Here is a 56,576-nt window from a genome sequence, read left to right as displayed (position 1 = left end):
ACGGTCGGTGAGGACCATGCCGCCGGAGTGGATGCCCATGTGGCGCGGAAACTTCATCACCTCGAGAGCCAGGTCGACGACGGCCTCCGGGATGTCGTGCTCGGTGCTCTCCGTCAGGGCGCCGTGACGCTCCACCTGCTTCGACCACGCGTCCTGCTGACCGGGCGAGTGTCCGAGCGCCTTGGCCATGTCGCGCACGGCGAACTTGGGCCGGTACTGGATGACGTTGGCCACCTGCGCCGCGTTGAGCCTGCCGTACTTCTCGTAGACGTACTGGATAACCTCTTCGCGCCGATCGGAGTCGAAGTCGACGTCGATGTCCGGCTCCTCGTCGCGCATGCTCGAGAGGAAGCGCTCGAACGGCAGGTTGAAGTAGATCGGGTCGACCGCGGTGATCATGAGCAGGTAGCACACGGCCGAGTTCGCGGCCGAGCCTCGCCCCTGACAGAGGATGCCACGGCCACGGGCGAAGGCCACGATGTCGTGCACGATCAGGAAGTAGCCGGGGAAGTCCTTCTCCTCGATCACCGCGAGCTCGCGTTCGATGCGCGCCCGGTTCGCCGCCGTGAGGTCGAGGTGCCGCTTCTCCACCCCCTGCCAGACGAGTTCGCGCAACCAGCTCATCGGAGTATGCCCCTCGGGGACCTCCTGCCTCGGCAGCCCGGGCTTCGCGCGACGCAGCTCGAAACTCAGATCGTCGGCGACCTCGACGGTGCGCTCGACGGCACCGGGGTAGCGGGCGAACCGCGCGGCCATCTCGGCGCCCGAGCGCAGGTGCGCCGACCCGGAGGCCGGCAGCCAGCCGTCGATCTCGTCGAGGCTGCGGCGGGCGCGCACCGCGGCGATCGCCGTGGCGAGGTGGTGCTGTCTCGGGGTCGCGAAGTGCACGTTGCCCGTGGCGACCACACCGAGCCCGCGCTCTGCCGCGATGGCCGCGAGGGCGTCGTTGTGGGTGCTGTCGAGCGGGTCGCCCTGGTCGAAGAGCTCGACGAGCACGTTGTCGCGCCCGAACAGTGCGACGAGCCGGTCGACCTCGGCCGCCGCGTCGCGCTCCCGGTCGAGGCGGTTCACCCCGGCGGCGGTGAGCGCGCGACGCGTGGTGCCTTTGCGGCATCCGGTCAGGACCGTCCATTCTCCGGCCGCGCGTTCCGACAGCTCGTCGAGGGAGTAGAGCGGCCGGCCCTTCTCGTCGCCGAGCAGCTGCGCGCCGGTGATCGCCCCGGCGAGGCGGTGATAGCCGCTCTTCTGCCTGGCGAGCACCACCAGGTGGCTGCCCTCGGGGTCGGCGATGCCGTTCTGCGGGGTGCGCAGCCCGAGGGAGAGCTCGGCGCCGAAGACCGTCGCGGTGGTGTTCTCGCCCTGCTGCGCGGCGGCCGCCTCCGCCATGCGCACGATGCCGTAGAGGCCGTCGTGGTCGGTGAGGGCGAGTGCGTGCAGGCCGAGCCGGTTGGCCTCCTCGACGAGGTTCTCCGGCGAGGAGGCGCCGTCGAGGAAGCTGAAGTTGGAGTGGGCGTGCAGCTCGGCGTACGGCACGAGACCGGCGTCGTCGGCCCGCGTCCGCTCCGGCGCTCGGTAGGGATGCCGGTGGATGGACCAGGCCGGACTGTCTCCGCCGTCGGCGCCCACGGGCGTCGTCGCCGGACGCGAGGCGTCAGACAGCTTGCGTTCGAACTCCGACCAGGGGATCGGCGGGTTGTTCCATCCCATCAGCGCCTACCCATCAGTCGTACCGCGCCTCGGCTGCCCAGTGCGCCTCGGCGCCGCGCCCGTCGAGCACGAGCAGCCAGGCCACGCCGTCGCCGTCGACGACCTGGAAGCGGCACACCCGCCGGCTCGTCGCCGCGTCCCACCAGCGCTCGTCGACGATCCACGGTCCGGCCCAGGCGGCGACCGCCCGCATCATGCCGCCGGAACCCGCGCTGAACTCGACCGGCGCGGCAGAGAGCACGCCGCGTTCGTCGACGGCCACGGCTCGGCCGTCTGCCCCGAACACGTGCACCGGATGCCCGGTGGGAAACACCGTCGCGGGCGCCGGCTGCGGAAGCTGCCCCGGCCACGGGCGCGTCGCCACGGCCGGCGCGCGGTCGCCCCATGCCACGAGGGTGGCGCGGTCGCCGAGGGTGCGGCCACCGCCCACGACCGCGGTGAGCACGGCCTCGTGGCCGAGCATGCCCTGCACGCGCGAGAGTCCGTGGTGGATGCGCTCGTCTGGCCCGGAGCCCCAGAGCCCCTCCTCGTGGTTGCCCACCGAGTCGACGCTCTCGGGCGTCACGGTGACCCGGGTGACCCCCGCGCTGAGGCCCGTCTCCGCCGTGCCGCCCTGCAGCTGCCAGCGCACCCGGTCGACGATCTCGCTCGCCGTGAACGATCGCGGGTGCAGCCAGCTGCGCCCGGACACCTCGCCGGCGTCGGAGTCGATGTCGATGCGGATGGCGGTGCAGACGAGCTTCGCGGCGATGAGGCCCGCGATGAACGCCTCGGCGATGCCGAGCACTCCGAAGCTCACCTGGTCGATCCGGTCGAGGGCGGGCTCGAAGGCGACGGACTGCTCGAGCTGGCGCGGCGGCACCCGCGGCGAGACGAGGCGCGCGTCGAGACCGCGGGCCAGGGCGTGCACCCGAGCGCCGGGCGTGCCGAACCGCTCGCGCACGTCGGTCTCGTCGAGGGCGGCGAAGGCCGCGAGCGTGCGGATGCCGAGCCGTTGCAGCAGCACGGCGATGCCCGGTTCGTCGAGGACGGCGAGGGGCAGCGGGCCGAGGAACTGGGCGGATGCGCCCTCCGCCACCACGCGCACGGCGCCACCCCGCGAGTCGCCACGGGTGCTGCGCGCCGCCTGCTCGGCGGTGAACGGGCCGTCGGCGACGCCCACGCGCGCACCGGGTATGCCGAGGTCGTCGAGCACCCCGATGAGTGAGAGCGCGGCGGGCTTCTCGCCGCCGTAGTACCGTGCCGGGCCGCGCGCCCGGATCGCGAGGCTGCCGGGGCGGAGAAGCTGCACCCCCGGCATCATCCGTTCGATCTCGGTGATGACGGGCTCGAACACCCGGTTGTCGACCTCGGGCCGGTGCGGCAGCACGGTGAGCGTCGTGCAGCGCGCCTGCGCCTCGCGCACGCGCAGGCCGCGCCGCACCCCCTCGAGCCTGGCGGCGGGGGAGCAGGCGAAGACGACGCCCGACTCGATCATCGCTATCGGGGACTCCCGGTCGAGGCCGAGGTCGCGCGTCGCCGCGGTGATGGGCCAGTCGGGGCTCCAGAGCACCATCGTGCGGGTCGCGCCGGTCATCCCGTCGCCGCCCGTCGTTCGTGCTCGTACTGCCGTTCGACGGGGGCCGCCTCCGGTGCGCCGGCCCCTGCACCGCCGGCGCTGGCGTACAGCGGCGTCACCTCGCGGAACTGCTCGGCCTGGTCGGGCAGCCACAGGCGGGCGCTGCGCGGACGGCCGTTCGCGGTCGTCACGGTGACGGTGGCCTGCCTGGCCTCGAGGTAGCCGTGCCCGTTGCCGATGCCGCTCCAGTCGCTGCGCGACAGGCTGAGGATCGCGTCGCTCTGCGGCCAGGTGCCGAGAACGATGAGGGTCGAGCCGCGCTGACGCAGGCGGGCGGAGAGCCGGGCGACGCTCGAGTCGCTCGCCCGCTTGGGCGGCCGCGTCACGACCACGCCCATCACGTCGGCGATCGCCGAGGTGACCCCGAGCCACTGGTCGCCGGGATTCGGCACCAGCACGAGACGTTCGAGGTCGATGCCGAAGCGCGCCGCCGCCTCGATGCCGAACTCGGGCACCCCGATGACGCCGCACCACGAGCCGGCGGCGCTCGGGCCGGCGAGCATGGCCATGAGCAGGGTGGCCGAGCCAGCCACCGAGTAGACCGAGCCCTGCTGCAGGCCGCCGCCGGGCAGCAGCCGCGCGATGGCGGGATGGGTGGGCAGGCTGCGCGAGTCGAGCTTCTTCGACTGCATCGAACGGATGCGCGACTGCAGTTCGAGCACTTTCTGCGCCTTGTCGCCGGCGGCGGGGGCGGCGGGCGCGGGGGCGGTCAGCGTGGTGGAATTCGAGCCAGCAGCAGCGTACAGATCTCGCGATCGCGTGGGATATTCACCAACGGCCGGATGGCTCGCCGGGACGGCTGGGGAGAGGAAAGACGCTGCCGCTGGCATCTCTTCATGTTCGAACATACATTCGAATATGTCAATTGCCACCGACATTCCGGCGGCGTGTCGGAAGCATCCCGCGCGTGTCGTTCGCCGCTACTCCCGAGGGGCGGGAGAGGCCGTCGGCGGAGTGGGGAACTGCGGCCGATAGGTGGTCCAGAGGTCGTAGAACCGCCGGCCGCCCGTGGCGAGAGTGATCCCGAAGTAGACGAGCCCACTGAGCGTACCGACGACCACCGCGACCGGGAACGGCAGTGAGAACGCGGCGACGACGGACGCGAGCAGCAGGCCGGGCAACGCGGAGTTCACCGCGGCGATGAAGATCATGCTGCTGCCGGCGACCTGGCTGAAATCGGTGCGACGGCCGAGGAAATAGTAGGTGCGCTCCGCCCCGGCCCGGTCGTCGTACGGGGCGGCCATGAGGTAGCGGGCGATCGTCGGATCCATCTCGACATAGGCGCCGCGCAGCCGGTTCATCGCGAGCACGTACATGAGGTCCTCCATGCCCACGTTGAAGACGCGGATCTGCGTGAGGAAGCCCACGAGCACCGCGATCCCGAGCACCGCGATAGCGAAGACCGTGAACGGGTCGGAGAAACCCGTGGCCTGACCGACGAGCGCGAGGCTCACGAGCGACGCGGAGACGAGGGTCAGGAACATGCTGATGCGCGTCAGCACCTCGCTCTGCGCGGTGCTGCGGGAGGCGAGCAGCCCCCAGTGCTCCGTCGCGAGCAGTTGGGCGCGCACGCCTGGCGGCACCGGTTCATCGGCCATGCGCCCATCTTCGCCCCGCCGCGAGCCGCGCGGAAGGGGTGGCGTGCCTCGAGCCGCTCCGTGGCGATCTGCCCGGAGTGCGGCTAGCGCAGTCCGAGCTTCGTGACCCAGTGCTCGAGGAACGCGGCGCCGGCCTCGTCGTGGATCAGCTCGCCCTCGACGATGATGTCGTACGGTCGCTCGAGAATGCCGTCGGAGGGGCGCACGTCGACGTGGGCAACGTCGTAGCCCGCGGAGTGGAGGTGGTCGGCCATGAGGTAGTCGCTGCGCGAGTCGCCGACGGAACGCCAGAGCCGGGGCAGCGGCCCGCTCGCCGCGAAGTACTCGAGCGCGCGCTCGGCGCCGCGGTCCTTGTCGAGCTGCACCGACTCGATGTCGGTCGAGATGATCGTGGGGTCGAGACGGAAAGGCACGAGCCCCGAGGCATCCGGGGTCTCACGGTCGCCGAAGCGCACGCCGAGCCCGTGACGAGCCACGACCGCGTATGCGGCCTCGTTGAAGAGCTTCTGCGCCTCGACGTAGTCGGCGTGCGCGACGTCGGTGCGCTGCTCGACCGAGATCATGGCGCGCTTCGTCTCGTCGAAGAACATGGTGTCTGAGAAGTCGGATGCCACGAGCTCACGGATCTCGTCGACGACGACGCCGGGCAGCGCCACACTGTCGTCGACCACGACGTCGCCGAGTCCGTCCGACGTGACCGGCGTCCAGGCGGCGCCCTTCTCGAACACCGCGAACATGCGGTTCTGCGGGTCGGCGAGCACGTCGCCGAGGCCGGCCGCGAGCAGCGGAGTGACGACCTCGTCTCGGATGAACGCGTCGGAGCGGCCGGTGATGAACGAGATCGGCACCCCGGCGCCGGCGAGCAGCACGAGGTCGTCGATGATGCTCGGGATCGCGATGCGGCGCGTGACCGGGCTGGCGATGGGGCCGTCGACGTCGAAGAGAAGTCCGATCGAGGCGGCTGCGGGGGCGGGGGCGGATACCGGGGTCGAAGTCACACGCCATTCTCCCACGCGGGGTTCACGACGCCGAGCGTTGCTCCCCGGCCTCGACGATCACCTCGCGCACCCGGCGCAGGTCTTCGAGCAGCGAGCCGATGAGGATCCAGTGCGCTGCGCTGGGCGCGAGAACCCTGAACGGCCGGGTGAGGGCCGGGATCTCCGCGGTGGTGGGCTCGCGGTCGCCGGAGCCTGCGCCAGGGCCGGCGTCGGCGGTGCGCAGAACGAGCCTGAGGTCGTGCGCGGCCCGCGAGACCTCGGCGGCGAGCCCTGCGGCGGTCGGCTCGGTGTGGATCGTCTCGTCGTACCTGTCGTCGAGAGCGCGGATCATGCCCGGCACGCGCAGCACGAGCACCTGCAGCGTCTCGAGCAACCGGCTGTCGCGCGTGAGCGAGGTGCGGTGGGCGGAACGGCGCGGGTTGAACCGCAGGCTCTCCTCCGCGCTCGTGACGGCGGCGGCGGCCTTGGTCTGCATCGGCCGGAGCAGCCGGGCGGACACGAGCGCGGAGGTGCGTTCCTCGACCGTCGACGGTCTCTCGATGAGCCGGGCGAGGTCGTCGAGCGAGTTGGCGACTTCCGCTCCGAGCCGGGCGATCGCGTCCTGGGCGGGTCCGAGCCTCACCGGCGGAACCACGATCACGTTGACCACGACAGCGATCGCAGCGCCGAGCACGGTCTCGAGGATGCGCTCGACCGCGTAGCCGGAGGTCTGCGCACCGATCGTGAGCACGAGCAGCGCGCTGATCGGAATCTGCGCGGTCGTCGACTGGCTGAGACGGAACGCCCAGCCGACGAGCAGGGCGACGAGGATCGAGCCGAGGATCAGCCAGCTCGTCACCTCGAAGAACGCGAGTCCGACGGAGGCGATGATCACGCCGGCGATCACACCGACGGTGCGCTCGAGAGCCTTGGAGAACGACTGGTTGATGCTCGGCTGCACCACGAGAATGGCGGCGATGGTGCCGAAGATGGGCAGGTGGCCGGGAAGGACGATGAGGCAGACCACCCAGGCGAGACCCGCCGCAACCGCCGTCTTGATGACCTGCAGCAGGGGAGTGCGGTCGGAGGCCTGCAGCACCCGGGCGTAGCGTGCAGGCGCGAGGCCGAGATCGGCGAGGCGGCGGGCGCGCGAGCGGCCTGGTGGATTCACTTCTCCAGCCTAGGCCGGATGCGCCCGCCGCCTCACGGAGTGAGGGCTACACGCGGGTCGCACCTAGACGCGGGCGGTACCGAGCGCTCGGGTCTTGAGGTGTGCGAACTCCTCCGCGCTGATGGTGCCCGCGTCGTACAACGCCTTCGCCTTGGCGATCTCGTCGGCGGGGCTCGACGACGCGACACTGCGGATATACGTGTCGGTTGCCTCCTGCGCCTGGCGAACATCCTTCTGGTTGCGCTCGGCCATTCCCCGTCCCCGTGCGATCACATAGACGAGGGCGGTGATGAAGGGCAGGAAGACCAGGAAGATGATCCAGACGGCCTTGAGCCAGCCGTTCAACTCCCTGTCGCGGAAAATGTCGGAGATGATCGAGAACAGCGCCATCAGATAGGCGATGAACACGAAACTCCAGAAGAAGAACCACATGATCGACCAGATGTCGTTCCAGATGTTCATTGTCTTACCTCTCTCGCCTGCGTGGATTGTGCCCCCACGATGACCGAGCCGATGAGACCGCACCTCGCCTTTCCCGGGTGAGGCCGCGAGCGAGGCTAGAGCGCGCGGCTCCAGGCCACCTCGTCGGCGAGCTGCCCTGTGGCACGGAAGAGTCGCACCTGGTGGGTATCGGCCAGCGCGTCGGCCAGCTCGTGGCGATCCGCGCTCGCGAAGCCGAGACCTTGCCAGAACGGTCCCGATCGACGGCTGAACAACCAGGCGCGCTTCGCCCCTTCGGCGCGCGCGGCGTCGAGCGCGTGTTCGGCCAGCCCGGTGCCGTGGCCCGGCCCCGTTCCGCGGGTGAGACGGCGACGCTGCGGATGATCGCGTCGCTGCCGTCGGCCGAGAGCTCGAAGCCGGTGGTCCCCGCGATCGCGCCGGCGGTCGATCGCAGCAGCCAGATCCGCAGACGAGCGTCGTCGAGCCCGCTGAGAGTCAGATCGGCGATCGTCAGGAACGCCGTCACGTCGCCGACATCCGCCGGTCGCATCGGCACCAGCGCGCGCACCTCATCGACCCTGGCGTCGGCGCTTGCCCTGGGGTCGGGCGGTCGAGCGGTGCACGTACTTGCCGCGCGGCTTGACCGGGGCCTTGCGCTCGGGCTTCTCCTTGGCGATCTGCAGGTCGGGGTCGATCTTCTCCTTCGCCGGTGCGATCGACCCGCCGCGCGAGCTGTTGGCCGATCGCCCGCGCACGATTCCGACGAACTCCTCGATGTCGGCGGTCTCGTTCTCGGTGACCCAGGCCACGGCGATCCAGGTCTCGTCGGCGTCGGTGACGTCGCGGGAGACCACGTCTTTGCGGGAGTTCTGCCGGGCGAGCGCGTGGGGCACCACGAGGGCGCCCACACCGGCGGCGATGAGCTCGACGGCGTCGCGCAGGTTTCCCTGGTTGTCGTGCAGTGTGAGGTCGGCGAGGTCGGCGAGCGTCACAGAGTCCTGGTCGGCGAGGGGGTGGTCCTCGGGCAGGACGGCGACGGCCACCTCGCTGTAGAGCCGGATGACGCTGAGCTCTGGGAGCGCGGTATCGGGCAGCGGCAGGCGCACGAAGGCGACGTCGGCCGAGCCGTCGAGCAGGGCGTCGACCTGTGTTGCCTCCGTCGTGGCGACGAAGCCCAGACCGACGTCGGGGCGGCGTTCCTCCCACAGCCTCGTCCACTTGGTGAGGGTGACGCCGGGCACGAAGGCGAGAGCGAGAGTCACGAGATCCCTTCGATTATTGCGAGCGGGCGCAGCCAGACCGACAAGCGCCATGCTCAGGCTACGCTCTAGGGATGAGTACCGAGCGTTCCCCGCAGTCCATGAAGCCGTCGACGGCCGCGCAGAAGCTCGGCATCTACCTGCCGGCGGCGCCCGAAGAGTTCCAGAAGAACGACGTCACCCGCACCGAGCTGAACGAGATGCTCGCCAATCCGCCGGAGTGGGTCGTGCAGCTGCGCCTCAACGGCCCGCACCCCCGTCCGATCGTCGCGGGCAAGCTCGGCATCTCCAACGCCGGACTCGCCCGTGGTGGTGTCGAAGAGGCGCTCACGACCGCTCAGATCCAGGAGCTGCTCGCCGCACCGCCGCGGTGGCTCGTGACCGAGCGCCGCACGCAGGCCGACGTTCGCGAGGAGAACGCCCGCATCAAGCAGCGCGACATCGAACGCCGCGAGTGGGCGGCGAAGCAGGAGCGGATCGCGGAGCGCGCCGAGAGCGATGCCCGCAACCGCGAGGCCCGCGAGGCGCGCGAGGGCAAGAAGTAGCCCCAGTCACCCGATTGGGGTGGTGACCGGCTGTTCTGCCGGTGCATTGATGGCACCATGACGAGCACGGCTCAGGACGCGGTTTCCGAGACGGCGGCGAACGCCTTCATCTTCGGCTTCCCGCTCGTGCTCATGGACGTCACCCGCGCGGTTCTCACGAACACGCCGCGCCCGACCGGCAAGCAGGCACCGGTCAACCAGTTCGGGCACCTGCGGAAGTTTCCCGACGCCGAGTTCCGCGACGTCGTGAGCCCCAACGCCGACACGCTCTACTCGAGCGCGTGGCTGGATCTATCGAGCGAGCCGGTCGTCCTCACCGTTCCCGACAGCGGAGGGCGCTACTACCTGCTTCCGATGCTGTCGGCATGGACCGACGTGTTCGCGTCGCCGGGCACCCGCACGACCGGCGACGACGCCAGGAGCTTCTTGATCGCCGGCCCCGGCTGGCGCGGGGAGGTGCCCCCAGAACTCCACACCATCGACGCTCCCACGTCGATGGTGTGGGTAATCGGCCGCACGCAGACGAACGGCACCGCCGACTATCCGGCAGTGCACGAGTTTCAGGACGGTCTCTCGCTCGTGCCCCTCTCTGCGTGGGGGACCGACTACCAGCCACCCGTCGACGTGCCGCTGGAACCCGGAGTCGACACGGGCACCCCGCCGGTGACGCAGGTGAAGGACATGAACTCGGATGCGTTCTTCGGCCGGCTGGCGAGGCTGATGACGGCGAATCCGCCCGCCGTGGCCGACGCTCCCGTGATGGCCACGTTCGAGTCGATCGGCCTCGTGCCCGGCGCGTACTCGCCCCCGCCGGAGATCGCCGCCGAGATCGCCGCCGGAGCGAGGCACGGGCTCGAGATGCTCCTCGCATCGGCGACGCAGCCGATCTCGCTCACGCCCGAGGGCTGGCAGCAGTTGCGCGGACTGGGCAGCTACGGCACCCGTTACGGCATGCGCGCTCTCATCGCGCTGGTCGGGTTGGGCGCCAACCTCGACGCCGACGCGCTCTACCCGCACGCGACCGTCGACGGGGACGGTCATCCGTTGACCGGATCGCACGACTACCGCGTTCGTTTCGCTGCGGGGGAGACGCCGCCGGCCGAGGCGTTCTGGTCACTCACGATGTACGACAGCCAGCACTTCTTCATCCAGAACCCCATCGACCGCTACGCGATCGGCGACAGGGACGACCTCACCGTGAACGACGACGGCTCGATCGACATCTGGATCCAGCACTCGTCGCCCGGGCCGGAGCGTGAGGCGAACTGGCTGCCCGCACCGGCCGGGCCATTCAACGTCTTCCTCCGTGTCTACCGGCCCGGCGAGCGTATCCTCTCGGGCGACTGGCGGCCGCCGGCGATCACCCGCGTGCGGTAGGCAGTCGCGTCAGATTCGCGAGCCGGTGCCGCGGGCGTTGTAGACGATCGAGTTCGATTCGCCGTACGCGGTGTACACGGCGATCGCCTCGTCGCGCAGGATTCCGGTGGTGACGCTGATTCCTCGGCTCTCGAGCTCGGCGCGCCAGTCGGTCGGAGCCGGGCCCTCGTCGAAACCGGTGAGCTGCTCGAGTTCCGGGCCGTCACCCGGGATCACGAGGTGCTTGACTCCCGACCAGATGAGCGACCCGTAACACATGATGCAGGGACGCCAGTTGACGACCAGCTCGAGGTCCTGCTCTGCGGATGCGCCCAGATCCCACCGTCCCAGGCGTGTCTGGGCGAGGGACAGCGCCATGAACTCGGCGTGCCCTGCCGAGAGTCCGGAGCTGAGCACCACGTTGACGCCGATCGAGACCACGAGGTTCGTGGAGCGGTCGACCATGATCGCCGCGAAAGGACCGCCGTTGCCCTCACGGAAGTTGCGCGCCGCCAGGCTGTTGACAAGGGCCATCCGCTCCTCGTGGGTCGCAAGTGGAGCGGTGTGGCTGTCGAGTTCGCCCACCAACCACTCGGGGAGCTCTGCGTTCAGCGAAGTGGAGAAGGGGTGCGTCATGGGGTCTCCCGCGAGGATCGAGGTGGCGGCCGGTCGGTGCGCGTGAATCCGCACACTCCCGTCGAGTCTAGATTCCCGACATCGCGGGCGGAGACCGGCACGTTCCGCGGCCTGAGGCTGCGCCATCCACGCTATATTCATCGGATCTGGTGCACTGACGGCGGGCTCAGCACGCGGGTGGCGATTCGGGGGTCGAGTCATTCGTAGAATTGTGCGCGTGAAGGCTGCCGCGTGAATGTTCGAGTTGCCGTCGCCGGCGCTCGATTCGCATTCGCGCTCGTCGGTCTGGTCTCTCTCGTCGCCCGCTTCATCTGGGGGCTCGGCTCGGCGACCTTCACAGCCGGCAACTTCTTCGCCTACCTCACCATGCAGAGCAACATCGCGTTCATGGTCGTCTGCGTCGTCGGCTGCATCGTCGCTCTGCGCTCGGGGACGGACCCTCCCTGGCTCACGAACCTGCACGCGCTCGTGCTGACCTGGATCCTGGTCGCCGGCGTGGTCTTCGCGATCCTCGTGCAGCAGGCGGGCGCGCGCGGGTTCACGCTGGAGGTGCCGTGGTCGGACCAGGTGCTGCACTTCTGGCTGCCCGCCTTCGCGATCGTCGAATGGGCCGTGTCGACCGGTCGTGGCCGGGCGCAGTGGCGCATGCTGTTCGTGACGATCGGCTATCCCGTCGTGTGGGGTGTCATCACTCTCGTGCGCGGCGCGGTCGTCGGCTGGTACCCGTACTTCTTCCTCGACCCCGACCAGGTGCGCGACCCCGTCGAGTTCGTCTTCTATTCGACGTTCGCGCTCTCGACCTTCGCCGTCGTCGGCACCGGGGTGATCGCACTCACACGGGTCGCGCCGGTCGGCGAACGGTTCAGCTGGCGAACGGCGCCAGTGTCTCCCGGAGTGCTGCTGTGAGCTCGTCGTCGTTCAACAGCTCGAAACGTGTCGCGTCGTCCCCGCCCACGAGACCGACGAGCACCGGTTCGCCGGTCAGCGGCTCGAGGTTGAACCACGTCGTGACGAGGTCGTCCGTGCCGACGAGGTTCCAGATGACGGCGTCGGTGGTCCAGAACGGTTCGTCGAATCGCAGCCACACCGCGTCGACCGTGCCCATGCCGAGCGAGGCGATGGCCGTACGGTGCGAGAACGGGAGCAGCGGGTCGAAGTCGATGCCGTCGTGCTGCAGTACTCCGAGCGGCACGGTCACGATCGCGCGGTCGACCGACAGCGACTCCCCGGTGCCGAGTCTCAGGCTCACCCGTCTCTCGTTGTAGGAGACCCCGACGACGGTCGTCGAGAGAAAAGTCTCCACGCCTTCGAGCGACTCGGCGACGACCCGGGTCATGCCGCCCGTCACAAGCGTGGAGGGCTGGGTGTCGTCTACGGTGAACCAGCTCGACAGCTCAGAGCCGTCGGCGCCGTAGATCGTCGCCAGAGAGGCCAGATGCTGCAGGAGAAGCTCGTCGCCGAGCACCTCGCCCGACGAGTACTCGCTCGCGGTCTGCAGCGCGCCCGATTGGTCGAGGGAGTCGTCGAGGCTCTGATCGCGCTGCTGGCCCTGGGCCCACTGCAGCGCCGTCGACATCGCCGTGGAGCTCACCGGGTCGGAGTCCGTCTCACCCGTGGGCGACCGGAAGACCTGGGCGGCTCCGTCGAGGGAGACCGTAGAGACGTCGAGTTGCTCGAGGGCGGCGATCACGTCGCCGTCGGTCACGGGGGAGAGCCGCCACGCGCCGAGCTCGACGGGAAACGGCCAGTCCGTGGCGACGACGGTCGCGACGCGGCCTCCGACTCGCTTGCGCGCCTCGATGACGACGACGTCGAAGCCGCGCAGAGCGAGCACCCGTGCGGCCTCCGCTCCGGCGGCGCCCGCGCCGATGATCGCGATGCGCTCTGACGGGTCGCTCGCGGCCGTCACCTCGTCGGCCGCGCGATTGCCGGTGAGCTGGGCGCCGAGCACGGTCCCCGGGTTGGTGGTCGAGGTCGCCTCGCCCGCGAAGAACACCCGGTCGATGAGCGCTGAACCGAGGGCCTCACGGTGTTCCATCGTCGAGCCGACCGCCATGTAGCTGACCGACCCGCGCGCCAGGGTGTCGTCGCCCCAGGCACTGCGTTCCATTGCGGCCGGCGCAGGCACGAGCCCGGTGGTGGTCCGCGTCGGCGTCGGCGAGGGGTCGGGTTTCGGGTCTATCGTGCATGCCGTCAATACGAGCAGTGACACGCCGGACCCCGCGCCGATGAGGAAGGTGCGACGGGTGAATGACATCTCAGCGCCACTGTACCGCGAACGCGGCTAGGAGGCCGTGCTGGGGTCGAGCCTGCGCGCGACGAGCTGGTCGATTCCGCGGAGCGGGATGCGGAGCCACCCCGGACGGTTGCGAGCCTCGTAGACGGCCTCGTAGACGGCCTTGTCGAGTTCGAAGGCGTTGAGCAGCGGGCGGAACGACGCGAGGTCCGCGCCGGAGGCCGCGATATAGCCTTCGAGGAACGCCTCCCGAGCCGACGAGGCCCAGTCGTGCGGCACCCCGGGCGTCGAGCCCGCCGCGTAGTCGAACGATCGCAGCATCCCCGCGACATCCCGAAGCGGCACGTCGGGGCGGTCTCGCTCGTCCATGGGCCGAAGCGGCTCGCCCTCGAAGTCGACGAGGACCCAGCCCCGTTCGGGCACGAGCAGGGCCTGCCCCAGATGGAAGTCGCCATGGATGCGCTGCAGGCTCGGCCACCGACCGGCCTCCGCCTCGGCATAGATCGACGCGATGGCCTCGCGGTGTTCGAACAGCGCCGGGATCTCGCGGGTGGCCAGCGCGAGTCGGGAGGTCCACGATGCGACGAACGCGGCCACGTCGGCGGGCTCGGCGTCGCTCGTCGGCATGACCTCCGCGAGCGTCGCGTGCACGCGCGCTGTCTGCTCGCCGAGCGCGCGGGCGAGGGTCGAGAAGTCGTCGCCCGCCGAGGCGGACTTCAGCGCGACCTTCCAGCCGTCGTCGGCGCCGGCGAGAAACTCCTGGGCGAAGGCGAGATGGCCGGCCGCTCGTCCGCCGGGGCGTCCCACGTCGTCCCACTCGCTGCGGAGCTGGCCGACGTACTTGGGCACCGCGGTGGAACCGGCGAGGCTCAGTGCGGCGGGGAGGGTCACGTCGGGGTTGTCGCCGTGGTGCAGGGTACGGAAGACCTTGCAGATGACCGAGGGGACGCCGTCGATGTCGTAGATGATCGACGTGTTCGACTGCTCCGCGGCGAGCACCCGCGTGGCCGTGACCCGTGCCTCGTCTGCGAGCTCCGGCGCGAGCACACGCAGCAGGGCGCGGGGGAAGGCGGGGTCGTGGGGGCCGTCGAAGAGGTACGAGCCCTCGTCGTTGCGCCCGATGAGAAACGGCCGTTCCGACGGCTGCAGCTCGTCGCGCTCGACGACGGGCACCTGGTACAGGGTCGGCACGTGGCCCTCGTCGTCCATCACCAGCACTATCGAGACCCTGGCGGCGGGGTCGTCGCTGGGGATCACCTGCCGAGACAGTTCACGCAGCCGGGGGACATGCCCCTTGCCCGCGTACCACCGCTGTTGTGAAATCCAATCGCCAATGCACTCCAGCGTGTTACCCATGCCTCAACCACTACCTCCCGATGCAACCCCGTAGTTGCGGGCCGACCCTATAGGTCTACCTTGTCGAACCTGAGAACGCGAGGGCTTGCCAAGCACTGCGCTGTGGGCGAAGGTGCGATGCGCTCATGATTCGGCGATGTCGTCGGGCCGCTGTCGCATCGCCGACATCCGTTCGCTCGCCCTGTCGACGCAGAATCCCAGACCGAGTGCCACCACGACAGACACGGCGACGGCCAGCAGCGGATTTCCGCCGAACAACGCGCCGAAAAGCGCGCCGACACTCACCGTGTAGACCGACCAGCACGCCCCGGCCACCGCGGTCAGAGCGAGGAAGCGCGGGTAGTGAAACCGGCTGACGCCCGCGGTGAGGTTGACGGCGATTCGCCCGAAGGGCACAAAACGGGCGGTCAGCAGCACCGCGGCCGCACGCCGGTCGAGGGAGCGTTTCGCCCAGGCCGCCACCGCGGCGACGCGCCGCCGCCTCGCCCAGGCATGATGCTCGAACCGCACCGAGCGACCGAGCCAGTAGGTCAGGCTGTCGCCCGCCATCGCGGCGACCGCGGCGACAGGCACCAGCAACCGCACATCCGGCGACCCGGTCGAGAGGGCGAGTGCCCCGAGGGCGACCAGCACGGTCTCGCTCGGAACGACGACGAGAAAGGCGTCGAGCAGGGTGAGCAGAAACACCGCACCGTAGACCCACGGTGAGGTGGCCGCGGCGACCACGGCGGCGGTGACGGCATCCGGGTTCATCAGATCCATGCACCGCACTCTGCCGCGCGCCGGTTAACGCGCGGGGTCGGAACGATGGGGCGCGCGACCGGCGGAGTCAACCCTCTGTGCCCTGTCCACGCTCCGTCACACAGTGGTCACATGACAATCACCCTGAACTCCGACGCCCTGGACAAGGCCGAATCGCTCATCAGAGCCGGTCGTGTCGTGCGCGACGAACGAGACGACTGGAGCGAAGACGCGCCGAGCGCAGCCGATGAGAACGCCTTCATCGAGAAGCACGGCTACGCGGAATATGCGAAATGGCACCTGGGCGTCGACAAGTCGCAGGGCGAGGAGACGAAGGGGCGGTACAGCTTTCCCTTCGGCGACTTCAGCCGGCTGCATCGTTGCGCCATCATCTCGCTGGAGAGCAGGGCCGCACAGCACGACCACGACTCGATCGCGCGTGCCGCCAAGAAGCTCCTCGACCGGGTCGACGGCGAGTAGGCGGCGAATACTCGGCGGCGGAGAGTAGTCGACGGCTCAGTCGGGGAAGTCGCCCCAACGGCCCCACTCGGTCTCGCAGTCGACCCGGCGGCAGCGGTAGGCAGGACTGTCGTCGTCGAACGTGCAGCCACCGAGGGCGATGAGCCCCGCGAGCGCCGAATCGAACATCTCCGCGCTGGCGAACCCGTAGACGATCTCGAGGGGGTTGTCGGTTCCGCACTCAGGGCACGTCAGAGCGAGTAACTGCTGAGGGAGTCGCATTGCGGGTGGAACCTCCGGCTGTGGTCGAGGACGGGGCCGCACCGGCACGCGCCGATTTAGCTTCCCCCTTTCAATACTGTAACCCCAGACATCTCAGGGGGGAAGCATGGGGTTGCAGTCGCTTCCCGATGAATTTGCGTCGCAGTCCGGCGCCGGGGAAAAGGCTTGCTCGGCGGGCGCCGGTCCGCTCTCCGACCAGGTCGACATCGACCGCTCAACGGGCTTAGTTGTAGTGTCAACCAAGGCGGTAAACTCACGAGATGACCGAGACCCGATGGCTCACTCCCGAACAGCTCCGCGCCTGGAAGAAGTTCGTCGCGGTGGTGGAGATCCTTCCCGGAGTGCTCGACTCCCAGCTGCAGCGCGACGCCGAGGTCACGCACTTCGAGTACTTCACGATGGCGATGCTGTCGGAGGCGCCCGCCAGGACCCTGCGCATGACCTCGCTCGCCTCCGCGACGAACTCGACTCTCCCGCGCCTGTCGCACGTGGTGTCGAGGCTGGAGAAGCGCGGCTATGTCGACCGTGCTCCGTGCCCCGACGACCGGAGGGCCACCAACGCGACGCTCACCGAAGCGGGCTGGCAGAAGGTGGTCGCCACGGCTCCCGGACACGTCGAGACGGTGCGCGATAATGTGATCGACCCGCTGAGCGCCGCCGACATCGCCGATCTCGACCGGATCATGGGCGAGCTGCTGCGCACCCTCGACCCGGAGAACAGGTTTCGCGCGAACGACGAGTGACGGTTCGCGGTCAGGTCTTCGAGAGGCCGAGCACGTCGAGCACCCAGGCCAGTTCGAACGCCCGCTTACGCCATGACTCGTAACGCCCGCTCACCCCGCCGTGGCCCGCGCTCATCTCCGTCTTGAGAATGACGGATGCACCGACCTCACGAAGCCGCGCCACCCACTTCGCCGGCTCGACGTAGAGCACTCGCGTGTCGTTGATGCTCGTCACCGCGAGAATGCGCGGGTACTCGGTCTCCCGCACGTTCTCGTAGGGGGAGTATGACTTCATCAGCCGGTATACCTCGGCGTCGTGCAGAGGGTCGCCCCACTCGTCCCACTCGATCACCGTCAGCGGCAGGGAGGGATCGAGGATGCTCGTGAGGGGGTCGACGAAGGGCACGACGGCGAGAATGCCGGCGAACGCCTCGGGGGCCAGGTTGGCCACGGCGCCCATCAGGAGACCTCCGGCGCTGCCGCCCTCGGCGACGAGACGCTCGGAGCTCGTCACTCCGATGTCGGTCAGGTGGCCGGCCGCCGCGACGAAGTCGGTGAACGTGTTGCGCTTGGTGAGCGTCTTGCCCTGCTCGTACCAGTCGCGGCCCAGCTCGCCGCCGCCGCGCACGTGCGCCACGGCGAAGACGACACCGCGGTCGAGCAGGCTCAGGCGGGAGATGGTGAAACCGGGATCGATGCTGTGCTCGTAAGAGCCGTAGCCGTACAGCACCAGCGGCGACGGCGTGCCCGGGGAGACGAGGTCGCTGCGGTACACGAGCGAGATGGGGATGCGTGTGCCGTCGTCGGCGACCGCCCACTCTCGGCGTTGCACGAACAGCGCGGGGTCGTAGCCGCCGAGCACCGCCTGTTGCTTGAGCAGTCGAAGCTGGCCGGTGGCGACGTCGAGGTCGTTCACGGTAGACGGGGTGACGAAGCTCGCGTAGTGCAGGCGCACGGTCGGCTGGTTCCAGTCGGGGTTTCCGCCTGCTCCCACCGAGAACAGCTGCTCCGCGAAGGGGACCTCGACGAAGTCGGCGTCGGGCGCATCCAGCCGCAGCACGGCCACCCGGGGCAGCGCGTCGCGACGGTACTCGAGAACGAGGTGGCCCGCGAACGCGTCGACGCTCTCGATTCGGGTTCCGGTGCGGTGCGGAACGAGCGTGCGACCTGGGGACCGGGGGTCGTCGGCCGGGACATCCGTCACCTGGAAGTCGACGGCGCCGTCGTTGTGCACGACCAACAGGCGGTCCTCGCCGTCGATCACCGCGTGCTCGATCGAGTACTCGACCCCATCACGACGCGGCCAGACCACCCGGAACTCGCCCGTCGGATCCTGCGCGTCGAGGATGTGCGCCTCGCTGGTGATCTTGGAGCCCAGCTCGATCTCGATGAATCGTCGGCTGCGCATGAGCCCGACGCCCACCCAGTAGCGTTCGTCGGGTTCGTGGAAGACGGTGACGTCGGCGGAGGCGGGCGTGCCGACCTCGTGCCGCCAGACTGTGTCGGGACGCCAGGCGTCGTCGACCGTCGTGTAGAAGACGAAACGTCCCGAGGCGTCGAAGGTCGCTCCGGCCGACGTGCCGGGCACCTCGTCGACGAGGTTCTCGCCCGAGCGGAGGTCACGGAGACGCAGCGTGTAGCGCTCGTCGCCCTCGGTGTCGACGGCGTAGAGCAGGGTGTGCCCGTCGCCGCTGACGTCGAAGCTCCCGAGCGAGTAGAAGTCGAGACCGTCAGCCTCGGAATTGTCGTCGAGCAGCACCTGCTCGCCGGCGAGCTCGCCCGACGAGGCTCCGTCGGCGGTGGGGACGACCGGCGGAATCCAATCGTCGCCGCCCGCGATGGGCGCCCGGCAGTGGATACCGTACTGCTGGCCCTCTACGGTGCGGGTGTAGTACCACCAGTCGCCGTCGCGAACGGGGACGCTCAAGTCGGTCTCCTGGGTGCGCGACTGGATCTCGCCGAAGATCCGGTCGCGGAGTCCGGAGAGCTCGTCGGTCTGCGCGTCGGCGAAGGCGTTCTCGGCCTCGAGATGAGCCACCAGCTCGGGGGACTCCTTGTCGCGCATCCACTCGTAGTCGTCGATGAACACGTCGCCGTGGTGTCGGCGCTCGGTCGGTACCTTGCGGGCGATGGGAGGGGTGGGAGACATGGATTCAGGCTAGCCGCCGCCGCGCCGACACGCTCGACCGAGCAGGTCGAAGTGGCGCCCCGGCAGAGAGGCGGTCATACACTGATCTCTGGGTGCGGATGGAGCGCCCGCGTCAGGGCGCCCGAGGTCCTGCGAGGGGGTCCGAGTGTTGAAGCGCGCGGTACACGGTGTCGCCCGGCAGGGCGTGCGCATGTGGCTGTCGTCGACTGCGCTCACGCGCGCCATCATCCCGCAGCCGCCCGGGCTCGCCGCCGTGCACACCGGCGGAGCGAGCCCCGTCAAGGTCCTGTTGGCCGGCAGCGGTACCTCGATCGGATTCGGCGTGCTGTCACACGACCTGGCTCTCGCCGGGCATCTCGCCAGACAGGTGACCGCGATCACGGGACGCGCGGTCGACATGGACATCGTCGTCGACCGCGAGATGACGGCCGAGGTGCTGCTCGACGTGCTCACGCGACAGCCTCTCGAGCGATTCGACGCCGTGGTCCTCTCGCTCGGGCTCATCGAGACTCTGATGTTCCAGCCCGTCGACAGCTGGCGGTCGGATCTGGACGCGGTGTTGGACCTGGTCGGTGGCCGCGGGGGAGACACCCAGGAAGTGTTCATCATCGGTGTTCCGCCCTTGCCGGCGCTGCAGAAGTACCCTGTCGCGATCAACCTCCTGGGCGTGCGGCACGCGGCGTCACTCAACGACGTGAGCCGACAGGTCGCCGATTCGAGGGAGCGCACGACGTTTCTGCCCTTCGAGGCGACCAGTTCGGGCGAGACCGACAGGTTCCGCAGCTCGGCGACGTATTCACGGTGGGCCGAGCTGCTGTCGCAGACCGTGGCGTCGCGGCTCTCGCCGTCGGATCACGACCGCGAGCCGGGAGAGCCGGTGAACGAGGGCGCCCGTCAGGCCACTCTCGACTCGCTCCACATTCTGGATACCGCGCCCGAGGAACGGTTCGACCGCATCACCGCGACGGCTCGCGATCTTCTCGGCGCGGCGTCGGCCGCGATCACCTTCGTCGACCATGACCGCCACTGGTTCAAGTCGCGACTCGGCCTCGACCTCGATCAGGTGCCCCGGTTGAGTTCATTCTGCGAGGTGACAATCCAGCGACGAGAGCTTTTCACTGTCGAGGACGCCTCGAAGGACCCGCGCTTCGCACTCAACCCCGTGGTCGCGGGACCGCCGTTCCTGCGCTTCTACGCGGGGTATCCCGTCGAGGCGCCGAACGGTGTGCGGGTGGGCACGGTGTGTGTCTTCGATCCGCAACCCCGGGATTTCACCGAGGCCGACTCGGCCCTGCTGCGCGGTCTCGCACTCATGGTGCAGAACGAGCTGCGCAAGGCCGACTAGCCTGCTCGGTTGCGCATCCCGACACGGCTGATGCCGATGGCGAGTGCCGCGACTCCCACGATGAACGCCGAGATGGCCACGATGTACGCGAGCACGCTCACGGGTCCGGCCGGCGCGTCCGGCTCGAGAAACGGGTAGGGGTACCAGCGTCCGAGCACTCCACGCACGAGGGTGAAACCGAGCCAGACGAGCGGGAAGCCGACGGCCGTCCAGATCCGCTCCCACCCGAGTACGGCGCGTCCGGGAGCGACGACCCACTCGACGATCAGGAACACCGGTATCCAGACGTGCAGCACCTCGCCGGGCCAGGCGAGTCCGACGAAACCCTGGTCGGGAAGGCCGCGGAGAAGCACGTTGTACACGACGCAGGTCACCGTCGCATAGGCGACCGCCGACATCCTGACGGCCGTGAACAGCTCGGGGTCGCTCCGCCAGCGGAAGGCGAGCACGGCGCCCACGCCGAGCACGACCACGCTGATGAGGCTCGACTGCACCGTGAAGTAGCTGAAGTACCACTCCGGGACGAACGCGCCGTTCGCGACACGCTCGCTGATCTGGGTGATGATCGCCGCGAGCGCAGTAGCTGCCGCGGCGAGGCGCAGGAGTCCGAAGACCATGCGGGCGGGAGTTGCGGGCCTGCGGGTTCGGGTCGCGGCACGCGTCGGGTAAGACGTCGTTGTCATGGGGCAACTGTAGACACCGTGCGACGCCCGCGCCAATGACCAAAGTGCCGGTCAGGCAGCCTTCGCGGTCGGTTACGGGCAGTTCGCGAGCACGCGGGCTATTGCATCGTGCTCTGCCGGCGTCACCCAGAGCGAGTATGCGGACTTCACAGCGACCTGTCGCGACACATACGAGCATCGGAAGGCCGTGGAGGGCGGCAGCCAGGTGGCGGCGTCCCCGTCGCCCTTCGCGCTGTTGGTCGCCCCGTCGACCGCGAGCAGGTTCAGCGGGTCGTTGGCGAAGGCCACCCGACGCTCGGGGCCGATCTGCGCGGCACCCGTCTGCCACGCGTTCGACAGCGCGACCACGTGGTCGATCTGCACGAGGGCCGAGGTCTGCTCTCCGCGCTCGAATGCGATCGACCCGCCGGTGTACGGGTCGGCGAGAGTGCCGCTGACGACCCTGCAGGCTCCCTCGAGCGTCGCCGCCGCGAGATCGCGGGCCAGGATGTCGTTCCGTGTGTCGCATCCGTTGTGGTCTTCGTCCGTCCAGGGACTGCCGAACTGCCCCTCGCGGTCGTAGCCTGTCTTCGGCGAACGCCCCTTGACCGGGATGGCGGCCAGAGCGGCCAGGGTCTGCGCGGTCGTGGCGCTCGGAGAGGCGTCGGGGACGACGGGTGTCGGTGTCGCGGTCGCGGTCGCGGTCTCGGCGACCGTCGAGGGAGAACCCGGGACCGGGGTCTCGGCGAGCAATCCGCTGAGCAGGTAGAACGCGACGGCGAACACCACCAACACGGCGACGACGCGAGCGGGGACTGTGCGACTGGTACGGGTGTTGCGGGAGGGCACTGCTGTCCTTGCGTGTGTGTGGTGTCGGCGGGCGCGGGGAGCCCCGAGAACGATATCCCGTACCCCTGACGGGGGATACACCGCCGCGCCAGCATGTCATAGCCTCGCAGCTACATATCGTGCGGCTGGAGGACACGTGGCGTCTGGGTACGCGGTCGTCCATGTCGAGACGACCGGCCTGCTCGGCACCGGCCACGACCGCGTCATTGAGGTCTCCGTCGTGCACGTCGACTGCCGCGGGAGGATCACGGGGGAGTGGGACACCCTCGTCAATCCGGGGCGCGACCTGCGTGAACGCGAGGTGCGCCGCATCCGTGCGAGCGACGTACGGCTGGCGCCGACCTTTGCGCAGATCGCGCCCGAGCTGTGCGCGCTGCTCGAGGGCCGCGCCGTCGTGGCTCACAACGCCCGCTTCGTCGCTCGGTTCCTCGCGACCGAGTTCGACCTCGCGGGGTTGGAGACGCCGACCCCGCTGAGCAGGCCGCTCTGCACCGTCCACCTCGCGCGGCGTCACCTTCCCGGGGTGGGACGTTCGCTCGCGAACGCCGTCGGCGAGCGGCGCAGCAGGCCTCCGGCCGGTGCGTGGGCCGGCGCGGAACTCCTCGGTCGCCTCATCCGCGTCGCCCCGTTCGATCCGCAGTGGTCGCGTGCACTGGAGCGTGTGGATGCCTCGCCCTGGAGCATCCCGGCCCCGTCGGGTTTCTCCTGGGCGCCGCGGCCACCCGCCGGGCCGTTCCAGCAGGGTTCGCTGGCCCTCGTCGCCGATCGCCTCCCGGCCGTCGACGGCCCGATCGAGCACATCGACTACCTGGCTCTCGTCGACCGCGCCCTCGTCGACCGTGCGCTGTCGCCCACCGACGCTGCGGCGCTCCTCGAGACGGCACTCGCGCTGGGGATCGACTCCGGCACCCGACACCGCCTCAATCACGAGTATCTCGAACAGGTGGTCACCGTCGTGACGGCCGGTGGCGATCAGCCGACCGATGCCGAACGGCAGGACCTGGCCGCCGTCGCAGCTCTGCTCGACATCGCGGCGTCGTTCACGGTCTCCCAACCACAGCGGGCGCGCAGGGCGTAGCGGGTACTAGACCAGCCTCTGCTGCACCGCGGACACCGAAGGGTTGGTCGCGGTGGTGCCGTCGGGAAACACGACCGTCGGCACGGTCTGGTTGCCGCCGTTGACAGCGGCGACCAGCTCGGCCGTGCCCTCGACCTCTTCGATATTGACCTCGGTGTACGGCACGCCGGCCCGGTCGAGCTGCGACTTGAGGCGCGTGCAGTATCCGCACCACGTCGTGGAGAACATCACGACGGACCCGGGGGCGGGAAGAAACGGGGCGAGGGCAGACATCCGATCAGCTTAGAGGCGGTCTGGTGCGCACTGGGCGCAAAAGCCGCGTAACGTTGACAGGTGGACAGTTCCACGACGACGAAAGGTTTCCACTTGGGCGAGGAATGCATCCACGGACTCGATTATGGGCTCTGTGACGCCTGCTTCCCCAAGGCGGCTCCGGATGTCCCGGTCGCTGTGGTCTCGAAACCGCGAGTCACCCGGCCACGCGCCCAGTCGCTGACGGCCCCGCGTAAGCCCGCCCCGGCAGGTTCACTGCGCAACCCGCCCGTCGAGGTCGGCGACCAGCGCATCTACCACGTGACCCACGTGAGCAACCTCGCCGACATCCTCAGCACCGGCCGCCTCCTCGCCGACGCGAACGACACCTGGATCACCCGGCCCACCGTCGACATCTCCTCGGCAGAGACGCGCGAGTCGCGGCGCACCATCGTCGTCTCCGACGACACCGCCGCGAGCGTCGCCAGCTACGTTCCCTTCTTCCTCAGCCCGACGTCGAGTCTGTGGATCAGCGTTCGCGAGCACGCCGACGACCCGCGCCTGTCCGCCGCGATCCGGGAGACGATCCCCTCCGACTACGTGATCCTCGTCAGCAGCGTGGGCAGCGTCGTCGCGGCGCACGCGGCCGACGACGACGAGCGCGACGCCGCGATCGTCGTGACCGACGGAGACGCCGCCCACACGCTCACCCGCTTCGCCACCACCCGGGAGGCGGGCGACCGCGTGCTGCGCAAGCTCCGTGGCGAGGAGGAGTCGGTGCAGATCCTCGCCGCCGAGTACCTGGTGAAAGACGAATTCCCGATCGAGCTGGTGTCTCTCATCGGTGTGGCCAACGACCGCGCGCGGGACGCGGTGAAGGCGATCGTCAAGGCGTCGGCGTTCAGCACCCGCGTCGCGGTCTACCCGCCCTGGTTCATGCGGGCCGAGTGAGGCAGCGGCTCAGAACCAGATGCTGAGCCACGGCGTGACGGCCGAACGGAACGACGAGTCGAGAGCACTGGCCGAACCCTCGCGCAACTCGGTGATGCGGCCGGCGCGGGTCAGCGTCACCGCTGACACCCCGCCGAGGTAGAGCGCGCTCAGATCGTTGACACTGAGCGCCACGTTCGCCGCATCGTCGGGGATCTCGCCGACGAGCGGTTCGACCGTGGCCGAGCCGTCGTCGGCGATCTCGAGCAGGAAGTCGCCCGCGGCGAAACCGAGCGGGTCGGAGATCTGCAGGGCGATCCTGCCGTGCGCGCTGTAGCTGCGCGCCTCGAGCGCCGCCTTCACGTCGAGGATGCGCGTCCAGAGGTGGTCACGCTGCCGCGTCTTGCGTGCGGCACGGAAGTCGGCCACCTGCCAGGCGAACCCCTCGTCGACGGAACGCAGAGACGCGGTCACCTCGCCGACCAGGTCCATCTCGAGCAGGAAGCGCCAGAGTCCCGCGTAGGCGTCGTCGGTCGCCGAGGCCTGGAAGACGACGTCGAGCGTGTACCCGAAGATGTCGACGGGGTGCTCGGTGAGCTTGTAGACCGCGATGCCCTGCGCGACGCCTGCGACATCGTCGTAACGCACCACGCGCAGGTTCTTGGGCGCGTCCTTGTCGCCGGGCAGCAGACCGAGGATGCGCTTCCACAGCAGCGGCCACGTCTCGATCTGGCCGGGCGACGCGAGCCGCACCCGCTCGATCAGCGCCGGACCCTGCTCGACGGCCTCGGCGATGGTGAGAAACTGCACGCGTCCGTGCGGGGTGGGGCCTGACCACGTGGCTCGGCGGGCGTTGATCGTCCAATCGGCCGCCATCACCGCCGGCGCGAACCCGAAGCGGCCGTAGATGGTGGCCTCCGAGACGGTGAGCATCGCGAGCGGCACACCCAGCGAGTTCGCCGTGCGCAGCTCGGACTCGAGCAGGTTGCGGGCGATGCCACGGCGGCGGTGGGTGGGCGAGACTGTGACCGCACTGATCGCCCACGCGTCGACGGTCGTGTGCCCCGGCACGGTGAGCGGGGCGACCCAGGAGCTGACAGTGGCGACCGGCGCCGCTGCATCCGTCGTCGTCTCGTCCCACACGCCGGTCGTTCGCCGGTAGGCCAGACCGTCGACCCACGCGGCGATCTTCTCGACCGGCTCTGGTCCGTCGTGGAATCCACGCGATTCGGCCTGCAGCCAGCTGCCGAACAACTCGGCGTCGGCGGTGTCGACGACGTCGAGCACGAGGCCCTGGGTCGCGAGGGATTCGGCGGATTCTCGGTCTACGGGGGCGTTAACGTAATCGGTGCTCACCAATTCAGGGTACTGGAGCCCACCGACGCGCGCCGCCTACCCGTCTAGCAGGCCGCGGATGTCGTCGGCGGTGAGCGCCGAGCTGAACACGGCGTCGTCGTCCATGACGGCGTCGAACAGGCGCGCCTTCTTCTCTTTCAACGCCATGACCTTCTCCTCGATGGTGCCGGTGGCGACGAGTCGGTAGACCATCACGTTCTTGTCCTGGCCGATGCGGTGCGTGCGATCGATGGCCTGGGCCTCGGTCGCGGGGTTCCACCAGGGGTCGAGCATAAAGACGTAGTCGGCCTCGGTGAGGTTGAGTCCGAACCCGCCGGCCTTGAGACTGATGAGGAACAGCGGGGCGTCGCCCTGCTTGAACCGCTTGATCACGTCGGCGCGCTTCAGGGTCGAGCCGTCGAGGTACTCGTAGGCGATCCCTCGGGCGTCGAGTCGCGCCGCGGCCTTGCCGAGGAACTTGGTGAACTGGCTGAAGATGAGTGCACGGTGGCCCTCTGCCACCACGTCGTCGAGCTGCTCGAACAGGGCGTCGAGCTTGCTCGACGGCACGTCGCTGTACTGCTCGTCGACGAGTGAGGCGTCGAGGCTCAGCATGCGCAACAGGGTGAGCGACCGGAAGACGATGAACCGGTTCTTGTCCATGTCCTCGATGAGGCCGAGGAGCTTCTGCCGCTCGCGCTGCAGGAACGTGTCGTACAGCGTCTTGTGCCGCGGGGCCAGCTCGATCTGCAGCACCTGCTCCTGCTTGGCCGGCAGTTCGGTCGCAACGAGATCCTTGGTGCGTCGCATCATGAGGGGGCGGATGCGCCTCCGCAGTCGAGCGAGCAGTTCGCCCGCGCGCTCAGACTCGTCCGCTGCCGGTGAGGTGATGGGTTTCACATAGTCTTCGGTGAATCGCCGCCACGACGGGAAGAGCCCCGGAGCCACGATCTCGAACAGCGACCAGAGGTCCATGAGGCTGTTCTCCATGGGCGTGCCGGTGATCGCGAGCTTGAACGGAGCCTTCAGCTCGACGGCCGCCTGGTGCGCCTTCGACGCGGGGTTCTTCACGAACTGGGCTTCGTCGAGCACGAGTCCGCCCCAGCTCTGCTCCTGGTAGGCGGCGAAGTCGAGTCGGAAGAGCGCGTAGGAGGTCACGACGATGTCCGCCCCGCGGCTGTCGTCGGCGACGCTCGACCGGCTCTTCGCGTTCGTCGCGGTAATGCCGCGCACGACCAGGTTCGGGGTGAAGCGCTGCGCCTCGGTCACCCAGTTGGCGACGACCGAGGTCGGCGCGACGACGAGAAACGGGCCGTGAGCCGCCTCCGTTCCCTGAGCCGCCTCCGTTCCCTGAGCCTGTCGAAGGGTGCGCGCATACTCGACCAGCGCGAGCGTCTGCAGCGTCTTGCCGAGTCCCATGTCGTCGGCGAGCACTCCGCCGAGGCCGTGCCGCCAGAGAAACGCCAGCCAGTCGAAGCCCTCCTGCTGGTAGGGGCGGAGCGTGGCGGCGACTCCGGCGGGCAGCGGGGTCGGTTCGACGCCTGACGTTGTGTTGAGGCCCGCGGCGGTCGCCCGCCACGCCACCGCCTGCTCGGTCTCGTCGGCAAGGTCTTCGAACTCGGCCCAGAGACTCGCCTGGTAGCGGCTGATCTTGGGGGCGTCGGTCTCCCACTCGGCCAGCGCCGACGCCTCGATGATGAGACGGTGCAGCTCGGCGAACACGGGCTGGTCGAGCGACAGGTAGGAGTTGTCGACCAGCAGGAGCTTCTTGTGCCCCTTCGACAGTGCCGTGAACAGCGGGCCGAACGGCACCTTGCGCCCGTCGACGCTCACGAGAACGCCGAGGTCGAACCAGTCGCGCTTGTCGGTCTCTACGGTGGTGACGACGAGCGTCGGCGCCTCCGTCAGCTCCCGGTAGTCGGGGCGCTTGCCCTTGAGGTCGACCCGCACGCCCTCGAGCGACTCCAACCGCGGCAGCGTCTGCGTGCAGAATTCGGCCGCGTCGAGGCCGAGGAGCAGGGCGGCCTCCGGAGGGCCGTCGAGCACGGCGGTGACACGCGCGGTGGTCGCGGCCTCGACCGCGTGATCACCCGCCTCCTCCCACGTCCAGGCGAGGGCGAGCGACTGCTTCTTGCCGAAGGTCGCGGTGAGCACGAGCACCGGGGGTGACAACTGGGGGAGTGCGACCGACTCGTCGCCGGTCACCTCGATGGTGCGGCGAAGGGCCGGGTAGTACTCGGTGAGGAACTCGTCGACGTCGGACCCCGGGATCACGACCGTCGCGTCTCTGCCCAGGAGCGCGCGCTGTCTGCCGCTCAGCGGTTCTGCAACGGGTGCGACGGTGAAAACCGTCGGCGAGAACGTGGTCGTGTACACCCCGTGGTCGGCGATGGCGCCCGCCGATTCGGCCGTGTGACGGGAGCCGTCGATGGTGAGCACCGGTTTCAGCTGCAGATCGCCGTCGCGCACCGCCTCGAGATGAACCTCGGCCCGGCCGCCGACCCGCACCACGACGTCTTTCTTCGAGCCGATGAACTCGATGCCGATCGTCGCTGCCTCGCCGAGCATGCTCCAGAGCAACCCGCTGTGGAACTCGTCGAGGTAGATCCAGTCGGTGTCCTGCCCGGTGTAGACGTCGCGCGTCGTCGCACGGTACAACGCGACGAACTGCGCGAACCAGCGCTGGTGCTCGGCGTCGAGGGTGAGCCGGTTCGTCTGGAAACCGAGCGAGTTCCACGTCACGTTGCCGCGCACCCAGTTGCCGGCGCCGCTGCGGATCGCGGGGCGGACGCCGAGCCGGTACTCGACGCCCTCGACTCGGCTGGTGGCGGTCGTCGCGGTGGGCCCGCGCCAGCGGTCGCGGGTGCGCGGCGTCTGTTCGCGCAGTTCGAACTGCAGGGCGAGCGGAGACTCCGGCAGCGCGAACCCGGGGGCGGATGCCTGTGGCTGCGCTGTCAGGGCGCCGAGCGCCGACTTCCAGTCGGCCGGTTCTTGTGGGGCCGGGGTCGAGGGGATGTGGCGAGCGCTGACGAGCTCGCTCCCGCGCTGCACACCGGGGATCGCCGTCTCGGCACCGGTTCCGGCGGCGCGCAGGTGGATCGTGTTGCACTCGAGCAGCGTGGCCGCGACGTGTTTGCAGTCGGCGCCGACGAAGCACGAGCAGTTGCCGCTGACCGGCCGATGGTAGCCGTCACGGGCGGGCGCGAGCTCGATGTGACAGCGGTAGACGCTGTCGGCCGATCCGCGCACGGTGCTGCTGAGCAGTCCCGTCTCCTGGTCCCACTCGATCTCCGACACGGCGCCGTCGCGAGCGTACTCGCGCCCACGCTGGAACGACCCCTGACCGACCAGCCGGACCATGTCCCGCACGTCGACGAGGGGAGCGGCGTCTGGCATGCCCCCATCGTCCCACGCCGCGCCGACACGAAGCGTGCGCTGGGCCGCCGCTACCAGTACTGCCGGGCGAGCGGACCGTTGTCGCCGAGCAGCCGCCACACGGTCTTGGTGAGCCCGGGGTGCTCGAGCGCGATCTGCCGCAGCACCCGGTATTCACGGGTGGGCGACGGCTGGCGTCCGTCGTTCGCGTCGATGGCGTCGGCTCGAAGCAGGTAGACGACCAGCTCGTCGACGGTGGGCAGCTCTTCCATAAACGCCCACGGGTCTTCGCCGCTCAGCAACCGTTCTTCGACGATCGTGTCGAGCTCCTGATGCGCCTCGGCCCGAAGCACTTCGAGACTCGCCCGACCGCGGGGGATGTGGTTGTTCACGGCCATCGTTTAACCCTACGCGCAACCCCTTGCCGCCCGCGCACCGTGTCCACAGGCTCGGAGGTAAACCTCAGGAGGATCAATGTTCAACCGTCAGATCCGGGTCTTCGACCCTCGCTTCGCCATCGTCACCGGCTCCGATTCCGGCATCGGCCGCGAGACGGCGGTCGCTCTCGCCGAAGCGGGGATGGATGTCGGCATCACCTGGCACTCCGACGAGGAGGGCGCCGAGCAGACGGCCCGTCTCGTGCGCGGCGAGGGCCGACGAGCCGTCGTCACCCAGCTCGACACGAGCAACCTCGAGGCGTGCGGCGACGAGATCGACAACCTCGCGAAAGACCTGGGCGGCCTCGACGTCTTCGTCAACAACGCGGGCCTCGGTCAGCACACGCCGTTTCTCGAGCTGGGACTCGACGACTGGCGAGAGATCATCGCCACCGATCTCGACGGCGCGTTCGTCTGCATGCAGCGTGCCGCCCGAATCATGGTCGAGGCGGCGGCGGGTGGGCGGATCATCGCCGTCACCAGCGTGCACGAGCACCAGCCGCGCGTCGGGTCGAGCGCCTATGACGCCGCCAAACACGGACTGGGCGGCCTCGTGAAGTCGCTCGCACTCGAGCTGGGGCAGTTCGGCATCACGGCGAACTCCGTGGCGCCGGGCGAGATCTCCACACCGATGAACAACGCCGAGGCGGAGGACGCCGCGAAGACGCACCGCCCCGGTATCCCGATCGGCCGACCGGGCCACCCGCGGGAGATCGCCGACGTGATCGCGTTCCTCGCTTCGCCCAAGGCGAGCTACGTCACTGGCGCGTCATTCGTCGCCGACGGTGGAATGCTGCAGATGGGGCCCCAGGGCGGCTCGCACCTCACAACCGACGACTGGCGGGAGGGCTGAGTCTCCGCCGCTGCGACTACCGCGCGTCCCAGCCCGCGCGTCGGCGACCCATGACCATCAGTCCGACGACGGGCACGAGCAGCAGGCCCAAGGCGACAAGAGAGCCGAACGAGGCGAGCACGAGGGTGATGAGCACGCTGACCGCGAGCAGGGCGACGGTGAGTGCGAAGAACACCCGCCTTCCGGTGAGGGCGAACGCTGTGCCGGCCGCCGCGAGCGGCAGCAGCCGAAGCACGACGTCTCCGGTCGAGCGTGGCAGTGCGCCGCCGAAGTACGAGATCACGCCGGCGACGAGCAGCACGGAGAGCCAGCCGATGATCACCCAGCGTCCGCTCGGCGGGGGCTCGGCCGGAACATCCGGCTCGATCGTCGCCTCGACCGGGCGCTCGGCGATCTCACGCACCATGACCTGGTGGGCGAGGGTCAGCCGCGCGAACTGCTCCGCAGACGCCGTGACCGTGTCCTCCGGTGCGCCGGCGAGCCGGTCGGGGTGCAGCGTTCGCGCGCTGTGACGGTACGCCCGTTCCACGTCGGACGCGGAGGCGTCGACGCCGACGTGCAGAATCGCGGCCGCTTCCTCGGGAGTCATACCCCCACTGTGCGCCTAGACGACGCCCAGCGGAAGATGCGGCGCGCTCGGCAGCTCGACCCGGAGGGCGTCTCCGGGCTTCACCTCGCCGCCGGCGACGACGATGCTCATCACTCCCGACTTGCGGATGACGCCCCCGTCGTCGTCCTTCGCCACGAGCGCCTTCATCAAGCCGCCCCGGAAGGCGTTGATCTTGCTGCACGGGCTGCGCAGCCCGGTGACCTCGACGATCGCCGTCGGCCCGAGGTGGATGCGGGTGCCGAGCGGCAGCGACAGCAGGTCGACGCCGCTCGTGGTCACGTTCTCGCCCAACTCGCCTGGTCCGACCACGAACCTGTCCGCAAGCTCCGCGAAGAGCTCCTCCTGGATGAGGTGCACCTGGGTGAGGTTGGCCCGCCCGGGGTCCTTCTTCACGACGTAGAGGTGCTGCGCGGTGACTCCCGCGTGCGCGTCTCCCTCGACGCCCCAGCCCTCGACGAGGGTGATCGACTCTGCGGTGGGCTTGCTGAAGTCGTGGCTGGCCGAACGGCTGACGGCCACGACTGATTCCGGCGGACAATTCACCCCTAGATTCTGCCAGTGTCGCACCGAGGGGGTTGACCGCTTCCGTGGCATCCGAGAAAAATCGGTTGCTGTTGAGGAGGAGACAGATGACGATATTCGAGTTCGACACCCTGGGCACCATCCGATTCCTGTTGCCGGGAGACGACGGCTACGAAGAGGCGAGCACGGTGTCTGTTCGCACCGGCTCTCCGGCTGTCGTCGCCCAGCCGGCGAACGCCGCCGAGGTGGCCACCGCCGTGCGCTTCGCTGCCGACAACGGCCTCACCCTCTCGGTCCGCGCCGGCGGACACAGCGGAAGCGGCCACAGCACCAACGACGGCGGGCTGGTCATCGACCTGTCCAGGATGACCCAGATGAGCGTCGCGGATGACTCGCTGGTCACTATCGGCGGCGGCGCGACCTGGGGCGCGGTGGCCGACTTCCTGCGTCCGTACGAACTCGCTATCAGCTCGGGTGACACCCGCTCGGTCGGCGTCGGCGGTCTCACCCTCGGCGGCGGCGTCGGCTGGATGGTGCGGGAGCACGGACTCGCCCTCGACCAACTCGTCGAAGCGGAGGTCGTCACGGCCACCGGCGACGTGCTCACGGCGAACGAGTCGGAGAACGACGACCTGTTCTGGGCGCTGCGCGGCGGAGGCGGAAACTTCGGAGTCGTCACCCGTTTCACCTTCCGAGCGCACGAACTGGCCGGCGTCCACTTCGGCGCCCTGACCTTCGGCGACACCGACCTCGAGACGCTGCTCAGGGGCTGGCGCGATGCGATGCGTGAGGCACCGGAGAGACTCAACAGCACGTTCCTGTCGATGCCGGCCTTCGGCGAGGACGCTCCGGGAGGGGTCACCATCCTGGTCAACTACGCCGGTCTCGACGACGACGAGGCGACAGCCGCCATCGCGCCGCTCCTCGCGCTCGACGGACTCGCGTCCAACTCGATCCAGCGCACCGCGTACTCGGAGCTTCTCTCCGAGCCGATGCACCCTCCGCAGGGCATCCGTGTCGCGAACAACAACGGTTTCGCGTCCGATTTCTCCGACGTCGTCGTCGACGCCGTGGCCCGTATGTACACGGCGCTGCCCGGGTCGGTGCTGATGATCCGCTACCTGCGCGGGTCCTTCAACACGGTGGATCCCTCGGTCACGGCGTTCGCATTCCGCGACAGCGAGACCCTCATCATCTCGGCGGCGTTCTTCCCCGAAGACGCGCCCGACTCCGCGACCGACGCCTACCAGGCACAGTGGAACACGCTGTTGCCGCACCTTCAGGGCATCTACGGCAATTTCTCGGCGCTCACCAGCGACCTCGCGACACCGCAGATGTACCCGCCGCCGACGCTGGCCCGGCTCGCACGGATCAAGGCGCAGTACGACCCGGGCGACCTCTTCGACCAGAATCACAACATCCGCCCCGCCGCCGACTGGAGGTAGCATCGCGCGGGAGCACGCACGCCCGGCTCAACTAGGCTCGAGACCATGCGCTCCCGTCTCAGAGTCCTCCTCACCCTTCTGGGCGTGACCGCGATCGTCGCCGGAACAGCGGCACCGGCCCTCGCCGACTACGACACGTCGGATTTCCGCTACAGCCTCTTCGACGCCGACTACACCCTCGCCCAGGCCGCCGACGGCACCTCGCAGCTCACCGTGGTCGAGACGCTCGTCGCCGAGTTTCCCGACTACGACCAGAACCGCGGCATCATCCGGGCGCTGCCGCGCTGGAACCAGCGCGTCGATCTGAATCCGGTCGTCGCATCCGTCGTCGACGAGAACGGCGAAGACGTCTACTACGAGGAGAACCTCACCGACGAATTCCTCGAACTCGCGCTCGGCACCGACGAGTTCGTCTACGGCTCGAATACCTACGTCATCACCTACTCGATGCAGAACGTCGTCGGCACCTTCCCCGACGCGGGCGACGACGAGTTCTACTGGGATGTCAACGGCACCGGGTTCGGTCAGGCCTTCGACCGGGTGTCGACGACCATCAGCGTGGACCCGGCGGTGAGCGCCACACTCACCGGCGAGACGGCCTGCTACTGGGGGCCGTCGGGCGCGACCACCGAGTGCGCGCTGACGACGACGCCCGACCCCGCGGGCGGCACCACGTTCGAGGCGTCGCACGACAGCCTCGCAGCCGGCGAGACGCTCACCGTCGTCGTCGGCTTCGTCGAGGGCACCTTCGTGCAGGGCGAGAAGACGCAGCCGATCCCACGCGTGCCCTCGGTCGACACCCCTGCACCGCTGTGGTCGAACGTGATCACGGTCATCGCGATCATCGCCGGGCTGACCGCCCTCGCCGGCGCGATCGTCGCACGGGCGCGCCGCGGCCGAGGGGCTCCGGGCCGTGGCACCATCATCCCCGAGTACTCGGTGCCGAAGGGGCTCAACGTCATGGTCGCGGCCCACCTGGTCGGTCGCGGCGCCACCGCCATCCCCGCCGAGCTCGTGAGCCTCGCCGTGCGGGGGAACCTGCGCATCATCGGCTACCCGATCGTCGAGGGCGGCGGCGACTACACACTGCAGTTCCTCGGCACGGACGGCGCCGATTCGCTCGACCTGCAGATCCTGACGGCGCTGTTCGGCGCCGATCCCGAGCCGGGAAAGCTGCGCGAGCTCTCCGACGACGACGTCGACCTCGGCACCGCGACCAAGGCCGTGTCCGACGCGGCTCTGGCGTCGATCACGGCGAGCGGATGGCGCGTCGTGCCGAAGACCCGCGGCATCCGCTGGGCCGTACTAGGGTTTCTCGCGCTGATCAGCGCGGTCGTGAACCAGGTGGCGACGATCGCAGCCTTCTCGCTCGCTCCCTGGCCCTTGATCTCCATCGTGGTGACGCTCGTCACGCTCATCATCTCGATCGCTCTCGTGCAGTTCGGCAACCACCTCAGCCAGCACGGCGCCGAGATGCGCGACTACCTGATCGGGATGCGCGTGTACCTGACGCTCGCCGAGCAGGAGCGGTTCCGCATGCTGCAGAGTCCCGACGGCGCCGAGCGGATCGACGTCGGCGACACCAAGCAGGTCGTCAAGCTCTACGAGAAGCTGCTGCCCTTCGCGGTGATCTGGGGTGTGGAAGACGAGTGGAGCAAAGAGCTCGAACTGCGCGCCGCCCAGACCGACGAAGACCCGGACTGGTTCGTCGGCCAGAACGGCTTCACGGCCATAGCGCTGACCTCGGCGCTGCGTGGTTCGTCGAACGCCATGTCGTACACCCCGCCGTCGTCGTGGGAGACCGGCAGCGGCGGGGGCAGCGGATTCAGCAGTAGCTTCGGCGGAACGGGCGGCGGAGGCTTCTCCGGCGGTGGCGGAGGCGGCGGAGGTGGCGGCGGTCGCTGACAGCGAGCGGCATCCGTCTGACCCCGGCGGCGTCCGCCTCAGCCGAGGTCGGTAACTCAGCCCAGAGGCACGTAGGGCAGTACCACCGGTGCGCCGTCACGCCAGTCGAGCACGGTGGCCTGATCGGTTGCCGCCCCGACCACGATGTCGAGCAGGTTCGGGTCGTCGGTGACGGTGTCGCGCGCCGGGTTCGCGTCGGTGTATTCGCCGGCGCCGCCCCCGAACCGGTACTCCTGGATCCACGGCAGGCCCGCGCCGGGAGCCGCGTCCCAGAACTCCCGCGAGTACACGGGGCGGATTCCGCCCCGGCCCTCGTTCTCGTCGGCGTGCGACGCCAGCGTCACCTGATAGCCGGCGGCGGCGACGTCGATGCCGCCCAGAGCCGACACGGGTACCGAGAGCGCGATCTGCCGCGAGTCGGCCAGCACGAGCATGGTCGCGTTCGCCACCACCGCTCCTGCCGCGTCTCGCACCGCCGGGGGAGTGAATCCCGACCCGGTGATGACGACGTCGTAGGGATGCTCGAGGGTCGCGTTGGCGCCGAGCCTCGCCGCTGCGCGGTCACCCGACTGCTCCTCACTCAGGTAGATGTCGAGACGCTGCACCGACAGCTGGTTGCCGCCCCACGGGTTCGTGATCTCGCCGTCGATGGTGGCGACGAAGTTGGCCGTGTCGCCGGACAGGTAGACGTCGAAGCCGGTGAGGTCGAACGCGCCGTCGACGAAGGCCGAGTTGGTCGGGTAGACGTATTCGCCGGGGCCGGAGTCGTCCCCGGCCGGGTCGTCGATCGATCCGACAGCCGTGCCGAAGTTCACCGACGTCACCGCGCGTTGCGCCAGGCTGGTCCCTCCGTCGTCGCCGACCGCGACCACCGTGACGGTGTTGCTGCCGAGCGCTAGGGGCACAGTGGTCGCGAACGCGCCGCCGGTCGCCGCCACCCTCGTCACCACACCGTTCGCGCTCACGTACACCGCGGGAGCATCCGTCGTTCCGCTGACCTCGATCGACGCCTGGTCGGTCGATTCGCCCGGCGCCGGCGTCGCCACGTCCAGTGCAGGGCCGGCCGGTAGCGCCCCGCCCGCATAGCGTTCGGCGACGACAGACGGCGTCTCGACCGGTGCGCCCGCGTCGATACCGAGGGCGAGCCGCATGTACTGCGCCATCGACCAGGCAAGCGGTGTCGCCGATCCCGTGCCCTCGCCGAAACGGAGCCCGTAGGCGGTGGGGTCAACCTGATCCCAGACCTGTTCCGGGATCAGATAGCCCTCGTTCGCCGTCTGCGCCATGGCGCGCAGACGAGGCCGGGCGTCGAGGCCGTTCGCGAGCTCGTACTCTCCCCGCTCTCCGCTGAGCAGCGGCCAGAGGCGACCGACGCCGGTGCCGTCATAGGGGGCGCCGTCTGCCTTCTCGCCGTAGCCGTCGTGGTTGTAGCGGTACCAGAGCTCTCCGCTGGGTGTGTCCACCTTGATCGTCGAGTCGACCTCCGGTAGGGATGCGGCCACTGCCTCATCGTTTGGAGCCTTCACCCCGAGGCGCACGAGCTCGAGGAACCCGGCGTCGACGATGGCACGTTCGTCGTAGTCGCCTCCGCCGTTGTTGATGCTCAGGATCGCTCCGTCGTTCGGGTCGCCGTTGTCGTCGATGCGCTCGTAGTACTCGCCGTCGCCGATCGGCCCGGTGGTGGTGAACGTCCACGATTCGACTCGCCGCTGCCAGTCATCCGCGACTCCCGTGTAGACGGCGGCCGAGTTCTCGTCGCCGTTCGCCCTGGCGATGTCGGCGGCAGCGATGAGCCCGGCGATCTCGGCGGCGATGGTGCTGGGCGAATAGCCGCCCTCCTCCTCCCACCGCTCCTGCGGAGTCGACGGCCCACGGGCGATCACGAAGTCGGCGGCCTTCTTCACGTGATTGGTCCAGGTGTCGGCGTCGGTGCGGTCGAGCTGCCACGCGAGCACGATCGGCAACGCCACCTCGTCGAGCTGGAGTCCGCCCCAGTACGGCGTGCCGTCGAGGAGGGTGTTCTGCGGAAACGAGCCGTCGGGCCGCTGCTGCACCTCGAACAGGTAGTCGAGCGACCGGTTCGCCGCGTCGACGTCGCCGGCGGCGAGCTGCGCAGTGGCGACCTGGTAGAGGTCGCGGGCCCACACCAGGTGGTACCCGCCGACGCCCGCCTCGTCGGCGTTCTGAGCCTCGCCCCACGGCACGGTGAGCGAGGCGATGTTCGCTCCCAGGTAGGTCTTGTCCTCGTGCGCCTTGAGGGTCATCGCGGCGACCGAGTACTGGGTGGCGAGCTGGCGGTCGCCACGCACGGCGCGCGGAGCGCGGTCGAGCGAGTCGAGATAGCGGTGCCAGCCCCTGGCGTAGGCGACCGCCTCACCGAGCGCGCCGCCGCGGAGGCTGGCGCGGGCCGCGTCCGTGGCCTCGCGCCCGTCGGCACCGAATCCGAGGGCGAGCGTCGTGGTGGAGAGCCGCTTCGAGCCGTGGAGGGTGAGCTTCGCCGTCTGCACGACGTTGCCGTCGAGCGCAGAGCCGTAGCGTTCGTCGAGCCTGTAGTCCGTCGACAGGTCTGTCCAGCCGTCGTTCACGCCGGCGAAGCCGTTCGACGTCTGAGTGAACCGTTCGTAGCCGACGAGGGCGCTGGCGACGTCGTCGGCGCCGCTCGTGTCCTCCGCCACGAGGGCGCCGCGTTCGGTGCGCGCCGAGTCGTGCATCCCGCTGTTGGCCAGCGACGGATCGTACTGCGCGTATACCGAGTACCGCCCGCCGTCGAGCGAGCGGAGGGTGATGTTCACCAGCACGGTGGAACGCGCCGGGTCGGTGAAGTAGGTCTTGCCGATCTCGTATCGGCCGTCCTTGTCGGTGTTGACCTGCCGGTAGACGAGGGCGCGCGAGTCGAGCAGCTGTACCTCGTGTGTCGTGTCGGCCGATTCGAGGTCGGCGAACGTTCGCCCGTCCGTGACGATGAGCTCGAGGCTGCGGGAGTTCGCGACGTCGACCCTGGGGTAGTAGACCTCTGCGAGAGTGCCCTGCGACAGCGTGAACCACACCTTCGACTCGGGGCTGGTGGCCGTGCCGATTCCCTGTTTCGCCCCGGTGGTCCAGGTGGCGGATGCGCCCGGGGCGCCCGGTGCCGAGACGCCAGGCGCGGAGCCTGGGCCATGAGGGCCCGATCGCGGCGCGGCCAGCGCCGTCGAAGCGGGTACCAGCAGTGCCGCCGCCATCACGGCGGAAACGACGACTCGTGTGACGATTCTCATCTGCACTCCATCGGACAGGATCGAACAACTCGGACAGGGCTGGGGCCGCCCCAGCGGGTCTGCAGCCACCACCCAACTCCCCGGGCGGGCGGCGGGCAACCCCCTTGTGTCACGTTTTCGGTCGAGAGAAGTTGGGTGGACCGCCAGCCCATCTAGCAGAAGGCAGTCGATATGACCGACGTCGTTGTAATCACGGGAGCCTCGAGCGGCATCGGCCGCGCTACTGCACTCCGGTTCGCTCGAAGCGGGGCCTGCCTCGTGCTCGCCAGCCGCCGCGAGACCGCGTTGCAGCAACTGGCGGTGGAGTGTCAGCGGCTCGGTGCGGAGGCGATCTCGGTCGCGACCGACGTCACGAATGCCGACGCGGTCGATGCCCTCGCCGCCGAGGCCGTGGAGAACTTCGGAAAGATCGACGTGTGGGTCAACTGCGCCTCGGTGTCGGTGTACGCGAGCTTCGACAGCGTGCCGCTCGACGACTTCCGCAGGGTGATCGACGTCAACGTGATGGGCTACGTCTACGGCGCCAGGTCGGCCCTCGAGGTGATGACCGACCAGCGGCACGGGGTGCTCATCAACGTGGCATCCATTCTCGGCGACGTCCCTCAGCCGTACACGGCGGCCTACGGCATGTCGAAGGCGGCCGTTCGCGCACTCGGCGTGAGCCTGCGCCAGGAGCTGGCCCTGGGCAAGCAGAAGCACGTCAAGGTCGTGACGATCCTGCCTCCCACGATCGACACCCCGTTCTTCAGGCACGCCGCCAACTACACCGGGCGGGCGGTGGTGGCGATGCCCCCCGTCTACAGCCCGGAGATCGTCGCCAAGGCGATCACCCGCGCGGTTCGCTCTCCACGGCCGGAGATCGTCGTGAGCACCGCGGGCAGGGCACTCGTCAACCAGCACCACAAGCACCCGAAGGCGGTCGAGGCTCAGATGGCCGTGCACACCGATCGAAACCAGTTCTCGCGCAAGTACCACTCGGTCGACACCAGTGGCAACCTCTATGTTCCCTCGCCCACCGTCGACGCCGAAGTCGAGGGCGGGTGGAAGGGCACTTCCGACCGCCCGCGGTTGGGCTGGCTCATCGTCGGACTCGTCGGGGGAGTGGTGGCTGCAGCCGTGCTGGGCGACGACGACGATAAGGGCAAGAAAGGGAAGAAGCGCAAGAAGGGCACGGGGTCGAAGGGCCGCCGCGACCGCACGCGGAAGGGTCGCGGGCCGACGACTCCTCAGCGCTCCGCGGAAGCCGCCAAGATGGTGACGCGAGCGAACCGCAACCTCAAGAAGGCGAAGCGGTCGGGTCGCAAGCACGCGAAGGCGGCCCGGGCGGCCTAGGTGGCCACGGCGACTTAGTCGCTACCTGGCCTAGTCGTCGTTACGGCCGTTGCCGCCGTTGCCATTTCCATTGCCGCCATTACCGTTACCGTTGCCGCCGGCACCCGCTCCCGGAGCCGGCGCGGGTGCCGGCGGGGTCTCCGTCACAGGGGTGGGAGCTGAAGACGATGCCTTGGATTTGCCGTTGACGTAGGCCTGATCGACAGCGGGGAACGCCTCGCCCCGGTAGGCGGGGTTGGCGTTGAAGCCCTGCAACATCGCCTTGAACACCACGAACTTGATGTTGGCGCCGTTGACGCCGGCGATCGTCACCCGGCGCAGGCTCTGTTCGCCGCCCGGATTCTTCTCCGTGCGCTTCGCCGGGTCCCCCTGGATGTTTCCGACCCACACCGCCATCGCGACCTTGGTCGTCGAGCCGACGAGCCAGTTCTGGTGCGAGCCATCCGTCGTACCCGTCTTGCCCATGATCGGAACTCCGTCGCGGGCGCTGGCCGATAGCGCCGTTCCGCCGCCCTGGAACACGCCGGTGAGTGCGAAGGCCGTAGCCGCGGCGATGTCGGGGGCGATCGCCGCCGAGCACGCCGGAGCCTGTCCTCCGAGGTCTTCACCCTTGGAGTTCACGATCGAGTCGACCGCGATCGGGGCGCAATAGGTGCCGCCGGCCGCGATCGTGGCAAAGGCGCCCGCCATCGTGAGCGGTGCGATCTCGTTGATGCCGAGAATCGACGCGGGAAGCGTGTTGAGCGGGGCGCCGTCGGCCCGATGCACGCCCATCGACGTCGCAACGTTGCGGATGGCGCACAGGTCGAGTTTCTGTGCCATCGATGCGAACGCGCCGTTGACCGAGCGCACCGTCGCCGACTGCACGCTCTGCATGCCGCCCTCGCCGGAGGTGTCGTTGCCGACATCGAACGCGGGGCCGGCGCCCGGAACACCGTCGCACTTGAATGACGACGCGGGCAGCACTCGCTCCGAGCCGTTGACCGACTCGCGCAGGGTGTGGCCGTTCTGCAGCCAGTTGATCAGAGTGAAGATCTTGTAGGTCGACCCTGTCTGAAACCCGGTGGAACCACCGTAGGCATAGTCGGTGCTGTAGTTGATCGAGGTCTCGGACGGGGCGGCCTGCGGCGTGTTGTTGAAGCCGCGGTTCTGCGCCATCACGAGGATGCGGCCGGTGCCCGGCTGCACGGCCACCGCGGCGGCCCCCAGGGCGAACCGAGTCTCATCGGCAGGCGCGCGAGCGCTGACCTGCGCCTGAGCGACATCCTGTTGGTTCAGGTCGAGGGTCGTGTAGACCGAGTAGCCGCCCTTGATCCAGTTGGCGTTGCGCTCGGCCGCGTCGTCACCGAGCGCGGTGAGGTTCGGAACCTCGCGCACCACGTAGTCGCAGAAGAACTTCGCGTCCGTCGCGTGGAGGCAGCCGTTGGTCGGGCTGGTCAGGTTGACGTAGGCCTCGATCGGGGTCGCGATCGCCTCGTCGTACTGCGCCTGGTCGATCTTTCCCAGTTCGAGCATGTTGCCCAGAATCAGGTCGCGTCGGGCGAGGTTCTTCGGGTAGTTCTCGGGGTCGCTGAGGTTGAGCGAGTCGGGGGTCTGCACGATGGCGATGAGGCTGGCGGCCTGCGCGAGAGTGAGATCCGCCGCCGAGGTGCCGTAGTAGCGTTCGGATGCGGCCTCGACACCGTAGGTGGCCTTGCCGAAACCGGCAAGATTCAGGTAGCCGAGCAGGATCTCGTCTTTGGTGTACTTCTTCTCCAGGGCGATCGCGAGCCGGATCTCCTGCACCTTGCGGGCGGGTGACTTCTCGATCGCCTTCTTGTAGGCGGCGTCCCGGGCCTCTTCTGTGGGCAGCTGCTGCGACTCGTTGACACGGATGTTCTTGACGACCTGCATGGCGATGGTCGATCCACCGGTCGAGCCCGTCTCGGTGACGAAGCCGAAGCCCGCGCGCAACAGCGACTGCGGGTCGACACCGCCGTGTTCGTAGTACCGTCGGTCTTCGCCGGCGACCGCGGCGTCTTTCAGAAACTGCGACACCTGGTCCCACGCCAGGTCTTTACGGTTCTGGTCGTAGATATCGGCGATCTTGACCGGCGCACCGTCGCGGGTGGCGAAGATCTGGTTGCGTTGCGAGGTACCGCCGAGCTCGATCTCCGACGGGAGCGAGTCGAAGGCGTTGAGGGAGTCGCGTCCGGTGACGGCCGTGACCGCGACGATGGGGGTGAGAGACGTGGCGACGAGTACCCCGGCGACGATGCTCGCCACAGCGAGGCCGCCGAAAGCACGCGCGACGCTTCGCCAACTACTGTCGTGCTTGTAGTCAAGCGTTCCGTTGTCGAACATGCAGAAATCTTCCCCTAGGTGTGAAGGCCGTCACGGGCTTCATCCGGATGCGCCGGACGCGGCGACCCGCCGACGCGACCATCCCGTCCCACTGTAGATAGCTCTCCTGTGGATACGCCAAGGCGCGCGCGGGCGAATTTCACTCTGTAGGATATTGCGGCGCTGCGAGAATGGCACCACCATGAAAACCCTCCTCAATGTGATCTGGCTCGTGCTCTCCGGCTTCTGGCTGTTTCTCGGCTACATGCTCGCCGCCGCGATCATGTGCGTCCTCATCGTCACGATTCCGTGGAGGGTCGCTGCCGCGCGCATCGGCGTCTACGCGCTGTGGCCCTTCGGCAAGGAGGTCGTCGACAGGCCGACGGCGGGCGTCGGGTCGATGCTCGGCAACATCGTCTGGGTGATCCTCGCCGGCTGGTGGATCGCCCTCGAGCACATTCTCAGTGGTATCGCGCTGTGCATCACGATCATCGGAATCCCCTTCGGCATCGCCAACTTCAAGCTCGTGCCTGTCGCACTCTTCCCTCTCGGCAAGCAGATCGTCGACAAGCGCTAGCGTGGTCGCATGTCATGGGCGACTAACGAGGCGACGCGAAAGTCGATGCTCGGAAACCGCAGCAGGGACACCCGGCCCGAGCTGCTGATCCGCCGCGCGCTGCATGCCCGTGGGTTCCGATTCCGGGTCGACCTGCGTCCCGAACCCTCGCTCCGCACCCGGGCCGACATCGTCTTCACGAGGCGCCGGATCGCCGTCTACATCGACGGCTGCTTGGCACGGGTGCCCGCTGCACGCGACGACACCGAAGTCGAACGAGAGCTACTGGCTGCCCAAGCTCGCGCGCAACGTCGAGAGGGACGCCCAGTCGACGGCGTCGCTCGAAGAACGCGGATGGCTCGTGCTGCGGTTCTGGGAGCACGAGACCGTCGACGCGGTCGTCGCTCGGATCGCGGAGCTGTTGCCGGCCCGCACCATCACGTCGGAGGGGAGCGCTGAACGATCATGACCACGGAGTCGACGGCTTCGTTCCCGAAGACTCGTACGGCAGCATCGAAGTGACTCGGAGTCCTCCGACACCGAGCGCGGGCTCGCGCGCGTCGTCGAGAATGCGGCACGGCAGGGTGACGCCCACGGCGACGACGCGGCGGCCATCGCCGTGCTCGACGCCGGTCTGCTGCGGCATCCGGATGCGGTGCGGGTCGATCGCGTACGTGCGCTGGTCTACCGGGCCGAGTTGGACCTGCGGGTCGGCGATACACAACGCGCCCGGGGTACCCTCGGCGACGTCCTCGCCATCCCGCTCGGCGACTCGGAGACGGCCGCGCTCGAGGCCGACTTGGACGAGGCGAGGGAGTTGCTGGCTGCTACTCCAGCCCCAACCGATCCAGCCGTGACCTGATCGCGCTGGGCTGGCGTTCGAACAGCTCGGAGAGCTGCACTCGGGTGAGTCCGTCGGCGCGTGCCTTGCGCAGACGTTCGTCTTCCTCGTCGGTCCAGCGCTCGAAGGCGCGGGCGTGCGTCTCGCGTGCGGCGTCGACCGCGTGCTCGTGCATCGCCGTGACACCCGTTATCTCCGCCGTCGGGCGGCTCGCGATCGCCACCCCGTCCGACCAGAACCACGTTCTGCCCTCGTCGAACGTGATGCGGTCGGCGACGACCTCGTCTGTCGTCCCGTCGGACATTTCGATGCGGAACATGGTTCTCCTCATTCCTCGCTACACGGCCAGGGTCATGACCCGTCGGGCCGGTGCGCCGACCCTGGTCTCGTCGAACCCCGCGGCCCGGAACATCGAGACCGTGCCGTGGTACATCGACCCGGCGGGGGAGCCCTTCACCTGTGCGGGCTCGATCGGGTAGGCCTCAATGGTCGAGGCGCCCGACGATCGAGCGTGGTCCACCGCCCCGCGCACGAGTTCGCCGGCGACGCCCCGGCCCCGAAACTCGCGCCGGACGACGAAGCAGACGATGGACCAGACGGATGCGTCGTCGAACGGAGTCGACATCCCGGCGGCCACCACGCGGCTACGGAACAGCCGCGGGAGGTTGACGCGCGGCTCGACCGCCACCCACCCCGCGGGCTCGTCGTCGACGAAGGCCACGAGACCCGGGGTGGGGTCGGCGCGCCGAGTGTCATCTCGCAACGCCGCGGCTCGAGCCGCGACATCCGTCTCCGTCCATTGCGCGCCGGTCAGTTTGAAGTAGCGACACCAGCAGGTGCGCGGGTCTCCGGGCGTCGCGAAGACGCGCTCGACGTCTGCCCACGGCACGTCGGAGGCCGTTCGGATGCTGATCATGTGCACGAGGGTAGTAACTCGGCGGCTACGGCGCACCCCTCTGGTGAGCTCGCTCTACACTGCCGGAGGCACGATTCCCGCGGTCTCGCCGCCGTCGGCGATGAACTCGGCGCCGGTCGAGAAGCTCGACTCGTCGCTGGCGAGAAACAGCACCATCGCCGAGAGCTCTGACGCGTCGCCCATTCGCCCCAGGGGAACGAGGCTCTGGTTGACATCCAGTCCCTCGGTCATGGGCGTTCGGATGTTGCCGGGGTGGATCGAGTTCGCTCGGATGTTGTAACGCCCGAGGTCGATGGCGATCTCCTTGGTGAGGCCCCGCACCGCGAACTTCGCAGCCGTGTACCCGGGCAACGCCGCGACGCCCTTGATGCCGGCGGTGGAGGAGATGTTGATGATCGAGCCGTGACCCGACTTCTTCAGAGCCGGAATCGCGGCCTTGATGCCATTGAAGGTGCCGGTCAGATTGATCGCGATAATGAGGTTCCACTGCTCGAGGGTGTAGTCCTCGATCGGTGCGAAGTTCGCAATGCCGGCGTTGTTCACCAGGATGTCGAGACCTCCGAAGCCGTCGACCGCGGCGCTGACTGCGGTGTCCCAGTCGTCCGGCTTGGTGACGTCGAGATGGACGAAGCGAACGCTGTCTCCGAGCCGGGCGGCGGTCGCCTCGCCCTCCGCGTCGAGGATGTCGCCGATGACGACCTTCGCACCCTCCGCGACGAGCAGTTCGGCGTGGGCTGCTCCCATTCCGCGGGCTCCGCCACTGATCAGGGCTACTTTTCCGGCTACGCGTGCCATGGGGTTCTCCTTAGTTATCGCTACGGGAATCGAACTTCTATTTGACACCTGTTGCATACAAGGAGCCTGAGTGAGGCGTCTTTCGGATGCCGCGGCTCGGGCTTTCGGCCGGATTCTCCACACCACCGCACATTTTTCGGATTACTTTTCCACAGGGGCCGGTTTTCGGGCTGTTTTGGGCCGAATCCAGCCCCTTTGGCGGTGGTCATGTCGGTGGTCGATATTGGAATGCGGGCATGAGATCAGATACAGAGTTCGAGGCGTGCGACGCTATGCCGTTGCACGATCCTCCGTCCTACGAGCCGCCGCCGGCCCTCGCGTTCGGGCCGCCGCCGGATGCGGTCTATCCGTTCAGCCCGCCGACGCGTGAGCCGTGGCCCGACGAGCTGCCGCCGGACGGGCCGGTGGACGTGCGGCCGGCAGTGGCGGGGCTGCCGGCGTTCCAGCGGCGGCGCGAGCTGTTCGCCCGGTTCCTCGACGCGGCGGAGGAGGCCGACGTCCGGCTGGCGATGACGATGGCCGACCGGGCCAGGCGGGTGGACACGCTGCGGCGGGTGTCGGAGGACATCGCGGCGGAGGAGGAGGCCGAGGAGGCGCTGCTCGCGTCGCGGCCGGTGCGGGAGTCGGGGTGGTCGGTGAAGAACCGGGCCCGCACCGAGCTGGTGACAGAGGTGGCGATGGCGTTCACCCTGTCGAAGAACGCCGCCGCGGCCCTGGTCGCGGAGAGCCGCACACTGGTCGAGCACCTGCCCCTGACCCTCGGTGCGTTGGGTGACGGGGCGATCCGCTACGAGCACGCCCGGCTGATCGCCCAAATCGCGTGGTCGATGCCGGAGGAGGACCGGGCGGCGTTGGAGGAGGAGCTGGTGCCATTGGCGGCGACGCTGATCTACTCCGCGTTCCGGGCCAGGGCGCAGGCGGCGCGGGAGCGGCTGACCACGGAGTCGATGAAGACGCGCCACGAGCGGGCGTCCGCGTTCCGCAGCGTGCAGGTCGAGCTCGGCCAGGACGGCATGGGTTATCTGACGGTGCACGACTCGAACGAGGCGTTGGCGGCGATCTACAACCGGATCACCGACCTCGCCCTGCCCAAGACCGCCGACGACACCCGCACCCTGGCGCAGCGCCGCGCCGACACCGCGACCGCGATCCTCATCGACGGCGACCTCTGCGCCGCCGCCGGTGGCGTTTCCAGTTCTGGTGCCGGTTCCGACACGGCCGGCGCCGGGTCGGGCGCCAACCGGTCGGGCAAACCGCTCGGGCACGGCATAGTCGCCCAGGTGCACATCGAGGTCCCGGTGCTCACCCTCCTCGGACACGACGACGAACCGGCGACCCTCGAGGGAAAGGTCCCGATCGACCCGGCCACCGCCCGCAGGCTCGTCGCCGACGCCCCGGGGTTCTTCCGACTGCTCACCGACCCGGTCACCGGCTCGGTGATCGCCTTCGACGACAGGTTCCGGTTCCTGCCCGCGTCCTTGCGCCGAGCGGTTCGGCTGGTCGACGGAGAGTGCACCAGCCCCTGGTGCGACGCCACACCCCGGGAGAGCGACGGACACCACCCCGTGCCCTGGCACGAGAGCCACGACACCTCCCTGGCCAACTCCGCCACCACCTGCCTGCCCGACCACCGCCTGCTCCACAACACCAGGTGGACCATGCGCCGGCTCCCGGGCGGTGACAAGGAATGGATCTCGCCCTCCGGACGGGTCCGCCGCGTCGCACCCCTCCGACGACTCTCACCCACCTTCGTCGAAGCGACCAGAGACGTCGAGACGGGCAGAGACACAGCAGCCTCGAACCCGGCGCCACCCACGGTCGACACCACGGCACTCCCGCTGCCGACGGACTCCTGGAACACCCCCGCACCCGATGACGGGGTGATGCCTTTCTGACACAGGAGCCTCAAATCCGATACGCGACGCCGATGTCGTGATGTCACCCGGCCGCGCTAGCCTGACGAGAGTCGCCAATCGGCGATTCGATGCAGCGCGGAGCCCACGTGATCCTACTGAACGACACCGTCGTCTATTCGGCGAGCGATCTCACCGCCGCCGCGAAGTGCGAGTGGGCGCTGATGCGCAAACTCGACGCCAAGCTCGGCAGGGTCGAGCGTGTCGACGATGTCGAAGACGACATGCTCATCCGCGCGGGAAAGCTCGGAACGGTGCACGAGCTTCGCGTTCTCGAGTCGCTCAAACAGAGCCGCACCGTGGTCGAGTTCGAGCAACCCCCATTCGGCGAGTACGCCGAAGCTGCTGCCGCCACTGCCGCTGCTATGCGCGACAAGGCCGACGTTCTTTTTCAGGCGACGTTCTTCGACGGGCGCTTCCTCGGCTTCGCCGACTTCATCATGCTGGGCGCCGACGGCGCCTACGAGGTCTACGACACCAAGCTCGCCCGCAGCGCGAAGATCACCGCGCTGCTGCAGCTCGCCGCCTACAGCGACCAGGTCATGGCGCTTGCCGCCGAAGTCGACGGCGACCAGACCGGCGACAGCGACAGCGACCAGACCGGCGACAGCGACAGCGACCAGGCCGGCGACAGCGACAGCGGCCAGGCCGGCGTCGGCCAGACCGGCGACGGCGACAGCGGCCAGGCCGGCAGCAGCAGCAACAGCAGCCACGCGACGAACGACCTCCGCGTCGGCGACAACGTGCACCTCATCCTCGGCGACGGGCGCACGAGTACGCACGCGCTGCGCGACATCCTCCCCGTCTATCGCAAGAGACGCGAACGCCTGCAAAACATGATCGACGAGAGAGTCGCGGACGCCTCACCCACCCCCTGGGGCGACCCCCGCTACAGCATCTGCGGTCGATGCGCGGCGTGTACCCAGCAGGTGGAGTTGCACCGCGACGTGCTGCTGGTCTCGGGGATGCGGCTCACCCAGCGCCGCAAATTGAATGCGGCGGGCATAACCACGATCGACCAGCTCGCCGTGGCGCCCGACCAGGTCGCCGAGCTGAGCGCCGCGACGCTCGCCGGGCTGCGTGCCCAGGCGCGTATCCAAGTGCTGCCCCATACGGGCGACGCCCCCGCCTACGAGGTCTACAACCCGCAGGCGCTCGGCGCGCTGCCGCTTGCCGACGAGGGCGACATCTTCTTCGACTTCGAGGGCGACCCGCTCTACTCGGAGAAGACCGACGCCGACGGAGCCGAATGGGGCCTCGACTACCTGTTCGGTCTCGTCGAACCCGACACCACGTTCCGCACGTTCTGGGCACACACCTATGCCGAAGAGCGCGTGGCGCTCGAGCAGTTTCTCGCGTACGTCGCCGAACGTCGTGCGAAGCATCCGGGCATGCACATCTACCACTACGCCGCCTACGAACGCACCCACCTGCTCTCTCTCGCCGCGCGCCACGGCGTCGGTGAGGACGCGGTCGACGACCTGCTGCGCGACAACGTGCTCGTCGACCTGTATCCGCTGGTGAAGAAGAGCACTCGCGTCGGGTCGCACAGCTACTCGATCAAGAAGCTCGAACCGCTCTACATGCCCAGCGAACGCAGCGGAGTGGCCAATGCGGCCGATTCTGTGACCGAGTACGCGGATGCCCGCCAACTCATCCGCTACGGCGACATCGCGGGGGGAGAGGCGAAACTCGAGGCGATCGCCAGCTACAACGAGTACGACTGTGTCTCGACGTTGAGGCTGCGTGACTGGCTGCTCGACCGCGCGGCCGAGAACGGCATCGCCCCAGCGGTCGCACGCGACCTCGAACTCGACCTCCCCACGGTGCGCGAGCCGAGCCCCGTCTACCTCGCGCTGTCGGCCCACGTCGCCGACGTTCCGCCCGGGGAGCGGACAGCGGATGACACGGCGATTGCTCTCGCCTCCGCCGCCATCGACTATCACCGCCGGGAGGGAAAGAAGTTCTGGCAGGACCACTTCGATCGGCTCGTGTCGCCGATCGACGAGTGGGCCGACACCCGAAACGTGCTCGTCGTCGAGCGCGCCGCGGTTGTGAAGGACTGGCACCGCGAGGGCCGACAGCGCAAAGACCGGCGCATCATCGAGGTCTCCGGAACGGTCGCTCCCGGCAGCTCCTTCAAAGCCGAGCAGACGCCGTTCCTCGTCTACGACGACCCGCAACCGCCGATCGCGGCGAAGCGGTCACCCGGCGCGCGGGCGTCGAGCGAGGGCGAGATACTCGAAATCGTGGAGGAGAGCGGACATGTCACGTACGTGATCCAGGAACTGCTCGAGACCGGCGCCGACCAGTTCGACCAACTGCCCGCCGCACTCACCCCGCCGGCACCGCCGCGCGCGACACCACAGCCCGAGGCGATCGAGGAGTGGGGCTCCCGTGTGCTCGGCGCGCTTCCCGCGATGCTGCCGAACGCCGCGCTGGACGTGCTCCGCCGGGTGCCGCCGCGCGTGTCGCCGGGCAAGTCGACGAGCGGGAGACCGGCAGAAACCATGGACAGGGGCCCGGCGGCAACCGCGGGCGACGGCCCGGCGGCAACCGCGGGCGACGGCCCGACCATCATCGAGCAGATCCGGGACACGCTCCTCACCCTCGATCATTCCTATCTCGCGGTTCAAGGCCCGCCCGGCACGGGCAAGACCTACACGGGCTCTCGTGTCATCGCCGACCTCGTGAAGAACCACGGCTGGCGTGTGGGCATCGTCGCCCAGTCACACGAGACGGTGAAGAACATGCTGCGTGCGATTGCCGCCGCGGGGCTCGATCCGAAGAGGATCGGCAAACGCCCGAAGAGCGGCGACACCGAGCAACACCCGTGGACCGGACTCACGGCCGCGAACACCGCCGAGTTCACTGGTCAGGAAGACGGCTGGGTCATCGGCGGAACCGCGTGGACCTTCGCCAACGCCACGACGATCCCGCGGGAGTCGCTCGACCTTCTCGTGGTAGACGAAGCGGGGCAGTTCTCGCTCGCCAGCACAATCGCCGCGGCCGTCTCGGCCGAGCGCCTGCTGCTGCTCGGCGACCCGCAACAGCTTCCCCAGGTGAGCCAGGGGTCGCATCCGGAACCCGTCGACGTCTCGGCGCTCGGCTGGCTCAGCGACGGCCACGATGTGCTGCCTCCCGAGTTCGGGTTCTTCCTCGCGAAGAGCTGGCGTATGCACCCCGCCGTCTGCGCTCCCGTCTCGCGACTGTCGTACGAGGGAAAGCTGGAGTCAAAGGCGGAGTCGCGGATGCTCGTGGGGCTGCAACCGGGTCTGCACCCTGTTGCCGTCGACCACGAGCTCAACTCGATGTCGTCGCCGCAGGAAGCCGTTCGCGTGGTGGAGCTGGTGCGCGACTGCCTCGGACGCGACTGGACGGAGGGCGGCGTCTCCCGCCCGCTCGAACAGGGCGACGTCATCGTCGTCGCGCCGTACAACGCACAGGTCGAGCTGATCGGAGAACGGCTCGCCGCTTCGGGACTCGGCGATGTTCCGGTCGGAACAGTCGACAAGTTCCAAGGCAGAGAGGCGGCGATCGCCATTGTCTCGCTCGCCGCATCGTCGGCCGACGAGGTTCCTCGAGGGCTGGAGTTCCTGCTGCTCGCGAACCGGCTCAACGTGGCGATCTCACGCGCGCAGTGGGCGGCGTACCTGTTGTACTCGCCCGCCCTGCTCGAGTACCTGCCGACCAACCCGACCGCCCTGGCGCAACTGAGCGCGTTCATCGGACTGGTGGAGGCTCCTCGGGCGTGATCGCGACCGGCGGCGGCGCGACCAACTCCGGCACGACCGTCTTCGACGACAGCCCCAGCTTGTTCAGCCGGGTGGCCACGGCGCCCGGCTGACGTTGTACGAGCATCGAGATGTCGAAGCAGCTGAGCCCCTCACTGTGCGAGCGCACCACCGTGTCTTGCTCTTCGACGGTCCACCGTTTGTAGGCGCGGGCCGGTTCGGGAAACCAGCGCTTGGAGACCGGATCGAAGTACAGGTCGTCGACGGCAGGCGGGTCGTCTTCGTCGGCGAACGCGCTCGCGAAGCCGGGCAGATACCGCCGACTTCGACTGCGTGAGGGCCCGACGGGCAGGTCGTAGTCGTATCCGCCCCGGCCGTCGTCGAAGTCGTTCTCGGGGCCGCACACGGCGCACCGGCACTCCATGCCGTGCGGGCCGGGGATCGCGAGTGCCCGAGGCAGCCGTCGCAATTCGGGGTAGAGCGAGAATTCGCATTCGGGAAGGGAGATGTAGGCAGACGAACGCTCGAACACGATCTGGCCGAGCAGCGTCGCCGAGGCGAGCTCGCTCGTCGCCCGCAGCCGGTCGTCGAGTTCGCGCAGCCACTGTGCGTCGTCGAACACGCGGTTGGTCGACCAGCCGAGCGCGAAGTAGGCGACCGGACGGTGTGCGTCGTAGAGCGCCTCCTCGATCTGGTCGACATAGCCCTCTGGGCCGCCGATCATCGCTTCGACGATGGGTTCGACCGTGATGAGTCGCAGGTCGCGGTCGAGCGCTACGAGCCACAGAGCCGGGGGATCGGCGTCGTTCTGGGCACCCCACAAGACCTGTAGTACGTCGCGTCCCGATTCGATGATCATGCGACGAAAGTAGCCGCGGGCCCTGCCGAGACAGCCCGCCATCGGTCGAACTGTGGGAGCACTGCGGCTGTGCCCTTCTGTGGAGGAGCCGTTCACCGCAACCCCGTCGCACAGGCGGGCGACCCGGAGTTACGATCGCCCCTCACCCCGCAACGAGAGGCGCTATTCATGCGACCGAGCCGCCGTAACGACCCGTCAGTACGAGCGCGAGGCACCCGCGAGAAGACCCGCGTGCTCGTGCTCGGCGGGGGGTACGTCGGCCTGTACACGGCGTGGGGTCTCGAGCGTCACCCCGGCATCGATGTCACCGTGATCGAACCGAACTCGTATATGACCTATTACCCGCTGCTGCCGGAGGTCGCCGGCGGACACGTCGACCCCCGAGACGTCGCCGTGCCGCTCGTGCAGGCGTTGAAGCGCACCTCCGTCATCCGCGGCAGCGTGCAGTCGGTGAGCACGTGGGACCGGCAGGCGCGGGTGCGGCTGCTCGGTGGCGCCGAGCGCACGTTCACCTTCGACGTGGTGGTCTTCGCTCTCGGCGCGATCACACGCGTGTTCCCGACGCCCGGCCTGGCAGAGAACGGTGTCGGGTTCAAGTCCGTGGAGGAGGCGCTCTATCTGCGCAACCGCGTGATCGACAGCGTCGCTCAGGCTGCAGCGGCCGGCCTCGACGACGACCGTCGTCGGTTTCTCACCTTCGTCGTCATCGGCGGCGGCTACACGGGGGTGGAGGCGATGACCGAACTGCTCGACCTTTCGCGCAGCGCCCTCGCGGCGCATCCGCAATTGGCAGGCCACGACGTGAACTGGCACCTCATCGAGGCTCTCGACCGAGTCGCTCCCGAGGTCGGCCCACGCCTCTCCGGCTGGACGCTCGACAGACTCCGCCAGCGAGGCATCACCGTGCATCTGAAGACCACCGTCACCAGCTGCGAGAACCAGGTCGTCACGCTCAAGGACGGCGAACGGCTCGCCGCGAACACCATCGTGTGGACGGCCGGGGTGACACCCAACCCCGCGCTGAACGCGACCGACGCGCCTCGCGGTCCCAAGGGCCACGTCGTCGCCAACGCCCACCTCCAGGTCACCGACGAGAAGGGCGAGGTCGTCCCCGGGGCGTGGGCGGCCGGCGACAACGCTCAGGTTCCCGACCTCGAAGCCGAACAACAGCCGGCCTACTGCTCGCCCAACGCGCAGCATGCGGTGCGCCAGGCGCGACTGCTCGCCGACAACATCATCGCCTCGATCGAGGGGAAACCGCTCGCCGAGTACCGGCACAAGTCGCTGGGCACGGTCGCCGAATACGGCCTCGGCAGGGGAGCGGCGAACATCAGGGGCGTTCAACTGAAGGGGTTGCCCGCCTGGCTGTCGCACCGCGCGTATCACGCGGCGGCTCTGCCCACACCGGTTCGCAAGTTCCGCCTCGTCGTCGGCTGGCTGGTGGGCGCCTTCGTTCCGCCCGATCTGGCGTCGCTCACCGCGACGGCGACTCCGCGGCGCAACTTCGAGAAAGCGACGGACGCCGCCGAGAAGACGACGGCGCTGTAGGGGGCAATTGCCGTAAGCGGACCGGTGTCGCAGGTCGGCCGCCGCCGCTAGTCGTAGGTGCCGACGGCTCGCGCCGACACGGCACACCGACGGGCGCCGGTCAAGCCCGCGCAGCGGATGTCTCGATCCCGGTGCTCGTTCGTAGGGTGGGAGTTCGCCCCTACGAAGGAGACACCATGAGCAGAGTCGCAGTCGTCACCGGAGGCTCCGCGGGCCTCGGCCGAGCAGTGATCCGAGAGCTGGCAGCGGGCGGTTGGGACGTCGCGATCCTCGCCCGGGGCGAAGACGGACTGGCCGGTGCGGTCGCCGACGTCGAGGCACTCGGGCAGCGCGCCATCGGCGTGTCGACGGATGTCTCGGACCGAGAGGCCGTCGAGCGCGCGGCCGATCGCGTCGAGTCCGAGCTCGGACCGATCGAGCTCTGGGTGAACGGCGCCATGGTCGGCGTGTTCGGCGAGTTCCTGAGCACGGATCCGGCCGACTTCGAACGCGCGACCCAGGTCAACTACTTCGGCTTCGTCAACGGAACGCGCGCGGCGCTGAGCCGCATGGTTCCCCGCAACAACGGTCACGTCATCCAGGTCGGTTCGGCGCTCGCGCACCGCGGCATCCCGCTCCAGGCCGCCTACTGCGCCGCGAAGCACGCCGTTCAGGGCTTCACCGAATCTGTGACGACCGAGCTCATCCACAACGGCAGCGCGGTGAAGATCTCGACCGTCGACATGCCCGCCCTCAACACCATCCAGTTCAACTGGGTGAAGTCGCAGCTGCCGCATCATCCGATGCCCGTCGCCCCGATCTTCGAGCCCGAGGTGGGGGCGCGCGCGATCGCCGCCGTCGCCGAGAAGCCCCGCCGTCGCACCTGGGTCGGCGAGCCCACGGTCGCGACGGTGCTCGGCAACCGCTTCGGAGCCGGTTTTCTCGACTGGTTCATGGCCAAGACGGCATACGACGGCCAGCAGGCCCCGGAGAAGTCGGAGCCCATGCTGCCGAACAACCTCTACGCGCCCGTCGCTGGTGACCACGGTTCGACCGGCATCTTCAGCGACCAGGCACATTCGGTCTCGCCGCAGGTGTGGGCGATCAGAAACCGCGGCCTCGCCTGGGGCATAGGCGCGGCGACCGTCGCAACCCTCGGCGCCGCCGTCGCCAGCGTCGTGACCAAGCGTCGCTGAGCGGAAGCCGGATCAGGCCAGAAGCACGACGAGCAGCGCGGCGATGGTGACGACGAGCATGACGCCGAGGAGCGCAGCGAGGAGGCCGAGTCGCCGACGCAGAGGTGTCACGGCGTAGCGCACCACGATCATCGCGACGAACAGCGCCGCGACGACAACCGACCCGCCGACCGCGACGAGCGGGTCGGTCGGCGCCTGCAACAGCAGCACGCCGACGCACAACACGGCGGAGATGCCGCCGATCACGAGCCATTCGAGCCCGCGCGACGTGGTCAACGCCGGCTGGTTGCGCACCTTGGTTGGGTCGTCGTCGACCATGTCACACCTCGCCGTTGTCGCTCTTGCCCTCGGCGATGTAGGCCAGACGGCGCAGGGTCTCGACGTTGCGGATGAACAGCGGAACATCGAGAACGGGCTTCGGCACGAACGAACCCGGCCCCTCGACCGCCTCTTCGGTGATGCGCACCACGCAGCCCTTGGGTCGTCGCTTCACCTCGAGGGTGACACGCGCCTCGCCGATGGGCCAGCCTTTCGGCTGGATGACCAGGCGCCGCGGCGGGTCGTACTCGAGCACGGTGGTCTCGTCGTTGATGAGCGCGGGCCATACCCCGAACGAGTGCTGCAGTTTCGAGCCGACCTGCGGCCACGCGGCATCCACGTCTCGCATGCGGGAGGCGCCGACCACCCAGGTCGGAAAGAGCCATCCGTCGGCCAGCACCGCGAAGACGTCTTCGGGCGAGCAGTTCATGACACGGACGTTGGTCGACATTGCGGGTCCTTACAGTGCGGGTTGGTGGATTGCGAGTGACGGCGCGGCGGTGATGCCGAACTCGTTCGCGAGAGCGCTGCGCGCCGCGTAGTAGCCGGGCAGGCCGGTCACGCCGGGTCCGGGCGGGGTCGACGACGAGCAGAGGTAGACACCGGGCGCTGGCGTCCGCCACGGCTCGGGGGAGAGCACGGGGCGGGCGAGCAACTGGCGCACGCTGGCCGTGCCGGAGGCGATGTCGCCGCCGACGTAGTTCGGGTTGTGGTTCTCCATGTCCTGCGCGCTGAGACTCGAGGAGGCGAGGATCACGTCGCGGAACCCGGGAGCGAATCGTTCGATCTGCCGGGTGATCGCCTCGGTCTGGTCGAGGTGCGAGTTGCGTGGCACGTGCGTGTAGGCCCACAGCACGTGCGCTCCGGCGGGAGCGCGGCTCGGGTCGGCGAGCGACGGCTGGGCGACGAGAACGTAGGGGTTGTCGCTGTGACGCCCGGCCGCGACATCCGCCTCGCTTCCCGCGATCTCCGCACGGGTACCGCCCACGTGGAGCGTGCCCGCGCGCCGCAGGTCGTCGTTGGCCCACGGCACCGGGCCGGAGAGGGCGAAGTCGACCTTGGCCACGGCATTGCCGAAGCTGAACCGCTCCACCCGGCGCACGTAGCTGGGCGGCAGCGTGGCGATCCGCAGGAGGGCCTTCGCGCTCACGTCGAGCAGCACCGCTGTCGAGTCCGGGAGGTCGTCGAGCGACTGGATCTCCGTGTCCGTGATGATCTCGCCGCCGTGCGCGCGCAGGTCGTCGGCGAGCGCGTCGATGATCGACTGGCTTCCGCCGATGGGGATGGGCCAGCCGCGAGCATGCGCGTAGGTGCCGAGCGACAGTGCCGCAGCGGCGGTCGACAGGCTCGGCATCGGCCGGATCGAGTGCGCCGCGACCCCCGTGAGCATCGCCGGCGCCACGTCGTCCCTGAAGCGGAGATTCCAGGTGGGCAGTCCCTGTTCCAAGACCCGCAGGCCGAAGGCTGCGACGGTGAGCGGATGGCGCGGAACCTGCAACAACTGCGAGCCGGTGAACTGTGCCACCCGGTCGGCCTTGGCGGCGAGCGGTCCCATCAGCTGTTTCCACGCGGCACCGTCGACTCCGAGGCCGTCGGCGGTTCGTTCGATGTCGCGCCAGGCGATGCCCGCGCGTCCGCCGTCGAGCGGGTGCCCGTACGAGATCTCGGGCACAGACAGAGTGATCCGCTTGTCGAGCTGGAACCGGCGGAAGAATCCGGAGGCGAGAGCCATCGGGTGCACCGCCGAACAGATGTCGTGCAGAAATCCCGGCAGGGTGAGCTCGGCGGTGCGCGAACCGCCGCCGATGGTGGAGTTGCGCTCGTAGACCACGACCTTCAGTCCGGCGCGGGCGAGCGTCACCGCCGCCGCCAGCCCGTTGGGGCCGGAGCCCACCACTATCGCGTCGATTTCGGCCATGCCTCACGCTAACCGCTCGTGATCGCGGCGGCCAATCCCGCACCTGCTACTGAACTACGATCACGACTTTGATACGATCGCGCGGCTATTTGTCGACTGCCCGGCCGCCGTTGACCACGAATGCCGTGCCGGGCTCGCTGGGCGTGACCGCGACGACGACGTACATCGTGCTCGTGGGGGTCTCCACCTGGCATTGCACCTCGGTGCCGGCGTCGGTCGACGGCAGGGGAGGACACACGGC

Annotated in this window: 52 protein-coding genes and 1 pseudogene (2 of these 53 cut by a window edge); 19 read left to right on the top strand and 34 right to left on the bottom strand. The window is 68.9% G+C overall.

The window, feature by feature from the left end; genetic code table 11:
- The 9 genes from ABIE21_RS03845 to ABIE21_RS03805 form a co-directional block, all read right to left on the bottom strand.
- Positions 1-1,707: the beginning of an error-prone DNA polymerase gene (locus tag ABIE21_RS03845; RefSeq protein ID WP_354023457.1), read on the bottom strand. 1,788 nt of this gene lie to the left of the window's left edge; 1,707 of the gene's 3,495 nt are visible here — the first part of the coding sequence; the start codon lies at positions 1,705-1,707; its stop codon lies beyond the left edge, outside the window.
- A gap of 13 nt (positions 1,708-1,720) precedes the next feature.
- Complete coding sequence (locus ABIE21_RS03840; protein ID WP_354023456.1) at positions 1,721-3,283, bottom strand: DNA polymerase Y family protein; 1,563 nt, start codon at positions 3,281-3,283, stop codon at positions 1,721-1,723.
- Positions 3,280-3,987, bottom strand: coding sequence for a hypothetical protein (locus tag ABIE21_RS03835; protein ID WP_354023455.1), 708 nt, complete (start codon positions 3,985-3,987; stop codon positions 3,280-3,282). The genes ABIE21_RS03840 and ABIE21_RS03835 overlap by 4 nt, the downstream gene beginning before the upstream one ends.
- 258 nt (positions 3,988-4,245) lie before the next feature.
- On the bottom strand, positions 4,246-4,923 hold the full coding sequence (locus tag ABIE21_RS03830; RefSeq protein WP_354023454.1) for a hypothetical protein: 678 nt from the start codon (positions 4,921-4,923) through the stop codon (positions 4,246-4,248).
- 83 nt (positions 4,924-5,006) lie between these two features.
- A complete protein-coding gene (locus ABIE21_RS03825; protein ID WP_354023453.1) occupies positions 5,007-5,921 on the bottom strand; it encodes a hypothetical protein in 915 nt (304 codons plus the stop codon).
- A 22-nt stretch (positions 5,922-5,943) separates the two neighbouring features.
- Positions 5,944-7,071, bottom strand: coding sequence for an FUSC family protein (locus ABIE21_RS03820; RefSeq protein ID WP_354023452.1), 1,128 nt, complete (start codon positions 7,069-7,071; stop codon positions 5,944-5,946).
- 63 nt (positions 7,072-7,134) lie between these two features.
- On the bottom strand, positions 7,135-7,533 hold the full coding sequence (locus ABIE21_RS03815; RefSeq protein ID WP_354023451.1) for an SHOCT domain-containing protein: 399 nt from the start codon (positions 7,531-7,533) through the stop codon (positions 7,135-7,137).
- A 95-nt stretch (positions 7,534-7,628) separates the two neighbouring features.
- Positions 7,629-7,787: a hypothetical protein gene (locus ABIE21_RS03810; protein ID WP_354023450.1), complete on the bottom strand. Its 159-nt coding sequence runs from the start codon at positions 7,785-7,787 to the stop codon at positions 7,629-7,631.
- A 294-nt stretch (positions 7,788-8,081) separates the two neighbouring features.
- Positions 8,082-8,774, bottom strand: coding sequence for a LysR family substrate-binding domain-containing protein (locus tag ABIE21_RS03805; RefSeq protein WP_354023449.1), 693 nt, complete (start codon positions 8,772-8,774; stop codon positions 8,082-8,084).
- 71 nt (positions 8,775-8,845) lie between these two features.
- Between ABIE21_RS03805 and ABIE21_RS03800 the strand changes: the two genes are divergently transcribed.
- Both ABIE21_RS03800 and ABIE21_RS03795 read left to right on the top strand, forming a co-directional pair.
- Positions 8,846-9,316, top strand: a complete 471-nt coding sequence (locus ABIE21_RS03800; protein ID WP_354023448.1) for a DUF5997 family protein — start codon at positions 8,846-8,848, stop codon at positions 9,314-9,316.
- A gap of 57 nt (positions 9,317-9,373) precedes the next feature.
- A complete protein-coding gene (locus tag ABIE21_RS03795; RefSeq protein ID WP_354023447.1) occupies positions 9,374-10,693 on the top strand; it encodes a DUF1254 domain-containing protein in 1,320 nt (439 codons plus the stop codon).
- A gap of 9 nt (positions 10,694-10,702) precedes the next feature.
- Here the strand turns inward: ABIE21_RS03795 and ABIE21_RS03790 are convergent, their stop codons facing one another.
- On the bottom strand, positions 10,703-11,362 hold the full coding sequence (locus ABIE21_RS03790; RefSeq protein ID WP_354023446.1) for a nucleoside deaminase: 660 nt from the start codon (positions 11,360-11,362) through the stop codon (positions 10,703-10,705).
- A gap of 177 nt (positions 11,363-11,539) precedes the next feature.
- Here ABIE21_RS03790 and ABIE21_RS03785 point away from each other — a divergent pair, with 177 nt between their 5' ends.
- Positions 11,540-12,214, top strand: coding sequence for a Pr6Pr family membrane protein (locus ABIE21_RS03785; RefSeq protein WP_354023445.1), 675 nt, complete (start codon positions 11,540-11,542; stop codon positions 12,212-12,214).
- Here the strand turns inward: ABIE21_RS03785 and ABIE21_RS03780 are convergent.
- The 3 genes from ABIE21_RS03780 to ABIE21_RS03770 form a co-directional block, all read right to left on the bottom strand.
- The gene (locus ABIE21_RS03780; RefSeq protein ID WP_354023444.1) at positions 12,171-13,565 is read right to left on the bottom strand and encodes a flavin monoamine oxidase family protein; all 1,395 of its coding nucleotides are present in this window, start codon (positions 13,563-13,565) and stop codon (positions 12,171-12,173) included. The two genes, ABIE21_RS03785 and ABIE21_RS03780, sit on opposite strands and share 44 nt — an antisense overlap.
- 27 nt (positions 13,566-13,592) lie before the next feature.
- Positions 13,593-14,900, bottom strand: a complete 1,308-nt coding sequence (locus ABIE21_RS03775; RefSeq protein ID WP_354023443.1) for a maltokinase N-terminal cap-like domain-containing protein — start codon at positions 14,898-14,900, stop codon at positions 13,593-13,595.
- Positions 14,901-15,023: 123 nt separating this feature from the next.
- Entirely contained in the window at positions 15,024-15,662 is a 639-nt protein-coding gene (locus tag ABIE21_RS03770) for a DedA family protein (protein WP_354023442.1), read from the bottom strand.
- Positions 15,663-15,773: 111 nt separating this feature from the next.
- Here ABIE21_RS03770 and ABIE21_RS03765 point away from each other — a divergent pair, with 111 nt between their 5' ends.
- The gene (locus ABIE21_RS03765; protein WP_354023441.1) at positions 15,774-16,121 is read left to right on the top strand and encodes a hypothetical protein; all 348 of its coding nucleotides are present in this window, start codon (positions 15,774-15,776) and stop codon (positions 16,119-16,121) included.
- A gap of 36 nt (positions 16,122-16,157) precedes the next feature.
- Here ABIE21_RS03765 and ABIE21_RS03760 read toward each other — a convergent pair whose 3' ends face one another.
- A complete protein-coding gene (locus tag ABIE21_RS03760; protein ID WP_354023440.1) occupies positions 16,158-16,382 on the bottom strand; it encodes a hypothetical protein in 225 nt (74 codons plus the stop codon).
- 260 nt (positions 16,383-16,642) lie between these two features.
- On the opposite strand from ABIE21_RS03760, the gene ABIE21_RS03755 reads away from it, so the two are divergent.
- Entirely contained in the window at positions 16,643-17,125 is a 483-nt protein-coding gene (locus ABIE21_RS03755; protein WP_354023439.1) for a MarR family winged helix-turn-helix transcriptional regulator, read from the top strand.
- Between the two features lie 10 nt (positions 17,126-17,135).
- On the opposite strand, the gene ABIE21_RS03750 is transcribed toward ABIE21_RS03755, so the two are convergent.
- Positions 17,136-19,253 carry a S9 family peptidase gene (locus tag ABIE21_RS03750; protein ID WP_354023438.1) on the bottom strand — a complete coding sequence of 706 codons (2,118 nt, stop codon included), beginning with the start codon at positions 19,251-19,253 and terminating at the stop codon, positions 17,136-17,138.
- Between the two features lie 145 nt (positions 19,254-19,398).
- Between ABIE21_RS03750 and ABIE21_RS03745 the strand changes: the two genes are divergently transcribed.
- Positions 19,399-20,598, top strand: coding sequence for a GAF domain-containing protein (locus ABIE21_RS03745; RefSeq protein ID WP_354023437.1), 1,200 nt, complete (start codon positions 19,399-19,401; stop codon positions 20,596-20,598).
- Here ABIE21_RS03745 and ABIE21_RS03740 read toward each other — a convergent pair.
- Together ABIE21_RS03740 and ABIE21_RS03735 are read right to left on the bottom strand one after the other, a co-directional pair.
- Positions 20,595-21,281 (bottom strand): Pr6Pr family membrane protein, encoded by a 687-nt coding sequence (locus ABIE21_RS03740; RefSeq protein WP_354023436.1) that lies wholly within the window; start codon positions 21,279-21,281, stop codon positions 20,595-20,597. The genes ABIE21_RS03745 and ABIE21_RS03740 overlap by 4 nt on opposite strands.
- A gap of 72 nt (positions 21,282-21,353) precedes the next feature.
- A complete protein-coding gene (locus ABIE21_RS03735; RefSeq protein WP_354023435.1) occupies positions 21,354-22,055 on the bottom strand; it encodes an HNH endonuclease family protein in 702 nt (233 codons plus the stop codon).
- Between the two features lie 190 nt (positions 22,056-22,245).
- On the opposite strand from ABIE21_RS03735, the gene ABIE21_RS03730 reads away from it, so the two are divergent.
- Positions 22,246-23,187 (top strand): 3'-5' exonuclease, encoded by a 942-nt coding sequence (locus ABIE21_RS03730; protein ID WP_354023434.1) that lies wholly within the window; start codon positions 22,246-22,248, stop codon positions 23,185-23,187.
- Positions 23,188-23,193: 6 nt separating this feature from the next.
- Here ABIE21_RS03730 and ABIE21_RS03725 read toward each other — a convergent pair whose 3' ends face one another.
- Positions 23,194-23,460 (bottom strand): mycoredoxin, encoded by a 267-nt coding sequence (locus tag ABIE21_RS03725; protein WP_354023433.1) that lies wholly within the window; start codon positions 23,458-23,460, stop codon positions 23,194-23,196.
- Between the two features lie 60 nt (positions 23,461-23,520).
- Here ABIE21_RS03725 and ABIE21_RS03720 point away from each other — a divergent pair, with 60 nt between their 5' ends.
- A complete protein-coding gene (locus ABIE21_RS03720; protein WP_354023432.1) occupies positions 23,521-24,390 on the top strand; it encodes a DarT ssDNA thymidine ADP-ribosyltransferase family protein in 870 nt (289 codons plus the stop codon).
- Between the two features lie 9 nt (positions 24,391-24,399).
- Here the strand turns inward: ABIE21_RS03720 and ABIE21_RS03715 are convergent, their stop codons facing one another.
- Genes ABIE21_RS03715 through ABIE21_RS03705 form a run of 3 tightly spaced genes read right to left on the bottom strand, consistent with a single transcriptional unit; the run spans position 24,400 to position 29,477 of the window.
- Positions 24,400-25,725: a GNAT family N-acetyltransferase gene (locus ABIE21_RS03715; RefSeq protein ID WP_354023431.1), complete on the bottom strand. Its 1,326-nt coding sequence runs from the start codon at positions 25,723-25,725 to the stop codon at positions 24,400-24,402.
- A gap of 36 nt (positions 25,726-25,761) precedes the next feature.
- A complete protein-coding gene (locus tag ABIE21_RS03710) occupies positions 25,762-29,100 on the bottom strand; it encodes a DEAD/DEAH box helicase (RefSeq protein WP_354023430.1) in 3,339 nt (1,112 codons plus the stop codon).
- Positions 29,101-29,150: 50 nt separating this feature from the next.
- Entirely contained in the window at positions 29,151-29,477 is a 327-nt protein-coding gene (locus ABIE21_RS03705) for a tryptophan synthase subunit alpha (protein WP_354023429.1), read from the bottom strand.
- A 76-nt stretch (positions 29,478-29,553) separates the two neighbouring features.
- On the opposite strand from ABIE21_RS03705, the gene ABIE21_RS03700 reads away from it, so the two are divergent.
- Positions 29,554-30,369, top strand: coding sequence for an SDR family oxidoreductase (locus tag ABIE21_RS03700; protein WP_354023428.1), 816 nt, complete (start codon positions 29,554-29,556; stop codon positions 30,367-30,369).
- Positions 30,370-30,385: 16 nt separating this feature from the next.
- Here ABIE21_RS03700 and ABIE21_RS03695 read toward each other — a convergent pair whose 3' ends face one another.
- Both ABIE21_RS03695 and ABIE21_RS03690 read right to left on the bottom strand, forming a co-directional pair.
- Positions 30,386-30,958 carry a J domain-containing protein gene (locus ABIE21_RS03695; RefSeq protein WP_354023427.1) on the bottom strand — a complete coding sequence of 191 codons (573 nt, stop codon included), beginning with the start codon at positions 30,956-30,958 and terminating at the stop codon, positions 30,386-30,388.
- A 15-nt stretch (positions 30,959-30,973) separates the two neighbouring features.
- Positions 30,974-31,522, bottom strand: a complete 549-nt coding sequence (locus ABIE21_RS03690; protein WP_354023426.1) for an MOSC domain-containing protein — start codon at positions 31,520-31,522, stop codon at positions 30,974-30,976.
- An 86-nt stretch (positions 31,523-31,608) separates the two neighbouring features.
- On the opposite strand from ABIE21_RS03690, the gene ABIE21_RS03685 reads away from it, so the two are divergent.
- Positions 31,609-32,946: an FAD-binding oxidoreductase gene (locus tag ABIE21_RS03685; RefSeq protein ID WP_354023425.1), complete on the top strand. Its 1,338-nt coding sequence runs from the start codon at positions 31,609-31,611 to the stop codon at positions 32,944-32,946.
- Positions 32,947-32,991: 45 nt separating this feature from the next.
- Entirely contained in the window at positions 32,992-34,851 is a 1,860-nt protein-coding gene (locus ABIE21_RS03680) for a DUF2207 domain-containing protein (protein ID WP_354023424.1), read from the top strand.
- 56 nt (positions 34,852-34,907) lie between these two features.
- Here ABIE21_RS03680 and ABIE21_RS03675 read toward each other — a convergent pair whose 3' ends face one another.
- Positions 34,908-38,108 (bottom strand): glucan 1,4-alpha-glucosidase, encoded by a 3,201-nt coding sequence (locus ABIE21_RS03675; protein ID WP_354023423.1) that lies wholly within the window; start codon positions 38,106-38,108, stop codon positions 34,908-34,910.
- 171 nt (positions 38,109-38,279) lie between these two features.
- On the opposite strand from ABIE21_RS03675, the gene ABIE21_RS03670 reads away from it, so the two are divergent.
- A complete protein-coding gene (locus ABIE21_RS03670) occupies positions 38,280-39,440 on the top strand; it encodes an SDR family oxidoreductase (RefSeq protein WP_354023422.1) in 1,161 nt (386 codons plus the stop codon).
- 30 nt (positions 39,441-39,470) lie between these two features.
- Here ABIE21_RS03670 and ABIE21_RS03665 read toward each other — a convergent pair whose 3' ends face one another.
- Positions 39,471-41,783 carry a transglycosylase domain-containing protein gene (locus ABIE21_RS03665; protein ID WP_354023421.1) on the bottom strand — a complete coding sequence of 771 codons (2,313 nt, stop codon included), beginning with the start codon at positions 41,781-41,783 and terminating at the stop codon, positions 39,471-39,473.
- A gap of 181 nt (positions 41,784-41,964) precedes the next feature.
- On the opposite strand from ABIE21_RS03665, the gene ABIE21_RS03660 reads away from it, so the two are divergent.
- The 3 genes and pseudogenes from ABIE21_RS03660 to ABIE21_RS03650 all read left to right on the top strand — a co-directional run bounded on the left by ABIE21_RS03660 (position 41,965) and on the right by ABIE21_RS03650 (position 42,787).
- Entirely contained in the window at positions 41,965-42,339 is a 375-nt protein-coding gene (locus ABIE21_RS03660) for a YccF domain-containing protein (protein ID WP_354023420.1), read from the top strand.
- Between the two features lie 9 nt (positions 42,340-42,348).
- Positions 42,349-42,495 (top strand): annotated as a pseudogene (locus tag ABIE21_RS03655) (very short patch repair endonuclease); the annotation flags it as partial.
- Entirely contained in the window at positions 42,443-42,787 is a 345-nt protein-coding gene (locus tag ABIE21_RS03650; RefSeq protein WP_354023419.1) for a DUF559 domain-containing protein, read from the top strand. The pseudogene ABIE21_RS03655 and the gene ABIE21_RS03650, both read left to right, overlap by 53 nt.
- On the opposite strand, the gene ABIE21_RS03645 is transcribed toward ABIE21_RS03650, so the two are convergent.
- The 4 genes from ABIE21_RS03645 to ABIE21_RS03630 all read right to left on the bottom strand — a co-directional run bounded on the left by ABIE21_RS03645 (position 42,782) and on the right by ABIE21_RS03630 (position 44,870).
- On the bottom strand, positions 42,782-43,042 hold the full coding sequence (locus tag ABIE21_RS03645; RefSeq protein ID WP_354023418.1) for a hypothetical protein: 261 nt from the start codon (positions 43,040-43,042) through the stop codon (positions 42,782-42,784). The two genes, ABIE21_RS03650 and ABIE21_RS03645, sit on opposite strands and share 6 nt — an antisense overlap.
- A gap of 103 nt (positions 43,043-43,145) precedes the next feature.
- The gene (locus ABIE21_RS03640; protein WP_354023417.1) at positions 43,146-43,478 is read right to left on the bottom strand and encodes a hypothetical protein; all 333 of its coding nucleotides are present in this window, start codon (positions 43,476-43,478) and stop codon (positions 43,146-43,148) included.
- An 18-nt stretch (positions 43,479-43,496) separates the two neighbouring features.
- Positions 43,497-44,075 carry a GNAT family N-acetyltransferase gene (locus ABIE21_RS03635; protein ID WP_354023416.1) on the bottom strand — a complete coding sequence of 193 codons (579 nt, stop codon included), beginning with the start codon at positions 44,073-44,075 and terminating at the stop codon, positions 43,497-43,499.
- Positions 44,076-44,129: 54 nt separating this feature from the next.
- Positions 44,130-44,870, bottom strand: coding sequence for an SDR family oxidoreductase (locus ABIE21_RS03630; RefSeq protein ID WP_354023415.1), 741 nt, complete (start codon positions 44,868-44,870; stop codon positions 44,130-44,132).
- 236 nt (positions 44,871-45,106) lie between these two features.
- Here ABIE21_RS03630 and ABIE21_RS03625 point away from each other — a divergent pair, with 236 nt between their 5' ends.
- Positions 45,107-46,765: an HNH endonuclease signature motif containing protein gene (locus ABIE21_RS03625; RefSeq protein ID WP_354023414.1), complete on the top strand. Its 1,659-nt coding sequence runs from the start codon at positions 45,107-45,109 to the stop codon at positions 46,763-46,765.
- Between the two features lie 107 nt (positions 46,766-46,872).
- On the top strand, positions 46,873-50,538 hold the full coding sequence (locus tag ABIE21_RS03620) for a TM0106 family RecB-like putative nuclease (RefSeq protein ID WP_354023413.1): 3,666 nt from the start codon (positions 46,873-46,875) through the stop codon (positions 50,536-50,538).
- Here ABIE21_RS03620 and ABIE21_RS03615 read toward each other — a convergent pair.
- Complete coding sequence (locus tag ABIE21_RS03615; RefSeq protein WP_354023412.1) at positions 50,507-51,376, bottom strand: hypothetical protein; 870 nt, start codon at positions 51,374-51,376, stop codon at positions 50,507-50,509. The genes ABIE21_RS03620 and ABIE21_RS03615 overlap by 32 nt on opposite strands.
- Positions 51,377-51,544: 168 nt before the next feature.
- Between ABIE21_RS03615 and ABIE21_RS03610 the strand changes: the two genes are divergently transcribed.
- Entirely contained in the window at positions 51,545-52,924 is a 1,380-nt protein-coding gene (locus tag ABIE21_RS03610) for an NAD(P)/FAD-dependent oxidoreductase (RefSeq protein WP_354023411.1), read from the top strand.
- 176 nt (positions 52,925-53,100) lie between these two features.
- Positions 53,101-54,099, top strand: a complete 999-nt coding sequence (locus tag ABIE21_RS03605; protein WP_354023410.1) for an SDR family oxidoreductase — start codon at positions 53,101-53,103, stop codon at positions 54,097-54,099.
- A 12-nt stretch (positions 54,100-54,111) separates the two neighbouring features.
- On the opposite strand, the gene ABIE21_RS03600 is transcribed toward ABIE21_RS03605, so the two are convergent.
- The 4 genes from ABIE21_RS03600 to ABIE21_RS03585 form a co-directional block, all read right to left on the bottom strand.
- Positions 54,112-54,417, bottom strand: coding sequence for a hypothetical protein (locus ABIE21_RS03600; RefSeq protein WP_354023409.1), 306 nt, complete (start codon positions 54,415-54,417; stop codon positions 54,112-54,114).
- A gap of 1 nt (position 54,418) precedes the next feature.
- Positions 54,419-54,868, bottom strand: coding sequence for an SRPBCC family protein (locus ABIE21_RS03595; protein WP_354023408.1), 450 nt, complete (start codon positions 54,866-54,868; stop codon positions 54,419-54,421).
- Between the two features lie 9 nt (positions 54,869-54,877).
- Positions 54,878-56,335, bottom strand: coding sequence for a phytoene desaturase family protein (locus tag ABIE21_RS03590; RefSeq protein ID WP_354023407.1), 1,458 nt, complete (start codon positions 56,333-56,335; stop codon positions 54,878-54,880).
- An 85-nt stretch (positions 56,336-56,420) separates the two neighbouring features.
- Positions 56,421-56,576, bottom strand: partial view of a hypothetical protein gene (locus tag ABIE21_RS03585; protein WP_354023406.1) — the end only. Its footprint extends 537 nt past the window's final position; the window shows 156 of its 693 coding nt (coding positions 538-693); the start codon falls outside the window, past its right edge; it ends in the stop codon at positions 56,421-56,423.

Source organism: Conyzicola nivalis, from assembly GCF_040548875.1.
GTDB classification, from domain to species: Bacteria; Actinomycetota; Actinomycetes; order Actinomycetales; family Microbacteriaceae; genus Conyzicola; species Conyzicola nivalis_A.
This window is presented reverse-complemented; position numbering and strand designations above follow the sequence as displayed.

Bases quoted from the DNA above. Each gene is read 5' to 3' on its own strand.
- ABIE21_RS03840 (WP_354023456.1), bottom strand. From the start codon at position 3,283: ATGACCGGCGCGACCCGCACGATGGTGCTCTGGAGCCCCGACTGGCCC.
- ABIE21_RS03830 (WP_354023454.1), bottom strand. From the start codon at position 4,923: ATGGCCGATGAACCGGTGCCGCCAGGCGTGCGCGCCCAACTGCTCGCG.
- ABIE21_RS03815 (WP_354023451.1), bottom strand. From the start codon at position 7,533: ATGAACATCTGGAACGACATCTGGTCGATCATGTGGTTCTTCTTCTGG.
- ABIE21_RS03800 (WP_354023448.1), top strand. From the start codon at position 8,846: ATGAGTACCGAGCGTTCCCCGCAGTCCATGAAGCCGTCGACGGCCGCG.
- ABIE21_RS03795 (WP_354023447.1), top strand. From the start codon at position 9,374: ATGACGAGCACGGCTCAGGACGCGGTTTCCGAGACGGCGGCGAACGCC.
- ABIE21_RS03780 (WP_354023444.1), bottom strand. From the start codon at position 13,565: ATGTCATTCACCCGTCGCACCTTCCTCATCGGCGCGGGGTCCGGCGTG.
- ABIE21_RS03775 (WP_354023443.1), bottom strand. From the start codon at position 14,900: ATGGGTAACACGCTGGAGTGCATTGGCGATTGGATTTCACAACAGCGG.
- ABIE21_RS03770 (WP_354023442.1), bottom strand. From the start codon at position 15,662: ATGGATCTGATGAACCCGGATGCCGTCACCGCCGCCGTGGTCGCCGCG.
- ABIE21_RS03765 (WP_354023441.1), top strand. From the start codon at position 15,774: ATGACAATCACCCTGAACTCCGACGCCCTGGACAAGGCCGAATCGCTC.
- ABIE21_RS03760 (WP_354023440.1), bottom strand. From the start codon at position 16,382: ATGCGACTCCCTCAGCAGTTACTCGCTCTGACGTGCCCTGAGTGCGGA.
- ABIE21_RS03755 (WP_354023439.1), top strand. From the start codon at position 16,643: ATGACCGAGACCCGATGGCTCACTCCCGAACAGCTCCGCGCCTGGAAG.
- ABIE21_RS03750 (WP_354023438.1), bottom strand. From the start codon at position 19,253: ATGTCTCCCACCCCTCCCATCGCCCGCAAGGTACCGACCGAGCGCCGA.
- ABIE21_RS03740 (WP_354023436.1), bottom strand. From the start codon at position 21,281: ATGACAACGACGTCTTACCCGACGCGTGCCGCGACCCGAACCCGCAGG.
- ABIE21_RS03725 (WP_354023433.1), bottom strand. From the start codon at position 23,460: ATGTCTGCCCTCGCCCCGTTTCTTCCCGCCCCCGGGTCCGTCGTGATG.
- ABIE21_RS03710 (WP_354023430.1), bottom strand. From the start codon at position 29,100: ATGCCAGACGCCGCTCCCCTCGTCGACGTGCGGGACATGGTCCGGCTG.
- ABIE21_RS03705 (WP_354023429.1), bottom strand. From the start codon at position 29,477: ATGGCCGTGAACAACCACATCCCCCGCGGTCGGGCGAGTCTCGAAGTG.
- ABIE21_RS03700 (WP_354023428.1), top strand. From the start codon at position 29,554: ATGTTCAACCGTCAGATCCGGGTCTTCGACCCTCGCTTCGCCATCGTC.
- ABIE21_RS03695 (WP_354023427.1), bottom strand. From the start codon at position 30,958: ATGACTCCCGAGGAAGCGGCCGCGATTCTGCACGTCGGCGTCGACGCC.
- ABIE21_RS03685 (WP_354023425.1), top strand. From the start codon at position 31,609: ATGACGATATTCGAGTTCGACACCCTGGGCACCATCCGATTCCTGTTG.
- ABIE21_RS03680 (WP_354023424.1), top strand. From the start codon at position 32,992: ATGCGCTCCCGTCTCAGAGTCCTCCTCACCCTTCTGGGCGTGACCGCG.
- ABIE21_RS03675 (WP_354023423.1), bottom strand. From the start codon at position 38,108: ATGAGAATCGTCACACGAGTCGTCGTTTCCGCCGTGATGGCGGCGGCA.
- ABIE21_RS03670 (WP_354023422.1), top strand. From the start codon at position 38,280: ATGACCGACGTCGTTGTAATCACGGGAGCCTCGAGCGGCATCGGCCGC.
- ABIE21_RS03665 (WP_354023421.1), bottom strand. From the start codon at position 41,783: ATGTTCGACAACGGAACGCTTGACTACAAGCACGACAGTAGTTGGCGA.
- ABIE21_RS03660 (WP_354023420.1), top strand. From the start codon at position 41,965: ATGAAAACCCTCCTCAATGTGATCTGGCTCGTGCTCTCCGGCTTCTGG.
- ABIE21_RS03650 (WP_354023419.1), top strand. From the start codon at position 42,443: ATGCCCGTGGGTTCCGATTCCGGGTCGACCTGCGTCCCGAACCCTCGC.
- ABIE21_RS03640 (WP_354023417.1), bottom strand. From the start codon at position 43,478: ATGTTCCGCATCGAAATGTCCGACGGGACGACAGACGAGGTCGTCGCC.
- ABIE21_RS03635 (WP_354023416.1), bottom strand. From the start codon at position 44,075: ATGATCAGCATCCGAACGGCCTCCGACGTGCCGTGGGCAGACGTCGAG.
- ABIE21_RS03630 (WP_354023415.1), bottom strand. From the start codon at position 44,870: ATGGCACGCGTAGCCGGAAAAGTAGCCCTGATCAGTGGCGGAGCCCGC.
- ABIE21_RS03625 (WP_354023414.1), top strand. From the start codon at position 45,107: ATGAGATCAGATACAGAGTTCGAGGCGTGCGACGCTATGCCGTTGCAC.
- ABIE21_RS03615 (WP_354023412.1), bottom strand. From the start codon at position 51,376: ATGATCATCGAATCGGGACGCGACGTACTACAGGTCTTGTGGGGTGCC.
- ABIE21_RS03610 (WP_354023411.1), top strand. From the start codon at position 51,545: ATGCGACCGAGCCGCCGTAACGACCCGTCAGTACGAGCGCGAGGCACC.
- ABIE21_RS03605 (WP_354023410.1), top strand. From the start codon at position 53,101: ATGAGCAGAGTCGCAGTCGTCACCGGAGGCTCCGCGGGCCTCGGCCGA.
- ABIE21_RS03600 (WP_354023409.1), bottom strand. From the start codon at position 54,417: ATGGTCGACGACGACCCAACCAAGGTGCGCAACCAGCCGGCGTTGACC.
- ABIE21_RS03595 (WP_354023408.1), bottom strand. From the start codon at position 54,868: ATGTCGACCAACGTCCGTGTCATGAACTGCTCGCCCGAAGACGTCTTC.
- ABIE21_RS03590 (WP_354023407.1), bottom strand. From the start codon at position 56,335: ATGGCCGAAATCGACGCGATAGTGGTGGGCTCCGGCCCCAACGGGCTG.